General features: G+C 69.9%; 49 protein-coding genes (1 of these 49 running past the window's edge). 20 read left to right on the plus strand and 29 right to left on the minus strand.

Annotated elements, in window-relative coordinates; translation table 11 throughout:
- Window positions 1-161: 161 nt before the first annotated feature.
- Entirely contained in the window at window positions 162-1,496 is a 1,335-nt protein-coding gene (locus VF557_11850) for a hemolysin family protein (GenBank protein HEX8080898.1), read from the minus strand.
- A 287-nt stretch (window positions 1,497-1,783) separates the two neighbouring features.
- Between VF557_11850 and VF557_11855 the strand changes: the two genes are divergently transcribed.
- The 3 genes from VF557_11855 to VF557_11865 all read left to right on the plus strand — a co-directional run bounded on the left by VF557_11855 (window position 1,784) and on the right by VF557_11865 (window position 7,471).
- Window positions 1,784-2,599 (plus strand): CAP domain-containing protein, encoded by an 816-nt coding sequence (locus tag VF557_11855; protein ID HEX8080899.1) that lies wholly within the window; start codon window positions 1,784-1,786, stop codon window positions 2,597-2,599.
- A gap of 185 nt (window positions 2,600-2,784) precedes the next feature.
- Window positions 2,785-5,178 (plus strand): excinuclease ABC subunit UvrA, encoded by a 2,394-nt coding sequence (locus VF557_11860; GenBank protein HEX8080900.1) that lies wholly within the window; start codon window positions 2,785-2,787, stop codon window positions 5,176-5,178.
- A 394-nt stretch (window positions 5,179-5,572) separates the two neighbouring features.
- The gene (locus VF557_11865) at window positions 5,573-7,471 is read left to right on the plus strand and encodes a hypothetical protein (protein ID HEX8080901.1); all 1,899 of its coding nucleotides are present in this window, start codon (window positions 5,573-5,575) and stop codon (window positions 7,469-7,471) included.
- 105 nt (window positions 7,472-7,576) lie between these two features.
- Here VF557_11865 and VF557_11870 read toward each other — a convergent pair whose 3' ends face one another.
- The 6 genes from VF557_11870 to VF557_11895 all read right to left on the minus strand — a co-directional run bounded on the left by VF557_11870 (window position 7,577) and on the right by VF557_11895 (window position 14,054).
- Entirely contained in the window at window positions 7,577-8,317 is a 741-nt protein-coding gene (locus VF557_11870) for a glycerophosphodiester phosphodiesterase (GenBank protein HEX8080902.1), read from the minus strand.
- Between the two features lie 47 nt (window positions 8,318-8,364).
- A complete protein-coding gene (locus VF557_11875) occupies window positions 8,365-9,687 on the minus strand; it encodes an ADP-ribosylglycohydrolase family protein (GenBank protein ID HEX8080903.1) in 1,323 nt (440 codons plus the stop codon).
- A 34-nt stretch (window positions 9,688-9,721) separates the two neighbouring features.
- Complete coding sequence (locus VF557_11880; GenBank protein HEX8080904.1) at window positions 9,722-10,513, minus strand: carbohydrate ABC transporter permease; 792 nt, start codon at window positions 10,511-10,513, stop codon at window positions 9,722-9,724.
- 38 nt (window positions 10,514-10,551) lie between these two features.
- Window positions 10,552-11,346, minus strand: a complete 795-nt coding sequence (locus VF557_11885; protein HEX8080905.1) for a sugar ABC transporter permease — start codon at window positions 11,344-11,346, stop codon at window positions 10,552-10,554.
- Window positions 11,347-11,570: 224 nt separating this feature from the next.
- Entirely contained in the window at window positions 11,571-12,851 is a 1,281-nt protein-coding gene (locus VF557_11890; protein HEX8080906.1) for an extracellular solute-binding protein, read from the minus strand.
- A gap of 75 nt (window positions 12,852-12,926) precedes the next feature.
- On the minus strand, window positions 12,927-14,054 hold the full coding sequence (locus tag VF557_11895; protein ID HEX8080907.1) for an ROK family transcriptional regulator: 1,128 nt from the start codon (window positions 14,052-14,054) through the stop codon (window positions 12,927-12,929).
- A gap of 129 nt (window positions 14,055-14,183) precedes the next feature.
- Here VF557_11895 and VF557_11900 point away from each other — a divergent pair, with 129 nt between their 5' ends.
- From VF557_11900 to rbsK, 4 genes are read left to right on the plus strand one after another with little or no spacing between them, the layout of a single operon-like run.
- The gene (locus VF557_11900; GenBank protein HEX8080908.1) at window positions 14,184-16,367 is read left to right on the plus strand and encodes an alpha-galactosidase; all 2,184 of its coding nucleotides are present in this window, start codon (window positions 14,184-14,186) and stop codon (window positions 16,365-16,367) included.
- Window positions 16,368-16,372: 5 nt separating this feature from the next.
- Entirely contained in the window at window positions 16,373-17,419 is a 1,047-nt protein-coding gene (locus tag VF557_11905; protein ID HEX8080909.1) for a zinc-binding dehydrogenase, read from the plus strand.
- Between the two features lie 20 nt (window positions 17,420-17,439).
- On the plus strand, window positions 17,440-18,426 hold the full coding sequence (locus VF557_11910; GenBank protein ID HEX8080910.1) for a Gfo/Idh/MocA family oxidoreductase: 987 nt from the start codon (window positions 17,440-17,442) through the stop codon (window positions 18,424-18,426).
- 21 nt (window positions 18,427-18,447) lie between these two features.
- Window positions 18,448-19,374, plus strand: coding sequence for a ribokinase (rbsK, locus tag VF557_11915; protein HEX8080911.1), 927 nt, complete (start codon window positions 18,448-18,450; stop codon window positions 19,372-19,374).
- A 420-nt stretch (window positions 19,375-19,794) separates the two neighbouring features.
- On the opposite strand, the gene VF557_11920 is transcribed toward rbsK, so the two are convergent.
- Both VF557_11920 and VF557_11925 read right to left on the minus strand, forming a co-directional pair.
- Window positions 19,795-19,992, minus strand: coding sequence for a hypothetical protein (locus VF557_11920; GenBank protein HEX8080912.1), 198 nt, complete (start codon window positions 19,990-19,992; stop codon window positions 19,795-19,797).
- A 304-nt stretch (window positions 19,993-20,296) separates the two neighbouring features.
- Window positions 20,297-20,671, minus strand: coding sequence for a hypothetical protein (locus tag VF557_11925; GenBank protein ID HEX8080913.1), 375 nt, complete (start codon window positions 20,669-20,671; stop codon window positions 20,297-20,299).
- 461 nt (window positions 20,672-21,132) lie between these two features.
- On the opposite strand from VF557_11925, the gene VF557_11930 reads away from it, so the two are divergent.
- From VF557_11930 to VF557_11940, 3 genes are all read left to right on the plus strand, one after another.
- Entirely contained in the window at window positions 21,133-21,321 is a 189-nt protein-coding gene (locus tag VF557_11930; protein HEX8080914.1) for a hypothetical protein, read from the plus strand.
- 333 nt (window positions 21,322-21,654) lie between these two features.
- On the plus strand, window positions 21,655-24,822 hold the full coding sequence (locus VF557_11935; protein HEX8080915.1) for a VWA domain-containing protein: 3,168 nt from the start codon (window positions 21,655-21,657) through the stop codon (window positions 24,820-24,822).
- Window positions 24,819-25,367 (plus strand): hypothetical protein, encoded by a 549-nt coding sequence (locus VF557_11940; protein HEX8080916.1) that lies wholly within the window; start codon window positions 24,819-24,821, stop codon window positions 25,365-25,367. Before VF557_11935 ends, VF557_11940 begins: the two co-directional genes overlap by 4 nt.
- A gap of 27 nt (window positions 25,368-25,394) precedes the next feature.
- Here the strand turns inward: VF557_11940 and VF557_11945 are convergent, their stop codons facing one another.
- From VF557_11945 to VF557_11960, 4 genes are read right to left on the minus strand one after another with little or no spacing between them, the layout of a single operon-like run.
- Entirely contained in the window at window positions 25,395-26,540 is a 1,146-nt protein-coding gene (locus tag VF557_11945) for a serine hydrolase domain-containing protein (GenBank protein ID HEX8080917.1), read from the minus strand.
- Window positions 26,540-27,691: a serine hydrolase domain-containing protein gene (locus VF557_11950; GenBank protein ID HEX8080918.1), complete on the minus strand. Its 1,152-nt coding sequence runs from the start codon at window positions 27,689-27,691 to the stop codon at window positions 26,540-26,542. Before VF557_11950 ends, VF557_11945 begins: the two co-directional genes overlap by 1 nt.
- Window positions 27,688-28,095, minus strand: a complete 408-nt coding sequence (locus tag VF557_11955; protein ID HEX8080919.1) for a VOC family protein — start codon at window positions 28,093-28,095, stop codon at window positions 27,688-27,690. Before VF557_11955 ends, VF557_11950 begins: the two co-directional genes overlap by 4 nt.
- 59 nt (window positions 28,096-28,154) lie before the next feature.
- Window positions 28,155-28,652 (minus strand): winged helix-turn-helix domain-containing protein, encoded by a 498-nt coding sequence (locus VF557_11960; protein HEX8080920.1) that lies wholly within the window; start codon window positions 28,650-28,652, stop codon window positions 28,155-28,157.
- 58 nt (window positions 28,653-28,710) lie between these two features.
- Between VF557_11960 and VF557_11965 the strand changes: the two genes are divergently transcribed.
- Genes VF557_11965 through VF557_11975 form a run of 3 tightly spaced genes read left to right on the plus strand, consistent with a single transcriptional unit; the run spans window position 28,711 to window position 31,471 of the window.
- Window positions 28,711-29,973 (plus strand): MFS transporter, encoded by a 1,263-nt coding sequence (locus VF557_11965; GenBank protein ID HEX8080921.1) that lies wholly within the window; start codon window positions 28,711-28,713, stop codon window positions 29,971-29,973.
- Between the two features lie 2 nt (window positions 29,974-29,975).
- Window positions 29,976-30,968, plus strand: a complete 993-nt coding sequence (locus tag VF557_11970) for a pyridoxal-phosphate dependent enzyme (protein HEX8080922.1) — start codon at window positions 29,976-29,978, stop codon at window positions 30,966-30,968.
- Between the two features lie 23 nt (window positions 30,969-30,991).
- Window positions 30,992-31,471: a hypothetical protein gene (locus VF557_11975; protein ID HEX8080923.1), complete on the plus strand. Its 480-nt coding sequence runs from the start codon at window positions 30,992-30,994 to the stop codon at window positions 31,469-31,471.
- Window positions 31,472-31,663: 192 nt separating this feature from the next.
- Here the strand turns inward: VF557_11975 and VF557_11980 are convergent, their stop codons facing one another.
- Entirely contained in the window at window positions 31,664-32,215 is a 552-nt protein-coding gene (locus tag VF557_11980; protein HEX8080924.1) for a DinB family protein, read from the minus strand.
- Between the two features lie 90 nt (window positions 32,216-32,305).
- On the opposite strand from VF557_11980, the gene VF557_11985 reads away from it, so the two are divergent.
- On the plus strand, window positions 32,306-32,794 hold the full coding sequence (locus VF557_11985; protein HEX8080925.1) for a GNAT family N-acetyltransferase: 489 nt from the start codon (window positions 32,306-32,308) through the stop codon (window positions 32,792-32,794).
- Window positions 32,795-32,822: 28 nt separating this feature from the next.
- Window positions 32,823-33,347, plus strand: coding sequence for a hypothetical protein (locus tag VF557_11990; protein HEX8080926.1), 525 nt, complete (start codon window positions 32,823-32,825; stop codon window positions 33,345-33,347).
- Between the two features lie 22 nt (window positions 33,348-33,369).
- Here VF557_11990 and VF557_11995 read toward each other — a convergent pair whose 3' ends face one another.
- From VF557_11995 to VF557_12015, 5 genes are all read right to left on the minus strand, one after another.
- Window positions 33,370-34,392, minus strand: coding sequence for a sugar phosphate isomerase/epimerase family protein (locus VF557_11995; protein ID HEX8080927.1), 1,023 nt, complete (start codon window positions 34,390-34,392; stop codon window positions 33,370-33,372).
- 169 nt (window positions 34,393-34,561) lie between these two features.
- Window positions 34,562-35,647: a substrate-binding domain-containing protein gene (locus VF557_12000; GenBank protein ID HEX8080928.1), complete on the minus strand. Its 1,086-nt coding sequence runs from the start codon at window positions 35,645-35,647 to the stop codon at window positions 34,562-34,564.
- An 83-nt stretch (window positions 35,648-35,730) separates the two neighbouring features.
- Window positions 35,731-36,810 carry an ABC transporter permease gene (locus tag VF557_12005; protein ID HEX8080929.1) on the minus strand — a complete coding sequence of 360 codons (1,080 nt, stop codon included), beginning with the start codon at window positions 36,808-36,810 and terminating at the stop codon, window positions 35,731-35,733.
- Window positions 36,807-38,510, minus strand: coding sequence for a sugar ABC transporter ATP-binding protein (locus VF557_12010; protein ID HEX8080930.1), 1,704 nt, complete (start codon window positions 38,508-38,510; stop codon window positions 36,807-36,809). Before VF557_12010 ends, VF557_12005 begins: the two co-directional genes overlap by 4 nt.
- The gene (locus VF557_12015; GenBank protein ID HEX8080931.1) at window positions 38,507-39,610 is read right to left on the minus strand and encodes a Gfo/Idh/MocA family oxidoreductase; all 1,104 of its coding nucleotides are present in this window, start codon (window positions 39,608-39,610) and stop codon (window positions 38,507-38,509) included. The genes VF557_12010 and VF557_12015 overlap by 4 nt, the downstream gene beginning before the upstream one ends.
- Before the next feature lie 292 nt (window positions 39,611-39,902).
- Here VF557_12015 and VF557_12020 point away from each other — a divergent pair, with 292 nt between their 5' ends.
- A complete protein-coding gene (locus VF557_12020; protein ID HEX8080932.1) occupies window positions 39,903-41,189 on the plus strand; it encodes an ROK family protein in 1,287 nt (428 codons plus the stop codon).
- 23 nt (window positions 41,190-41,212) lie between these two features.
- On the opposite strand, the gene VF557_12025 is transcribed toward VF557_12020, so the two are convergent.
- The 3 genes from VF557_12025 to VF557_12035 all read right to left on the minus strand — a co-directional run bounded on the left by VF557_12025 (window position 41,213) and on the right by VF557_12035 (window position 44,258).
- Complete coding sequence (locus VF557_12025) at window positions 41,213-41,527, minus strand: protealysin inhibitor emfourin (GenBank protein ID HEX8080933.1); 315 nt, start codon at window positions 41,525-41,527, stop codon at window positions 41,213-41,215.
- 42 nt (window positions 41,528-41,569) lie between these two features.
- The gene (locus tag VF557_12030; protein HEX8080934.1) at window positions 41,570-43,285 is read right to left on the minus strand and encodes a phospholipase D-like domain-containing protein; all 1,716 of its coding nucleotides are present in this window, start codon (window positions 43,283-43,285) and stop codon (window positions 41,570-41,572) included.
- A gap of 85 nt (window positions 43,286-43,370) precedes the next feature.
- Entirely contained in the window at window positions 43,371-44,258 is an 888-nt protein-coding gene (locus VF557_12035) for an alpha/beta hydrolase (GenBank protein ID HEX8080935.1), read from the minus strand.
- Window positions 44,259-44,350: 92 nt separating this feature from the next.
- Here VF557_12035 and VF557_12040 point away from each other — a divergent pair, with 92 nt between their 5' ends.
- Window positions 44,351-45,163 (plus strand): exodeoxyribonuclease III, encoded by an 813-nt coding sequence (locus VF557_12040; protein HEX8080936.1) that lies wholly within the window; start codon window positions 44,351-44,353, stop codon window positions 45,161-45,163.
- A 14-nt stretch (window positions 45,164-45,177) separates the two neighbouring features.
- Here the strand turns inward: VF557_12040 and VF557_12045 are convergent, their stop codons facing one another.
- The 3 genes from VF557_12045 to VF557_12055 all read right to left on the minus strand — a co-directional run bounded on the left by VF557_12045 (window position 45,178) and on the right by VF557_12055 (window position 48,779).
- Window positions 45,178-46,551: a hypothetical protein gene (locus VF557_12045; protein HEX8080937.1), complete on the minus strand. Its 1,374-nt coding sequence runs from the start codon at window positions 46,549-46,551 to the stop codon at window positions 45,178-45,180.
- Window positions 46,552-46,599: 48 nt separating this feature from the next.
- Window positions 46,600-47,589 carry a tryptophan--tRNA ligase gene (trpS, locus tag VF557_12050; protein HEX8080938.1) on the minus strand — a complete coding sequence of 330 codons (990 nt, stop codon included), beginning with the start codon at window positions 47,587-47,589 and terminating at the stop codon, window positions 46,600-46,602.
- 200 nt (window positions 47,590-47,789) lie between these two features.
- A complete protein-coding gene (locus VF557_12055) occupies window positions 47,790-48,779 on the minus strand; it encodes a Ku protein (GenBank protein HEX8080939.1) in 990 nt (329 codons plus the stop codon).
- A gap of 59 nt (window positions 48,780-48,838) precedes the next feature.
- Between VF557_12055 and ligD (VF557_12060) the strand changes: the two genes are divergently transcribed.
- The gene (gene ligD, locus VF557_12060) at window positions 48,839-49,762 is read left to right on the plus strand and encodes a non-homologous end-joining DNA ligase (protein HEX8080940.1); all 924 of its coding nucleotides are present in this window, start codon (window positions 48,839-48,841) and stop codon (window positions 49,760-49,762) included.
- The gene (gene ligD, locus VF557_12065; protein HEX8080941.1) at window positions 49,752-50,666 is read left to right on the plus strand and encodes a non-homologous end-joining DNA ligase; all 915 of its coding nucleotides are present in this window, start codon (window positions 49,752-49,754) and stop codon (window positions 50,664-50,666) included. Before ligD (VF557_12060) ends, ligD (VF557_12065) begins: the two co-directional genes overlap by 11 nt.
- Before the next feature lie 32 nt (window positions 50,667-50,698).
- Here the strand turns inward: ligD (VF557_12065) and VF557_12070 are convergent, their stop codons facing one another.
- Both VF557_12070 and VF557_12075 read right to left on the minus strand, forming a co-directional pair.
- Window positions 50,699-51,067, minus strand: coding sequence for a peptidase inhibitor family I36 protein (locus VF557_12070; protein HEX8080942.1), 369 nt, complete (start codon window positions 51,065-51,067; stop codon window positions 50,699-50,701).
- Between the two features lie 126 nt (window positions 51,068-51,193).
- Window positions 51,194-51,367 carry a hypothetical protein gene (locus tag VF557_12075; protein ID HEX8080943.1) on the minus strand — a complete coding sequence of 58 codons (174 nt, stop codon included), beginning with the start codon at window positions 51,365-51,367 and terminating at the stop codon, window positions 51,194-51,196.
- A 73-nt stretch (window positions 51,368-51,440) separates the two neighbouring features.
- Between VF557_12075 and VF557_12080 the strand changes: the two genes are divergently transcribed.
- Complete coding sequence (locus VF557_12080; protein ID HEX8080944.1) at window positions 51,441-55,265, plus strand: ABC transporter ATP-binding protein; 3,825 nt, start codon at window positions 51,441-51,443, stop codon at window positions 55,263-55,265.
- On the opposite strand, the gene VF557_12085 is transcribed toward VF557_12080, so the two are convergent.
- Together VF557_12085 and VF557_12090 are read right to left on the minus strand one after the other, a co-directional pair.
- Window positions 55,197-56,258, minus strand: coding sequence for a cation diffusion facilitator family transporter (locus VF557_12085; GenBank protein ID HEX8080945.1), 1,062 nt, complete (start codon window positions 56,256-56,258; stop codon window positions 55,197-55,199). The genes VF557_12080 and VF557_12085 overlap by 69 nt on opposite strands.
- Window positions 56,259-56,359: 101 nt before the next feature.
- Window positions 56,360-57,671 carry the 3' portion of a GuaB1 family IMP dehydrogenase-related protein gene (locus VF557_12090; protein ID HEX8080946.1) on the minus strand. 125 nt of this gene lie beyond the right edge of the window, so the window shows 1,312 of its 1,437 coding nt (coding positions 126-1,437); its start codon lies beyond the right edge, outside the window; the stop codon is at window positions 56,360-56,362.

Here is a 57,671-nt window from a genome sequence, read left to right on the forward strand (position 1 = left end):
TCGCCCCCCGTGGCCTCCCGCAGGGTCCCGCCGGCCCCGTCCGGTGACGTGCTGGAACGCCCTCCCTGGAGGGTCCCGCCGCCAGCCCGGTGACGTGCTGGAACGGCCACCCTTCAGGGTCCCGCGCCGAGCCTGCGAGGCGTGGGGGGAGGGGTGGTCCTTCAGGTGCCGATCGTGCTGGTCGGCACCTGCGCGGGGTCGATCTCGGGCTCCGACGCGCGGCTGACCGAGATCCGCGCGATCCGCCGTCCGTCGAGCTCGAGGACCGTCAGCGTGCGCCCCTCGGCCTCGACGCTGTCGCCGACGACGGGCAGCCGGCCCAGCTCGGCCAGCACGTACCCGGCCACGGTCTCGTAGGGGCCCTCGGGCAGCTGCAGCCCGGTCACCTCGCGGAAGTCGTCGAGGTTGAGCAGCCCGTCGACCTCGTGCGGGCCGTCCGGGCGCTCCTCCCCCGCGCCGGCGACGTCCTCGTCGTACTCGTCGTAGATCTCCCCGATGACCTCCTCGATGAGGTCCTCGAGGGTGACGATGCCGTCGGTGCCGCCGTACTCGTCGACGACGATCGCGAGGTGGTGGTTCTCCCGCCGCATCTCCGACAGGGCGGTGAGGACGCCGGCGGTGCCCGGGAGCCGCTTGACGTCACGGACCAGGTCGCCGACGGTCGCGGCGCGCCCGGCCGGGTGGTTGGGCAGGAGCAGGTCGCGCACGTGCACGAAGCCCAGGACGTCGTCCTCGTCACGGCCGACGACCGGGTAGCGCGAGTGGCTGGAGTCGGAGACCTGCTTGGCCGCGCGGCTCGCGGTCATCGACGCGTCGAGGAAGTCGACCTCGGTGCGCGGCGTCATGACCTCGCGGACCTCGCGGTCGCCGGCCCGGAAGACCTCGCCGATGAGCCGGCGCTCGTCGGAGGTCAGCGACTCGTGCGCGGTCACGAGGTCGCGCAGCTCCTCCTGGCTGATCGACTCGCCGCTGGCCGCGGGGTCGCCGCCGAGCAGCCGGACCAGCACGTTCGTCGACTTCGACAGCAACCAGATGACCGGGCGGGAGAGCTTGGCGATCGCGTTGAGGGGTGCGGCGACCAGCAGGGAGAAGCCCTCGGCCCGCTGCAGCGCCAGGCGCTTGGGGGTCAGCTCGCCGACCACGAGGGACAGGTAGCTGATCGCGATGGTGACCAGCACGAGGGCCAGCGTGCCGGCGAGACCCTCCCGCACGCCCAGGCCGACCAGCCAGTCGGCGAACGGCCGGGAGAGGGTGCTGGCACCGAACGCGGCGGAGAAGAAGCCGGCCAGGGTCACCCCGACCTGGACGGCGGCGAGGAAGCGGTTGGGGTCGCTGAGCAGGCGCTGCACGGCCTTGCCGCGCCGTCCGCCGTTCTCGCCCATCGCCCGCACCTGGGACTCGCGGAGCGAGACGAGCGCGATCTCCGCCCCCGAGAAGGCGCCGCCGATCAGGACGAAGACGACGACCATCACGATGTTGAGCCAGACGTCGCTCACCGGCGGCGTGCTCCTGTCGAAGGGGGCAGTGGGACGACGTCCATGCTGCCCGCTCGTCCTCCCCAGGGCACCACCCGAGCGGGGTCGGCCCGCCCACAGTGACCTCAACCACTGCCCACTGCCGATCACGCTCTGCGTACGGCTACTCTTGCCAGAGTAACGATTCGTGATCTAGCACCTGGTGAGGGCCACCACTCGTGCACCACATGCAGGCGGGTCCGCCGCTCTCTTCCCGCATCGCCGCAGCACTCTCCCGGTGGGCTCGCCTCCTCCGGCTCCCGCGCCTGGTGCCCCTGCTCCTGGTGGTCGGCGCCGTCGCCGTCGTGACGGTCGGGGCGCCCATGGTGTCCGGCGCCGTGACCAGCTTCACCGACCCGGTGGCGCTCGAGTCGATCCCGACGCCCACCGGCACCGTCCCCGACGCGGTCGGCTCGGGCGGGTCGTCGTCCTCCGGCGGGTCGGTGGACGACCCGCTCGTGCGGATGGGCGTCGACGGCGACCCGGCGCCGCAGACCTCGGCCGCGGCGCCCGCCGCTCCGTCGTCGGTCGAGGCGCCGTCCCCGGTGAGCCCGTCGGCTCCCGCGACCGGGTCCGCGGCGGCCGAGGCGTCGGAGGCCGCCGTCCCCGTCGAGGAGCCGGCGGCCGAGTCCGAGGCCGAGGCCGAGGCGCCCGCCGTCGACGCGGAGACCGAACCGGCGCCGGTGGCCCGGGCCGCCGTCCCCGCGGACCCCACCGCGGAGGCCGCGGTGCTCGCGCTGGTCAACGAGGCCCGGGTCGACGCCGGCTGCGGTGCCCTGACCGCCGACCCGGCGCTGGCCGCGGTGGCGCGAGCGCACAGCGCGGACATGCGCGACCGCGACTACTTCTCGCACACCAGCCCGGAGGGTCTGTCCCCCTTCGACCGGGCCGAGCGGGCCGGCATCGACTACTCGCGGGCGGAGAACATCGCCTTCGGCCAGGCCGACGCGACCGCGGTGATGGAGGCCTGGCTGGAGAGCCCGGGCCACCGCGCGAACATCCTCGACTGCGAGCTGACGAAGCTCGGTGTGGGCGTCGCCGAGGGTCCCGGCGGCCCCTGGTGGACCCAGCTCTTCGGCGTCTGACGGAGGACCCCCTGCCCCCGCCACTTGCAGGCTCGCGGCGGGACCCTGCAGGGGGCCGCTGCAGGGGTCGGAGGTGGGTGTCCGCCGAACGGGTGTTCCGCCGCCCGGCCGACTCCGTCGATCCGGTAGACAGCAGACCGTTGCCGCGCTCGCGGAGGCGGCCTGGCCCGACGGACGGAGACACGATGAGCATCGCCTCGAGGACGGACACGCAGGCGACCGAGGTGCACGCCGCCGACCGCCACGACCTGATCCGGGTGATCGGCGCGCGCGTGAACAACCTCAAGGACGTCAGCGTCGAGATCCCGAAGCGCCGGCTGACCGTGTTCACCGGGGTGTCCGGGTCGGGCAAGAGCTCGCTGGTGTTCGGCACCATCGCCGCCGAGTCGCTGCGGCTCATCAACGAGACCTACAGCGCCTTCGTGCAGGGCTTCATGCCGACGCTGGCCCGGCCCGACGTCGACGTGCTCGAAGGGTTGACGACCGCGATCATCGTCGACCAGCAGCGGATGGGCGCCGATCCCCGCTCCACGGTCGGCACCGCCACCGACGCCAACGCGATGCTGCGCATCCTCTTCAGCCGCCTCGGCACACCGCACATCGGCTCGCCGCAGGCGTTCTCTTTCAATGTCGCCTCGATCAGCGGAGCGGGCGCAGTCACCATCGAGCGTGGCGGGCAGAGCGTGAAGGAGCGTCGTAGCTTCAGCATCACCGGCGGGATGTGCCCGCGCTGCGAGGGCCGGGGCTCGGTGACCGACATCGACCTGTCCGCGCTGTACGACGACAGCAAGTCCCTCAACGAGGGCGCGCTCACCATCCCCGGATACAGCATGGACGGGTGGTACGGCCGCATCTTCACCGGCTGCGGCTTCTTCGACCCGGACAAGCCGATCCGCAAGTTCACCAAGCGGGAGCTCAACGACCTGCTGCACAAGGAGCCGACCAAGATCAAGGTCGACGGCATCAACCTGACCTACGAAGGGCTGATCCCGAAGATTCAGAAGTCCATTCTGTCCAAGGACGTCGACGCCCTGCAGCCGCACCTGCGCGCGTTCGTGGAGCGGGCGGTGACCTTCATGACGTGCCCGGAGTGCGGCGGCACCCGGCTGTCCGAGGCGGCCCGGTCCTCGAAGATCGACGGGATCAGCATCGCCGACGCCTGCGCGATGCAGGTCAGCGACCTGGCCGGGTGGGTCCGCGGCCTCGACGAGCCGTCGGTGGCGCCGCTGCTGACGACGCTGACCGAGACCCTCGACGCGTTCGTCGAGATCGGGCTGGGCTACCTCTCACTCGACCGGCCGTCGGGCACGCTGTCGGGCGGCGAGGCGCAACGCGTCAAGATGGTCCGGCACCTCGGCTCCTCGCTCACCGACGTCACCTACGTCTTCGACGAGCCCACCACCGGGTTGCATCCCCACGACATCCAGCGGATGAACGACCTGCTGCTGCGCTTGCGCGACAAGGGCAACACGGTGCTGGTCGTGGAGCACGAGCCGGAGACGATCGCGATCGCCGATCACGTCGTCGACCTAGGCCCCGGCGCCGGCACGGCGGGCGGCGTCGTCTGCTTCGAGGGGACCGTCAAGGGCCTGCGGGACAGCGGCACCATCACCGGCCGGCATCTGGAGGACCGGACCACCCTCAAGAAGACGGTGCGCACGCCCACCGGCACGCTGGAGATCCGCGGCGCGGCGGCGCACAACCTGCGCGACGTCGACGTCGACATCCCGCTCGGGGTGCTGGTCGTCGTCACCGGCGTCGCCGGCTCCGGCAAGAGCTCGCTCGTGCACGGGTCGATCCCGGCCGGCGCGGGCGTGGTGTCGATGGACCAGGGCGCGATCCGCGGCTCGCGGCGCAGCAATCCGGCGACGTACACCGGACTGCTCGAGCCGATCCGCAAGGCTTTCGCCAAGGCCAACGGCGTGAAGCCGGCGCTGTTCAGCTTCAACTCCGAGGGCGCCTGCCCCAACTGCAACGGCATCGGCGTCATCTACACCGATCTGGCGATGATGGCCGGTGTCGCCACCACGTGCGAGGTGTGCGAGGGAAAGCGGTTCGAGGCCTCGGTGCTGGAATACCGCCTTGGTGGCAAGGACATCAGCGAGGTGCTGGCCATGTCGGTGACCGAGGCCGAGCAGTTCTTCGGCGCAGGCGAGGCGCGCACGCCGGCCGCGCACGCCGTCCTCGAGCGGCTGGCCGACGTCGGGCTCGGCTACCTCAGCCTCGGTCAGCCCCTCACCACACTGTCCGGCGGCGAGCGGCAACGGCTCAAGCTGGCCACCCACATGGGGGAGCGGGGCGGTGTCTACGTCCTGGACGAGCCGACCACCGGCCTGCACCTCGCCGATGTGGAGCAGTTGCTCGGCCTGCTGGACCGGCTGGTCGAGGACGGCAAGTCAGTCATCGTCATCGAGCATCACCAGGCGGTGATGGCCCACGCCGACTGGATCATCGACCTCGGTCCGGGCGCCGGCCACGACGGCGGCCAGATCGTCTTCGAAGGCACGCCGGGCGACCTCGTCGCCGACCGCTCGACGCTGACGGGGGAGCACCTCGCGGCCTATGTGGGCGCCGCCTGACCGTGGCCGTTCGGCCGGCAAAGCCATGGCTTCCCGCCCTCTGCCAGCTGCTGGCCGTCTGCCCGTCAACCATTTGCCTGCACCAGGTGTCATGTAGTTGTAATCGGGTCGCGGGCCTAAGTTGTGGCCCTTTCCTGCAGGCGGTGTCTCCTAGGGGTGTGCGATGCGCGTTGCTCTCGCGGCTGTGGCCGTTAGCCTTGTCCTTCCGGTGCTGGCCACACCTGGCGATGCGGTGGCCGCGCTGGTCATGCCGACAGCCGCTGCGACCGCCGCGGGGTCGGCGGTGAGCCAGTCGCCGGGAACCTATCGACCGCTGAATCCGACCCGGATATTCGACACTCGACCCTCCAACCCGATTGCGCCGGGTGTCACCGTTCGGATGCAGGTCCAAGGCGTGGCAGGCCTGCCGGCGTCCGGCATCTCGGCCGTGACGGTCACGCTGAGCATGCCGACACCGGCCGCGGCGGGTTCCATCTCGGTGTTTCCATCAGGCACCGCCTGGTCGGGCGCCGCCACCATCAGCTTCGCCGCTGCCAGCACTCAGCAGAACACCGTCACCGCCAAGCTCGGCGGCGACGGGGCGATCTCGGTGCGCAACAACACCGCGTCGGCGTTGCAGCTGGTGGCCGACGTGGTGGGCTATTACACCGTCGGCCCGGCCGTGCCCGGCGGATTTCAGCCGGTGTCACTGCAGCGCCTGTTCGACACCCGGGCAGCCGGATCGCAACCGCTGGCAGCCGGTGCCACGGCCACCGTGCAGGTGGCCGGGCGGGGCGCCATCCCGGCGTCGAACGTGAGCGCCGGCGTGGTCAACCTGACCGTGCTGAGCCCCGCTGCCACCGGCTCGGTTTCGGTCTTCCCGGCCGGCGCCAGCTGGGACGGCTCGACGACGGCCAGCTTCGCCACCGGCCAGACCGAGCAGAGCATGCTGACCGCGCAGCTCGGCGGCAACGGGGCATTCTCGGTGCGCAACAACACCGGGACCGCGCTGCACCTGGTCGTCGACCTCGCCGGTTACTACGTCGCCGGATCACCGCTGGCCACCGGCGGTTACCTGCCGATGACCCGGGACCGGATCTTCGACAGCCGGACCTGGGACGACGACGAGTTCTCCGGGCCGTTCACAGCCGGCGGTCTGCGAACGGTGCCGACGCTGGGCGTCAACGTCCAATCCCCATACACCGGCCCGAAGACGCCGCACTGGGGGCTGCGAGCTGAGACGATTCTGCTCACCGTGGTGTCACCGAGCCAGTCCGGCTCCATTTCGGTGTTCGCCGGTGACCGCGCATTCGACGGCAAGGCGATGGTCAGCTTTCCGGCCGGCCGAACCGTCCAGCGACTGGTCACCGTCCGGATCCCGCCGGAAGGCACGATCCGTATTCGGAACAACAGCTCGGTCACGCTGTCGGTGATAGCGGACGTCGTGGGCTATTTCGCCGGCGTGCAGAACCGGTTGCACCTGACGACGAGCGCGCTGATCGACCCGGACAGGAATCTGACCGATGTCTCCTGCACCTCGGACAGCTTCTGCATGGCGGTTACCGGCAGCGGCCAGGCTTTCCGTTACGACGGCAGCAGTTGGAGCGCCGGGTTGGACCCGCAGGCTGGGGTAGTCGCGGTGTCGTGCACGAGCCCGACCTTCTGCATGGGCATAGGGCACGGGGGAGCTTCGGTGTCAACCTATGACGGCTCGCAATGGTCGGCGCCTGTCGTCGTCAACCCAGAGGACGACGACCTCCGGTCGATCTCCTGCGCCAGCGCCAGCTTCTGCGTGGCGATGAGCCATCACATCAGCTGGGCAACGGCATACGTCTTCAACGGCGCCGGTTGGGACACCGGCACGGCACTCAGCCAGGCAAAACCCACAGTGTCCTGCCCGACCGCCTCGTTCTGCGTGTCAACGGCGGGGGACTCGTCCGACTGGCTCCAGTGGGATGGTTCACACTGGTCGCGAATCGGCTCAGGTGCTTCGGCTCCCTACCCGGTCCCCGTCTCGTGCGTGTCCTCGACCTTCTGCCAGTCCGCGAGCATGCTGTCGTCCTCCGTCTGGGACGGCGTCGACTGGAGGCGTGCGCCAACACCTGTCAACCACTATCTGTCGAGCGTGTCGTGCCCGGCCGCCTTCGCCTGCGTCGTGGCCGATGAGAACCAGCTCAGCGTCTGGGACGGCGCCGAGTGGAGCATGCCGATAGCCAGCACCGACGTGTCCATCTTCGGATCCCACGTGTCCTGCCCGACGGTGGACTTCTGCATGGTGGTGGCCGGTCGAACCGCCTACCGGCTCAACAGCTGAGCCGGCGCGTGCCGACAAGCCGGCAAAGCCCGAGTTGGCGGCCGGCCCGCCGGTTGTCTACTGCGAGCGCCCCTCACAGGCGGATCGCCTGAGTACATAACGACCTCACCGGTCGTCCACCAGCCGGCCGGCGTTGACCTGCGACACCGCTCGCGCATGGCGGGGCACATTGTCGACCACGAGAGCGTCCGCACCCGCGTCGACCAGGATCTTCGCGCGACGCTCCGACGGGCACCACACGGCAAGCTCCCGGTCGGCGTCATGCACGAAGTCGACGACGCGTTGGACCGACGGGACGTCGTTGCGGCCGTTCATGGCGTTGCGCCACAGAGAGCCGGCGTGAACCGCCAACACCTGTACGTCGAGGTGAGCGGCCGCGGCCACCGCCTGGCCGATCGGGAAGTGCAGCCACGTGAGCAGCCCGAGCGGCAGGCTCGGCAGCTCCTCGCGCATGTGGCGCAGTGCTGCGGGATCGAAGGACAGTGCTACCGCCGCCCGGTCGCGCAGGGCCTCAGAGCACGTCCGAGCGAGCATGGCCGCCGTCGTCGACGTCGGGGAACGCCGGGCGTCGTGCATCGAGGACTTGACGTCGAACATGACGCCGACGGCGGGCGGCAGGACGTCGAGCAGCTCGGTGACGCGGACTGCGCCGTGCTCGACGGCCGTTCGCGCGGTGGCCTCGCCGAGGAGCACGCCCTTGGCGAGTGCGGAGTCGTGCAGGACGAACAGCTGATCGTCAGCCGTGCGGCCGACATCGGCCTCCACCCAGTCAACCCCGGTGGCGACGGCGGCCAGGAAGCTTTCGAGGGTGTTCTCCACATGACCGTCGACGACCCCCCTGCCCATTCCACGGTGCCCGACAAGGGACGGTTTCCCGGTGAAGACCCGTGACGTCACAAGAGCCCGTCGGTGGCCGACGCGGCGCGCGTCCGCACAAGACGGAGCGTGCGTGCGGCGAGCTCGTCGATGCTGATGCCGTCGAAGCCATGCACCGCGCTGCGGACCCGCACGTGTGTTGTGCCGACGAGCTCGACGGGAACGGCGCCGGCCGCGTGCAGGGCCCCGAAGACGCTGCCCACGGTCGCACCGTTCGAGTCGGTGTCACGCCCGCCCGAGAGGGTGATCCCGACGGCGTCGATGAAGTCGGAGCCCCACAGCAGCCCGATGGCGATGAGGGCGGCGTTGTTGACGGTGTGCACCCAGGGGTAGAAGCCGAGGGCCTCATCGACCCAGTCGAGCGCGGCGGTGTGACTCGCGCCGTCGAGGTGCAGGGCCAGGACGGCGTCGAGCGCGTGCGCGAGGCGCGACCGAGGCGGCAGGACCGCGTGCGCGAGCGTGAGCGCTTCGCGGGCGCTCGACACTGCGAGCGCCGACGCGACGAGCGCGGCCGCCCACATCTCGCCGTACTTGCCGTTCGCGGTGTGGCTCAGGCGGGCGTCCGCGAGTGCCATGCCCGCGGCTTCGGCTGGATCGCCCGGACAGACGTAGCCATAGGCGTCGCCGCGGATGAGCGCGCCGATCCACTCGCGATAGGGGTTGTCGTGCGTCGCCGTCGCGGGCGGGCTGAGCCCGTGGATCAAGTTGCGGTATGCCGCCCGCTCGGCGGTGTGGGTCTGCGTGAACGGCACGCGGTCCAGCCAGGCGGCCGCCACCTGCTCGGTGGTGAACTCGCGGCCGTGCGCCTCGAGGATGTGCAGGGCGAGGATCGTCCAGTCGAGGTCGTCGTCGCGTGGGACGTCGACGAACCGGCCGGCACAGGCGAGCGGCGCGCAGGGATGCAGCGCGGGCACTGCCTCGGGTAGCGGGTCGAGCAGCGGGAGGTAGCCCCGTAGCGGCCAATGGTCCACAGCTCGCAGGTAGATCTCCACCTGCGAGCGGGTCAGGCCCTCGATGGGCTTTCCCAAGGTGTTGCCGACCGCCCTGCCGAGCCACGCACCGCGCACTCGGCCGGGCAGCTCCTCCGCCGTGACGGCGACGGGCCGGGCGCTGCCCGCGATCTCCAGTAGAGCCCGGTCATCCTCGGGCTCTTCATGGCCCCAGTCCGCTGCGCGCTGCAGCTCGCCCAGGCGCGCGGACACCGCTGCCAAGCGGGGTAAGTCCTTCGCGGCAACCGCGTCGCGCGCGTCGGATTCGAGGACGCCCACGGGATACCCGCTGTGCGCGAGCTGCTCCGCCTCGTCGGGGATCAGATCGCGGGGATCGAGTACGTCGTGCACTGTCCGTCCTGACGTCGGCGTGGCGGTGCGTTGCTCAACCCTTCACGGCCCCGGAGAGGAAGCCTTGCGTCACATGCTTCTGGAGAGCGACGTAGAGCACCATGACGGGCAGGATCGTGATCAGCGTCCCCGCCGCGAGTGGCCCGATGTCGACCGAACGCCCCCCGAGGAAGAGGTAGAGCCCCGTCGTGAGCGGGCGGTACTGCGCGGTCGGCAGGTAGAGGAGGGGGACCAGGAAGTTGTTCCAGTTCTGCAGGAACGTGAAGACCGTGAGGGCGCCGACGCCGGGTAGGACCAGGGGCAGCATCACCCGCAGGAAGATCTGCAGCTCCGAAGCCCCGTCCAGACGCGCCGATTGGTCCAGCTCATTCGGCAGGTCGAGGAAGAAGGCGCGCATGAAGAACGTGCCGAACGCCAGCCCGGTGCTGGCAAGCACGAGATTCACCCCGAGCAGGGTGTCCAGCAGGCGCATCGACCGCAGCTGGAAGTACAGCGGGATCATGTAGGTGAAGAACGGAACCAGGAGCCCGAGAATCACGAGGTAGAAGGCGATGCCCCGCCCAGGGAAGGGCAGCCGCGCGAAGGCGTAGCCGCCCATCGTCGAGAGCACGACCACCAGGGCCGTGCTCGGCACGGTGAGCAGTAGCGAGTTCACGACGTACTTGCCGAACTCTCCGACCGTCCAGGCCGTGACGAGGTTCTCGGTGGAGAAGGACGAGAACAGCCCGAACGGGTTGACCTTGACGTCCTCGCTGGTCTTGAAGGCAGTGGAGACCGTCAGGACGAGCGGGAAGAGCACCAGTAGCGAGATCGCGATGAGCAGCACATGCCTGCCCACCATCCGCGAGCTGCGAGTCGCGTGTCTCATGCGCCCATCCCCTGCAGTGACAGCTTGCGCTGCAGCCGGTTCATCACGATCGCGAACGGCACGGCCATCACGGTGATGATCAGCGCGAGGGTGGTCCCGTAGCTGATCCGGTTCAGCTGGAACGCGCTTTTGTAGGCGTAGGTGCCGAGTACGTCGGTGGCGCCCGCCGGCCCGCCACCGGTCATGACGAAGATGATGTCGAAGACGCTGAAACCGCCGATCAACGTGAGGGTCGCGACCATGATGAACACCGGCATGATCTGCGGCAGGATCACGTAGCGCAGCCGCTGCGCGGCGTTGGCGCCGTCGAGGCGCGAGGCGTCGACAAGGTCGGCGTTCACGTTGCGGAGGGCGGCGAGGATGATCACGAAGACGAATCCCATGGCAGCCCAGATCGCCGTGCCGAGGACGGCGTAGAGAGCGGTCGAGGGGTTGCCGAGCCAGCCGGTCGTCCACGAGCCGAGCCCGACTGCCTCCAACGCGCGGTTCAGCCATCCACGCGAGGGTTCGTAGATCCAGCTCCACACGACGCCGATCGCCACCGGTGGCAGCACGTACGGGAGGAAGAACGCCATGCGGTACCACACGCTGCCACGCTCGAGCTTCCACACCAGCAGGGCGAGCCCGAGCCCCAGGACGAGCGGAGAGATGGTCCCGCCGACGATCCAGATCACGTTGTTCTTGAAGGCCGCCCACACGTCGGGATCCGCCGCGAGCTCGGTGAAGTTCGAGAAGCCGACCCAGGGCGGGCTGGGATCGAGACCGTCGAAATCGACGAACACGTAGTACACCGCGTTCATCATCGGGAACAGCAGGAAGACGGCCACCATGACCAGCAACGGCGTCACGAGGGCGATCCCCAGCCGGGCCTGAGCCTTGCGGGTGACTGGCGGAGCCTCGGACCGGATCGCGGGCTGCCGCCACCGCCGGCGTCGCACCCCAGGAGGAGCTGCGACGGCCGGCGCGCCGGTGGGTGCCTGAATCGTCACGTCGAGATCTCCGCGTCGGCCCGACGCTACTTCTTCGCTGCCTTCTCCATCGCGGCCGCCGCTGCCTCCGGCGTGCGCTGACCGGTCATCACGCCCTGCATCCCGTCGTACATCGCCTTGTTGACCGCGTCGCTCACCATCACGTCGATGTTGTGGCCGAAGTCGCCGCCTTCGGAGAACTTCGCGGTGTCCTGCAACACCTGGGCGAACAACGGGGAGACCTCCAGCCCCTCGGCCTTGATCGGCTGTGCGGGAATCGTGTGGAGGTTCTCGACCGTCCAGCGGCCGTGATCTTCCGAGGCGAGGAAGTTGAGGAACTGGATCGCCGCGTCCTTCTTCTTGGTCGTCGCCGAGACGAACGGGCCGGAACCGAGGCCGCCGGTGAAGATTCCCGGGCCGTCGGGCGCGGGGAAGGGGATGTAGCCGCTCTCGAACTTGGCGTTGTCGTCGATCTCACCGACCAACCAGCTGCCGGTCGGAATCATCGCGGCCTTGCCGGAGAAGTACAGCGACGTCGAGGTGTCGTAGTCGACGGAGGTCGGCGACTTCGGCAGCAGGCCCTTGTCGTTGAAGTCCTTCCACAGCCCGAACGCCGACACGACCTCGGGGGAGTTCCACGACTTCTCGCCGCCGAACATCGACTCCACGCTCTCGGACCCCACGTCACTGGACAGCGCCATGCTCAGCAGGTGGCCGCCCTCCCAGCCTTCCTTGTTGCCGACTGCCAAGGGGACCATGCCGCTCGCGCGCACCTTGTCGGCAGCCGCGCGCAGATCGTCCAGGCTCTTCGGCTCCTGGATACCGAGCTTGGTGAAGACGTCCTTGTTGTAGAACAGCCCGATGGTCTCCATCTCGCCGGGGATGCCGTACACCTTGCCGTTCGCGGTCACCCGCTCCTTGGCGAAGTCGTAGATCTTCCACCCGTGCTTGTCGTAGGCGTCGCTGATGTCGGCGACCAGTCCGGCTTCGATCAGCGCGCCGCCGAAGCTGGGGCCCGACCCCCAGTTGAAGACGTCCGGCCCTTCGCCCGAGCGCAGCTGCGTCTGAAGCACGGTCCGCATGGTGTCGAACGGCAGGGTGGTCGTCTCGACCTTGATCCCGGATTGCTTCTCGAAGGTCGCGACGTGATCCTTCAGCGCCTTGAGCGCGGCCGCGTCCTCGGGCTCCTCGATCAGCCAGCGGATCGAGGTCCCCTTGCCGGCCGGCGCGTCAGACTTGTCCTGAGTCGGTTCGATCGTCTGGCCGGTGCAGGCCGTGAGGAGCACACACGCGGCAGCTGCCGCGATCCTGGACGGTGACAGACGCATGGCCGGTCCCTTCGCTCGCGGTGCGCACGTGCTGGCCACGTGACGCGGCCACTTTTCACCGCGCAAGCATTAGTGTCAAGCGATAGGACGTCGACGCGCCGGGAATTGACTCTGGATCGCCGCAACCGCCGCGCCCCGTGCCCATTCGGTGAAGTTCATCCGGTCGATGATGGGCTCGATCGCGGCGCTGTCCCCGGCGGCGTGCTCCAGGCGGCCATCGCGCAAGCCGCCCGGCGCCACGTCTGCCAGGCCGACGCCCTCGCCAGAAACGATGATCCGCTCGACGCCGGTGAAGGCGGTGATCGCCGCGACGGTGCGACCGAGCGCGTGGGCGGCCTCCCGCACGACGCGCAGCGCCGCGGGGTCGCCGTCGCGGGCCAGCCTGAGCACCTGGTCGTAGGTCAGTCGCCGGCCGTGCGCCTGCGCGACGTGGGCCGTCATGGCGCCGGATGTGACGTAGGCGGTCAGGCAGCCGCGGTGACCTCGGGCGCACACGGGCCCGTAGGGGTCCACCGGCAGGTGACTCACCGGGCTGGCGCGTGTCGGCACCACCTGGTGGTCGATGACCAGGCCGTACCCGATCCCCGCGCCGACCGTCAGCAGCGCGAAGTGGGCATGCGTGCGGCCGTACCCGAACCACTGCTGAGCCATCGTGAGACCGATCACGTCGTTGGCCAGGTACAGCGGGACCGGCACTTCGCGCGCCAGCAGCGTGCGGAACGGCACGTCGCGCCAGTGCAGGTAAGGCGAGTCGGCCACCACCTCGCCGTTGTCGACCCTGCCGCCGACGGTCACGCCTACAGCGTCGACAGGGCGGCCGGCGCGCGCGGACAGGCGCGCGACGACTCCCGCGACGGCTCCGACGACCTCGGGCACCTCGAGCGACGGTTCTGCGACGGTCTCGACCGCGAGGATCTGAGCGCGCAGGTCGGTGACGACCGCGTAGATCGAGTCGGTCGTCAGCTTGACCCCGATGAAGCGATAGTCGTCGGCGACCACGTCGAGCGGGAGCGACGACCTTCCCCTGCCGGGCGTGCGGATGGCGCCGCTCTCGACCAGCACCCCGGTGTCGAGCAGTGGCCGGACGATGCGCGTCAGGGTGGCGGGGGACAGCCCCATTTTCTTGGCCAGCTGGCTGCGCGACTGGGCTCCGTTGACGAGCACGTCGACAGCGACCGTCCGAGCGGCCGGGCGCAGCTCCACGTGTGCCTCCTTCCGTCCCGTCCCCGCACCGGAATCGACCGGCAGCGGGCTCGATCGCGCCGTGGACCTGTGCCATGCTGTGCCGGATTAATTTCGTACTGAAACCTACTCGGCCAAGAGGACAGCATCATGAGGGTGCCCGCAACGACTCGCGACGAGTCGGTCCTGGTGCTGACCGGAGGTTCGACGTCGGTCGCGGTCGACGTCACGGGCGGGGTCCCGCGGGTCCTTCACTGGGGGCCGCGTCTGGAGCGCACTTCGTCGGACTCCGAGTTCCTCGCGGGTCTGACCGAGGACCAGCACGCGGCCGACGCGCTCACCGGGAGCCGGCGGCTGCCCGCCGTCCTGCCGGAGCAGTCGGCGGGTTGGATGGGGACACCCGGCCTCGACGGGCACCGTGACGGCACGACGTTCACGACACGTTTCACCAGCAGCGGGCACGAGCTCGCGGGGGAGCCCGATCGTGGACAGGTCCTGACCACGCGGGCCGTGGAATCCGACGCCGGGCTGGCGCTGACGACGTCGATCGAGCTGTCCGGCAACGGCGTGCTGCGCCTGCGCGCGTCGATCACCAACACCGCCGCGACGGGGGCCTACACCGTGAACGGCCTGCGGATGGTGCTGCCCGTGCCGTCCGAAGCCCGCGAGATCCTCGACTTCACCGGGCGCCACCTGCGCGAGCGCACACCGCAGCGGCACGCGATGCGCGTGGGCACCCACCTGCGCGAGGGACGACGGGGCCGCACCGGCTCCGACGCCGCCTTCGTCCTCGCTGCGGGCTCGTCCGGCTTCGGTTTCGGCCACGGTGAGGTGTGGGCTGTCCACACGGCCTGGAGCGGCAACCACGCGACGTTCGCAGAGCTGGGGCTCAGCGGCGTCGCGGTGCTCGGCGGCGGCGAGCTGCTGCTGCCCGGTGAGGTGATCCTCGCCCCGGGTGAGACCTACCCGACGCCCTGGCTCTACGGCGCGTACGGCACCGGCCTGGACGCCGTCGCCGCGGCGTTCCACACCGAGCTGCGCTCGCGCGCGACCCACCCCGCGTCACCGCGTCCCGTCGTGCTGAACACGTGGGAGGCCGTCTACTTCGACCACGACCTCGAGGCGCTCGAGCAGCTTGCCAAGCTCGGGGCGCAGGTAGGCGCCGAACGCTTCGTCCTCGACGACGGGTGGTTCCTCGGGCGGCGCGACGACAATGCCGGGCTGGGTGACTGGCGCGTCGACCCCGAGGTCTGGCCCGCCGGGCTGGCGCCGCTGGTGCAGGCGGTGCGGGGCTTCGGTATGGAGTTCGGGCTGTGGTTCGAACCGGAGATGGTGAACGAGGACTCCGAGGTCGCACGCGAGCATCCGGAGTGGATCCTGGCGTCGGGGGAGCGGTTGCCGCTCGCGGGCCGCCATCAGCAGGTCCTCAACCTCACCGTGCCCGAAGCCTTCTCCTACGTCCTCGAAGCGATGAGCGCGCTGATCCAGGAGCACTCCATCGACTATGTGAAGTGGGATCACAACCGCGACCTCGCCGAGGCGGGCGACCGCAGGACGGGTGAACCCCGGGTGCACGCCCAGACGCTGGCGGCGTACGCCCTGATGGACGAGCTTCGGCGCCGGCACCCGGGGCTCGAGATCGAGTCCTGCTCCTCTGGCGGGGGTCGCGTCGACCTCGAGGTGCTGCAGCGGACGGACCGGGTCTGGGCCAGTGACTGCATAGACGCGCTCGAACGTCAGCGAATCCAGCGTTGGACGGGGCAACTGCTCCCGCCGGAGCTCATCGGCAGCCACGTCGGCGCCCCCACCGCGCACACCACGCGCCGTACGCACTCGCTGGCCTTCCGCGCCGCAACGGCGCTGTTCGGGCACTTCGGGATCGAGTGGGACCTGCGCCGCGCGTCCGCCGACGAGCTCGAAGAGCTGACCGCCTGGGTGTCGCTCTACAAGCAGGAGCGCGAGCTCATCTCCACCGGCACGGTCGTGAGGTGTGACTACCCCGACGAGGCGTACTGGGCGCACGGTGTCGTCAGCCCTGACAGGTCCCGCGCGCTGTTCGCCTTCGTCGCCATGGACAGCTGTGTCGCGGCGCAGCCGGGCCGGATGCGCTTGCCGGGCCTGGACCCCCGTCGCGGGTACCGGGTCGAGCCGATCGAGCTGTCGGCGGGTTCGATGGTGCGCTCGCGCAGCGGCTTTCCATCATGGTGGAACAGGCCTCCCGTGGTGGCCGGGCGACTCCTTCAGGACGTAGGGCTGCAGGCGCCGATGTTGTACCCGGAGCAGGCGCTGCTCTTCCGCCTGGTCGACGACGCCACCGACTCGCGGGGGCGGTGAGGGCCATGGCGCGGATGGTTCGGTTCCCGGCTCCGGGCAAGGCCGAGGTCGTCGAGTTCGAGGACCCCGAGCCTGGTCCCGGTGAGGTGCTGCTCGAGACGACCTACTCCGGCATCTCGGCCGGCACCGAGCTCACCGCCTACCGGGGCAGCAATCCTTACCTGGCCAAGCGATGGGACGCCGCACGCCTGCTCTTCGTGCCGGGTGACTCGTCGATGGCCTACCCCGTCGACGGCTGGGGCTACGAAGAGGTCGGCCGGGTCGTCACCGCCGGGTCCGACGGTGACGCGGACCTGGTCGGGCGCCTGGTGTGGGGGGCGTGGGGCCACCGGTCACTGGCGGTGCGGCCGGCCGAGTACGCACGCGCTCGGCTGCTGCCGCGGGACTCGAAGCCGATCACAGCGGTCTTCGCCAAGATCGGCGCGATCGCGATGAACGCTGTTCTCGATGCCGACATCCACGTCGGCGAGACGGTCGTGGTGTTCGGCGCCGGCGTCCCGGGCCAGATCGTCGCCCAGCTCTCCCGGCTCAACGGCGGTTCTGTGACAGTCGTCGACCCCTTGGCCTCGCGCCGTTCGCTGGCCGACCGGCTCGGCGCTGCCGCGACGCTCGACCCGCGAAGCGACGACGTGGCAGCCGTGGTGCGAGCGGCTACCGGCAACCGCGGCGCGGACGTCGTCATCGAGATGAGCGGGAGCTACGAGGCGCTCAGCGAGGCCATCCGCACCGTCGGCTTCAGCTCCCGCGTGGTGGCGTCCGGGTTCTTCCAGGGGCCCGCGGCGGCGCTGCGCCTCGGCGAGGAGTTCCATCACAACCGGGTGAGCATCGTCGGTTCGCAGATCTACGGCGTCGCGCCGCACCTGCGACACCGGTGGGACGAGCTGCGGATGTCGAGGACGGTCCTGGCTCTGCAAGGCGCGGGGGCCCTGAAGCTGACGGAGCTGGTGTCGCATGTCGTGCCAGACAGCGACGCGCCTGCGGCGTTCGAGCTGCTCGACTCCGCGCCGCAGGACGCGCTGCAGATAGTGCTCGACTACGGCGCGTCGTCGTGACGCCAGCGGAACCGGCGCCGGTGTCGGACGGCAGCATCCGGTGGGGGATCCTGGCCACCGGCGGCATCGCTCGGTCGTTCACCCGCGATCTGCTCGCGCACGGCCATCGCGTCACGGCGGTCGGCTCGCGGTCCGCGGACAGCGCCCGCGCCTTCGCAGGCGAGTTCGGCATCGACCGCGCGCACCCGTCATACGAGGACCTCGTAGGCGACCCCGACGTCGACGTCGTCTACGTCGCGACGCCGCACAACTTCCACGCCGCCAACGCGCTCGCAGCGCTCGAGGCCGGCAAGCACGTACTGGTGGAGAAGGCGTTCGCCGTCAACGCCGGCGAGGCACGCACAGTCGTCGAAGCCGCCCGCAGCCGCGGGCTCCTGGTTCTGGAAGCCATGTGGACGCGGTTCCTGCCGCACATGACGTTCGTGCGCTCGGTCCTCGGCAGCGGTCGGCTGGGCGAGGTTCGTCACCTGCACGCCGACCACACCCAGCGGCTGCCGGCCGATCCCGCACACCGGCTGAACAACCCACACCTCGCCGGCGGCGCGCTGCTGGACCTCGGCGTCTACCCGCTGTCCTTCGCGCACGACATACTCGGCCCGCCCGTCGAGATCACCGCTCGCGGCACGCTGAAGGAGACGGGTGTCGACGCGTCGGTCGCGACCATCCTGCGCCACGAGGGCTCCGCGCTCTCCACGTCGTACTCCTCGAGCCAGATGCGCGGACCCAACACCGCGGTGGTGATCGGCACCGCGGGGCGCATCGACATCGACGCGATCTGGTACACGCCGGCAACGGTGACGGTGCGCAATGCCGATGGCGAGGTCGTGGAGCGCTTCGATCAGCCGGTCAGCGGCCGGGGGATGCAGTACCAGGCAGCGGAGGTCGAGCGACTGCTGTCATCGGGGCAGACAGCCAGTCCGCTCATGACGCCGGAGGACTCGATCGCGGTGATGGCGACCATGGACGCCGTACGCGCCGCGATCGGCGTCCGCTACCCCGGCGAGTAGCACGCAGGCCAAGAGGTGGTGATGAGCAGGATGTCGTCAGCTGGCGGTGCGCTCGGCCGAGTCGCGGTGATCGGATCGGCGAATTTCGACCTGGTGCTGGGGATCTCGCACCGCCCGGCGCCCGGTGAGACGGTTCTCGCCGCGTCGACGGAGAGTCACCCTGGCGGCAAGGGCGCGAATCAAGCCGTCGCCGCGGCGCGGCTCGGCTCGGCCGTCAGCTTCATCGGGTGCATCGGAGTCGACAGCTTCGGTGACGTCGTGACCGCGTCCCTCGTCCGGAGCGGCGTCGACGTGTCCGGCGTGCGGAGGGTCGCCGCACCGACGGCTACTGCCGTCATCCTGCTCACGCCGGACGGCGAGAACTCCATCGTCGTCTCGGCCGGCGCGAATGCCTCGGTGACCACCGCGCTCGTCGACGAGGTCTCGGACGTGTGGTCCGGTGCGGCGGTGCTCGTGCTGCAGCTCGAGCTGCCGGTGGAGACCGTCGGGTACGCCGCCTCGGCAGCCGTCGCTCGGGGTGTGCGGGTCATCCTCAACGCAGCACCCGCCGCGGCCCTCGCGCCTGAGGTCCTTGCCGCGGCCGATCCGCTCGTGGTCAACGAGAACGAAGCCGCGATGCTCCTGGGCGGCTACCCGGCTGACCGTGATGGCGCCGAGGTCGCTGCCGAGTTGCTGGCGCTGGGTGTGCGGTCGGTCGTCCTCACCCTCGGCGCGCGCGGCGCGGTGTTCGCCGAGTCGGGCGGCCTGCCCGAGCACGTCCGCGGGCGTGCCGTGCCGGTCGTGGACACGACGGGCGCGGGGGACGCCTTCGTCGGCGCTCTCGCCGCCCGGATCGCTCACGGTGACGCGCTGCCCGACGCCGTACGATTCGCCAACGACGCCGCAGCGTTCTCGGTGGGGCGCCGCGGCACGCAGGATTCGTACCCGCGACGCGAGGACGTCGCATGACCGCGAGTGTGATCGCGCGGTTGAAGCTGTACCGGCCCGACAGCCATCGGCTCACCTGATTGGGGTCCCAGAAAAAAATCTTGGTTGGTATTGAGTTAAGCCTCCGTACCCGCGATCATGATCGCCACATACCTAGCGGTCGGCTGATCGCACCTCACAGGACGGGGATAGTGCTATGTGCAGCAACTGCCGGGGAGTCTGTGACTGTCCCGAGGATCAGCTCATCACGCAGTGCGCTTGCGGCAGCCCTTACTACATGGACTGCGCCGCTTGTGGACATAGCCCACGGGCCGGTTCGGTCGCCGGAGAGGGAGACGAGCAGCAGCCGGCGCAGGACTGACCTGCCTTTCGGCATAAGGCGAGAGCTTGACAGCGCCGGTGCGACGGATGGCTACCACAATCGTCCCGACGGTGGCGTGGTCACACCGGGTCGCCAGATTGGTAGGCGTGCGGCCACTGGCGTTGTACGGCGGTTTCATCCCAGCCGGTCTGCAAGCGGTTGTGCGCACGGCTGGCCAATGTCTCCAAGGCGCGCACCACCTCGATCGGCAGGTCCTGGCCCGCACCAGCTAGGTAAGAGGCCAGGACATTGACAGCCGTCGCTTCCGCCGGTGTCATCCTCGCCACGTCAGCCAGGAAGATAGACCGGGTTTGAGTTTCGCGATGATTTTGAGGGCCTGTGAGGTCGGGGTCGAAGAGCGCGGCGATCTGGACTGGAAGGCTCAGTTGCCGCTGACGGCCTCAGACCCTGAGGGTAAGCAGACTCAGCAAGCTGAGCTCGCTAAGGACATCGCTGCAGGCAGCGGCCGGCGGCTGGGGTGCGGGGGGGGTGCGTCCAAGGTCTGGGAAAGCGGCCGAACTCCGCAAGATCGCCTCGATGCCCTCGGCACACCGCACTTCAGTGCGCGGGGAGAGCTGAACGTCACGATCGCGTACTGAGGATATGATTGAGGAGGGCGACGGAGAGGGCGACGAACGCCCCGCACCACCGGAACATCAGTCCGATCTGATTTACCCAGTCCGCCCATTTCGCGATGCTCACGCGACTGTCCGCTGCTGCCGCAATCTTGCTCTGCAGGTTCCCCTCACGAGCAACTTGCAGAAGATCGACTTGCCTCGGGTCGGTCGTCAAGGCCGCCGCCCTCTGCAACGCTAGGTCAGCGATGTCCTTGCCGGGAAAGATGTAATCGCGGTGGCCGATTAAGGTTACAAGCGGCTTCGCGCAGAGCGAAATTGTGTTGCCCAGCAGATTGAACAACAGGTAGGTCAGCGTTACATGCCACAGGTCGGCAGTCATCCGAGGCTCCATTTCGGGGCTTGGGCAGAATAATGAAAAATCTTCCAAGCCCTGATCGGTTGTCCCGGCCGGTAGATTAAGCCCCCGATGCTTCCTGCGCGAAGGCGCTTACTGCGGCCCAAGCCGCTGCTAGTGGCCGGTGAGGGGCTGGCCGATCCGCTGGACAGTGGTCAGGCCCCAGATCCGCGCACGTACCAGTAAAATCGTAAGGAGGGCCGAAGATCAGTTTCGTCGATCGGCCCGTCCGACGGTACACGCCATGGTGGTCGCCGATTCTTCTGCAGCCAGACGTATAGCTCAGCGCCGGCGGATACCGCGGCGGCGGACACCCCCTGCTACGGGTACCGCGACTGCCAAGGCCAATTTCATGGTGCTGAGGATATGCCCGAACGCGTTTTCGCCGGACGCGCCGATGGATGAATGAGTTCACGCAGGGATCGTCGCGGCGGTGGAGCCCACCCGTGCCAGCAGCTACTTCAGATTTCGTGTCGCCGCACTCCAGTTTTGGTGTCGTTTCCACTCCAAATTTTGTGGCGCGCAACAATACCGGCCCGCGCTCATCCGCAGCCAGTTCAGAAAATGCCGATAATCGACATTATGTCATTCTGATCTTTGGTACGCCTGCCCTTGATTGGTACGCCTGCCCTTGAAATGAAGATAAGTCCCCTCTTGGTTAGAGGACACCTGGCGCACCTGATCGGATCGAGGCCTTGAAGGTCCGGTAGACGTTCGACGCGGTTCTCAGACAAGCTCCGGAGTTATGAAGGCAAGCCGGCTCTGTTGATCTTCATCGTGATAAGGGCCTCCCGACATAATTGACCGCTTTCCCCCAATTGCTTGCCGGGCTCGTTTCAGCATGTTAATTTACAGCCGTTTCGCCTGTGTAATGACGATGTTTAGCAGTGGTGCGCGGCCAGCCGGGCCGCGACGGCTTGGGGGGCCGAACTATGCGCACATTTGTATCCCGGGTTACTTCCCGCAGCGTGAGCCGATGGTCTCGGAGGACACGCACGGTTGCCATCGGGACGGCGGCCGCTGTCCTCACCGGCCTGCTCGTGGTGGCCGGCCCGACCGGCGCAGGCGCCGAAGGCGCCCCTGCGGGCCCGGCCAGCTCGCTGTGTGAACCTGGCCAACCCGGCGTGATCTACGGGACCGCAGGCAACGACAAGCTGAGCGGCACCTCGGGTGACGACGTGATCTGTGGCCTCGGTGGCAACGACAGCTTGGACGGCAGGGGCGGTAACGACATCGTCGACGGCGGTGACGGAGCGGACCAACTCTCGAGCGGCACCGGCAATGACCAGGCCTTCGGCGGCGCTGGAAACGACGTGATCGACGGCGCCGACGGCGACGACAGCCTCTACGGCGAGGACGGAACCGACACGCTGACAGGCGGTGCGGGCAATGACTCGCTCGACGGCGGCGCTGGAAACGACAAGCTCACGGCGTCGGACGGCAACGACCGCATGCGGGGCGGGCCGGGCGAGGACGACCTCTCCGCCGGCGCCGGGGACGACACCCTGGACGGTGGACCTGACACCGACGTTCTTGACGCGGCGGCGGGCACGGATGTCTGCCTGAATGGCGAGAACAACACCGGCTGTGAGCAGGGCAAAGAGGTCCTGGACCCGCTGGGAAACCCGCTCGTCATTGCTACCCCGCAGGCCGGGCCGCTCACGTTCACGATCGACGACTCGTTTCCTGGCGTCTCGCTCACCGTCGACAGCGCTGGTGGCATCTACCCGTGGGACGTGGAGATCTCGCCGGCCCGCGCTTACATGCAGGGCATCCTGCCGGTGCTGGCAGGGCCGGCGTTCGACATCCGGGTGCCATCGGATGCGAAGAAGATCAACGGCGCGACCTTGACGCTGCCGTACTCCGAGAGCCGCCTGCAGGTGCCCGCCAGCGACGCGCGAATCTGGACGTTCGACCCCGAGCGACAGTTCTGGATCCCGGTGCCAGGAGCCCAACAGGTGGACCCGGTCAAGCACACGGTGACCGCGCACCTGGAACACTTCTCCGTCTATGCCGTCCTGGGTGTCAATGACTCGTGGGGCTGGGAACAGGTCTTCAAGAAGACGCCACTGCGCTGCACGGGCGGTCCGCCCGGCGGCAACGGCGGATTCGACGTCGTGTTCGTGATCGACACGAGCGGGTCCATGAGCTGGAACGATCCCAGCGGCCTGCGGGTAGACGGCGCCGCTGCCTTCGTCGACGCGATGGGGGCGAACGACCGCGCGGCGGTGGTCACCTTCGACAACTTCGCCACCACCGATATCGGGCTGACCTCGACAGGGACGTCCGGAGGCATCTCCGCAATCAAAGCGGCGTTGGAACGAGGACGTGACGCCAACGGTGGCACCGACATCGGCGCCGGGGTGCGCAGCGCGACGCAACTGCTTGCGAACAACGGCGGTGGATCGCGGGCCCGCATCGCCGTGTTGCTGACCGACGGCGTGAGCTCGTATGACCCGGCCCTGACCACGGCGGCAGCGAACAACGCGGTCGAGATCCACACGGTCGGGCTGGGGTCAGACACCGACACCACGTTGCTGCAGTCGATCGCGAGCGGAACCGGCGGAAGCTACCGGGGCATCACCGATCCCGCGCAGCTGCCGGAGCTGTACCGCCAGTTGGCAGGCGACATCATCGGCGGTGACCTCGACACCGACGGCGACAAGATCTCCGACTGCGTCGAGCGCAATGGCGCGTTCACTCCGCTCACCGGGCTGATCCAGCTCTTCCTGCCGACGGCGTCGGACTTCATCACCACGGATCCGAACAACGCCGACTCCGACGGTGACACGCTTCAGGACGGCTACGAACTGGTCGCGACACCGCTGCGCGACGACCCCGTGCTGGCGCAGAATTACGACTTCCTGGTGGACCAAGGCCTGACCACCTATTACAAGATGGTCGCCGACCCCACCAAGAAGGACACTGACGGCGACGGTCTGGACGACAACCTGGAATTGCTGAACCGCACCGATCCGCTGAGCTCCGATGACAGCGACCTCGACATCGACGGGCTCGACCTGCCGCCGTTCACGCTGTTCCAACCGTCGCGGTACAGCCAGAAGCCGGTGATCAGCCAACGGCTGGACGTGCAGAAGCAGGCGGACGGCACCTCCCTGCTCGTGCGCCACTACTACAACGCCAACCCCGTCACCTACGACGAGGACCGCGACTGCGTGGAGAACTGCGACGCGGTCCGCCAGCTCGCCCAGGACCGCCCGGATGACAACGGCTTCGGGGTCTGCGTGTTCGGCGTCGGTGACTGCGTCGATGACACCTCCCAGGAGCGTGACGTCGTCGAGGAGGCGCGGGAAAAGCAGGGCGTCTTCGACGATGACGACGGTGACCTGTCGGAGGACTTCCTCCGACTGCAGACGGCCCTGGAATGCGCGATATGGACGGCTGACGCGAAGGCCTGCTTCGACGCCGCGGCACAACTCGACCTCGACGACAAGAACGCCGACGAGTTCGGCGAGGTGCTCGCTTCGGCGGTCATCGCGGTGCCGGTGGCGGGTCCGGGAGTGGCAGCCAACCCGGAGCTGATGCGCCGCATCGCACGGGTCCTCATCACCCTTGGCGTCGTGTCCGCGGCTGCCGTCACCGTGGAGCAGCTGGTCGAGGCGGTTCGCAACTGTTTCGAATCACCGGTGCTGCGGGTGATCAAGTTGGCGTTGCCGTTCGTGCACCCCTGCGAGTGGTTGCCGATGTTCTCCCCGGCCGGTGACGTCAAGACGGCGGCCGAGCACAAGGTCGCCGCGATACGGGACCAGCCCCTCCGCATGGCGCTCACCTACTCGACGGCGGCCGAGGTGCGGGCGCGGGGCGTGGCCCGCGGCTGGTACGTGGGCAAGCCGGGGTGCACGGCAGCCGATCAGGCCGCGGCCCAGCAGAACTACGGGGTGGCGGTCGCATGCGACGAGTTCCCGTATTACTCGACGACAACCTCCGGACCGGGCGCGTCACTGAAGTACATCCCGTCGTCGGACAATAGCCTTGAAGGCACCCGCCTCAACGTGTTCTATCGCGCGTGCCCGCGGGTGTCCGCGCCGGTCCCGGCCAACCGGGACCACTTCCTGGTGGTGCCGATACCAGTGTTGCCGGTGACTGTGGCGCACTGCGGCCGGGCGTTGTCATGACGTCGCAGCTGCAGCGACTGCTCGCGCAGCTGGACGCGCGACTCGCTGCGGCTGCGCTACCGATCGCCGGCGCGCTACGACCTGGCGCGCCGGCCGATCGGGTCATCACCGGCGCCGGCGATGTCACCGACCTGATCGCCTGGTGGACCTGGCACGACGGCGCGGAGGCGCCTGACGCGCCGCCTGTCGTGGAAGGACCGGGCGTGTATGAGCTACCGGAGACCTACCTGCCCGGTGACTGGCACATCCTCAGCCTGGCCGACGCCATCCGCATCCACGACTGGTATCGCGCCGACCTCGCCGCTATCGGTGGGACCGACCTCATTCCCGCGGCGTGGTTCCCGCTGCTCAAGGAGGACAGCGTGCCGGCTGAGCTGTGGTATGACCGGGACGGCGGCGGGCTGTACATGGTGGACATGCACGCGGCATTACCCGAGGACCCACCGGTTCCGATGCACGCATCCATGACCGAGCTCGTCGAGTCGCTCATCGACTACGTCGACACGCCGGAACCGGGCAGCCGCAACCGCCAAGTGCCCGGCTGAGCCGGCAGTGACAGCTGACCGGCCTGCTCAGGCCTGAACCGCGTACCGCCAGAAATCCTGCATCACGATGGGCGCCGTCGGCGCGGACAACGTCAGCTGGCTGAGCAGGATCGTGATGAGGCCGGTGGCGGGCACCAGGTAGGCCGCCGTCCCGGTGCCGCCGATCCAGCCATAACGTCCCGGCACGTTCCACGGGTCGATGGGCTGGATGTCGACCGAGCCGCCGTAACCCCAGCCCTGGCCCTCCAGGAAGATCTCGCCGGCCGCGCGCTGGGCCGCGGTCAGGTGATCGGTGGTCATCATTCGCACCGACTCCGGTGACAGGAGTTGCCGGCCGTCAACCGTCCCGCCGTTGATCAGCAGCCGGGCGAAGGCGTGCCAGTCATCGACGGTGGACACCAGCCCGCCGGAACCGGAAGCGAAAACGGGTGGGCTGCTCCATCGCTGGTCCGGGCCCTCGACCAGCTCAAGCTCGCCCGCCGGATTGGCCTGGTAATAGCTGGTGAATCGGTCCAGCTTGCCGGCCGGCACCTCGAACCCGGTGTCGGTCATGCCGAGCGGTTCGAACAGCCGCTCGGCCAGGAACTCGGCCAGCGGGCGCCCGGCGACCCTGGCGATCAGCACGCTGAGGATGTCGTAGCAGGTGTTGTACAGCCAGGCATCGCCCGGCTGGTCCAGCAGCGGAATCCGGGCCAGCCGGGCCAGCCACTCGTCCGGCCCCGGAAACGAGGGTCCCGGCCGCTCCTCCGGCTCCAGGTCCGCCAGCGGCTCCAATGCCGGCAGCGAGAAGTCCGACGAGTAGCCGTACCCGGCGCGTGAGCTGAGTACGTGCTCCACGGTGATCGGCCGGACCGCGGGCACCACGTCCTCGACCGGGCTGGCCGGCGTGCGCACCACCGACGGGGACGCGAGCTCGGGCAGCCACTGGGCGACCGGGTCCCCCAGCGCCATCCGGCCGTCATCGACCAGCGTCATGGCCGCCGCGGCGATGATCGGCTTGGTGATCGAGGCGATCCGGAAGATCGAGTCCCTGGCCATCGGCGTGCCACTCCGCACGTCGACCAGGCCGGCCACCTGCACGTCGACGTCCTCGCCCCGGGCGATCAGGGCGACCAGCCCGGGTTCTGGCCCGCTGTCGACGTGCTCGTCGAGGATGTCGCGCAGGCCGGTCATCAGCTCGCCCCCTCGGTAGCCGCGTACTGCCAGAAGTCCCGCATCACCGGCGGCGGCGACGGACTGGTCATCTCCTGCTGGGTCAGCAGGATCGTGATCGCGCCGGTGGCGGCGATGAGATGCGCCGCCGTTCCGGTGCCGCCGATCCAACCGTAACGTCCCGGCACGTTCCACGGGTCGCGGGATTCGACGTCGACCGAGCCGCCGAAGCCCCAGCCCTGGCCTTCCAGGAACAGCTCGCCGGCCTCCCGCTGGGCTGCGGTCAGCTGATCCGTGGTCATCATCCGCACCGACTCCGCCGACAGCAGCCGGCGCCCGCCCGCGGTTCCGTCGTTGATCAGCATTCGGAAGAAGGCGTGCACGTCATCGACGGTGGACACCAGCCCGCCGGCCCCGGACGGGAACGCCGGCGCAACCCGCCATTGCCCCTCGAGATCCTCGATCCGTTCGAGCTCGCCCGCCTCATTCCTCCAGTAGAGGCTGGCGAACCGGTCCCACTTGTCGGCCGGCACCTCGAACCCGGTGTCGCTCATACCGAGCGGTTCGAACAGCCGCTCGGCCAGGAACTCGGGCAACGGACGCCCGGCCACCCTGGCGATCAGCACGCTGAGGATGTCGGAGCTGGTGTTGTACAACCAGCTCTCCCCCGGCTGGCTCAGCAGCGGAATGCGGGCCAGCCGGGCCAGCCACTCGTCCGGCGCGGGAAACAGCCGCGGCTGCGGCCCCGGCTGCAATTCGAGCAGCAGTCGCATCACCGGCAGCGAGAAGTCCGACGGAAAGCCGTACCCGGCGCGCGAGCTGAGCAGGTCGTACACGGTCATCGGCTTGCGGGCCGGCACCACGTCCTCCACCGGGCTGGCCGGCGTGCGCAGCACCGGCGTCGACCCGAGCTCGGGCAACCACTGCGCGACCGGGTCCGCCAGCGCCATCCGGCCGTCGTCGACCAGCGTCATGGCCGCCGCGGCGATGATCGGCTTGGTGACCGAGGCGATCCGAAAGATCGAGTCCCTGGCCATCGGCGCGCCGCTGCGCACGTCGGCCAGACCGGCCACCTGCACGTCGACGTCCCCGCCCCGAGCGACCAGGGCCACCAGCCCGGGCGCCGATCCACTGTCGACGTGCCTCTGCAGCAAGCCCCGCAGGTCAGTCACCAGTCCACCTGCGTCCTGACCATCCAGACGTGGCCGTCCAGGTCGGCGAAGGCCCCCGCGTACCCCCAGAGTTGAGGTCCGGGCGCCGTGACGATCGAAGCCCCGGCGCCCTGCGCGCGCCGCACCAGCTCGTCGACCTCGGCGTCGGTGTCCGTTCCGATGATCAGCACGCATTCGCTGGTGCCGGGCGGCGCGACCTCGTGGTCTCCGCTGATCCACCCGAAGCCGCCGGTGGGCACGAGCATCAGCCGGACGCCGCCGGTGAGCTCGAACTGCAGCGGCTCCGGCACGCCGTCGTCGGCCGGCTCGCCCACCGCCTCGAAGCCCAATCCGTCGCGGTAGAAGGCGAAAGCCGCCGTGCGGTCAGCGATCGGCAGGCTCACCACAATCGGATGCGAGAGCATCGACCCCTCCCCTGGTTCCTCTGGCGTCGCCAGCTTAGGACTGACGGCGGAGCTCAGACTCAGGGGCGGTTCGGGTCCGGGTGCAGCACGTAGAACAGCGACCAGGCCGGCGCGGACGGGTCGTCGGGCAGCGCTGAGACCTCGTTCAGCAGGTTCAGCAGCCGGTCGCGGAAGTCGGCCAGGTGCTCCGGCGCGAGTCGCAGGCCGAGCCGGGCGATCTCCACCTCCTCGCGGGGCACCAGGGCGAGCTCCTCCAGAAAGGCGTTCAGCAGCGAGCGGTCGATCGCCGGGGCGCTGACCTGCCAGGACTTTCGGGTTGCCAGGTAAGGGATCTCCCGCGCGCCGCGGGCGCCGCGCCGCTCAGGTTGGGGTTGCAGGAAGCCGGTCCGCACCAGCGTCCGGATGTGGTGCAGGATGCTGGCCGGGTCGCGTTCGAGGATCGCGGCGATCTCCTTGTTGGTGTGGCCCTCCCCCAGGCAGATCCGCAGGATGCGCAACCGCAGCGCCGAGGCCAGCGCCTTGGCCTCCTCGTCGGTCGCCGGTGTCCGCTGGTCCATGACCCAGACTCTAGCCAAGTGATTGACAAATGCCAATCACTTGGCACACGATGGCGACGTGACCGCTGACCTCGACCACCCCAGGCGTGGCGGCCTGTGGCACCACCCGGAGTTCCGGCGGCTGTGGATCGGCGAGAGCATCAGCCAGTTTGGCTCCACCATCAGCCAGCTGGCGCTGCCGCTGGTCGCGATTCTCATCGTGCAGGCAAGCACCTTCGAGGTCGGGCTGCTGGTGATGTTCGAGATGGCCGCGTTCCTGCTGGTGGGCCTGCCGGCCGGCGCCTGGGTGGACCGGATGCGGTTTCGCAGCGTGCTGATCCTCAACGACGTGCTGCGCGCGCTGGCGCTGGCGTCGGTGCCGCTCGCGCAGTGGCTGGGCGTGCTCGGCATGGAGCAGCTGTACGTGGTCGCGCTGCTGGTCGGGGTGTGCACGGTGTTCTTCGACGTGGCCTACCAGTCCTTCCTGCCGCAACTGGTCGAGCGCGAGCAGCTGGTGGAGGCCAATGCCAAGCTGCAGGCGAGTGAATCGGTGATGCAGATCAGCGGGCCGAGCGTCGGCGGGCTGCTCATCCAGGTGCTGACCGCGCCGTACGCGGTGCTGCTCGACGCGTTCAGCTTTCTCTGGTCGGCGTCCTGGGTGGCCGCCATCAGGACCAGGCCGGCAAAGCCCGAGCGCCGGCCCGACCGCAACCTGCGCCGCGAGATCGGCGAGGGTTTGCGCTTCGTGGTGGGCAACCCGCTGCTGCGTCCGATCGCGCTGTGCACCGGTGCGGCGAACCTGTTCGGCTCGATGGCGACCGCGGTGTTCTACGTGCTGCTGGCCCGCGAGCTGAGCCTGTCCCCCGGCCTGATCGGCCTGCTCGGCTCGACCTCGGCGATCGGCGGGCTGGCCGGCTCATTCGTGGCCCGCCGGTTCGCCGAACGGGTCGGGCAGGGCCCGGCGATCTGGATCTCGTCGCTGGCGATGGCGCCGTTCGGGTTCGTCGCGCCGTTCGTGCAGCGCGACTGGACGCTGGCGTTGCTGGCCTTCGCCCAGGGCGCGATGTGGCTGTGCGTGGTCGTCTACAACATCACCCAGGTCAGCTTCCGGCAGGGGCTGTGCCCGCCCGCGCTGCTCGGCCGGATGAACGCGACGATGCGCTTTCTGGTGTGGGGCACCATGCCGGTCGGCGGCTTTCTCGGCGGGCTGCTCGGCTCGATGATCGGCGTGCGGCAGACGCTGCTCGTGGTGGCGGTCGGCGGCGCGCTGTCGTTCCTGCCGGTCTTCCTGTCGCCGTTGCGGCGCATGCGCGAGCTGCCCTCCTACGCCGCTACGGTGTGATCATGACGACGGATGCGGCCACAGCGGCGCCGCGGGTGACGCTCGGCAGCTGGCCCACGGCGCTTGAGCCGGCGCCCCGGCTGGCCGCGGCGCTGGGGCTGAACAGCGATGACCTGTGGATCAAGCGCGAGGACCTCGGCGGCCTGGGCGGTGGCGGCAACAAGCTGCGCAAGCTGGAGTTCTCGGTCGGCGCCGCGCTGGCAGAGGGCGCTGACACCCTGGTCACCATCGGCGGGGCGCAGAGCAACCACGCCCGGCTGACCGCCGCGGTCGGCGTCCGGCTGGGCCTGCAGGTGGTGCTGGTGTTTCCCGGCAGCTACGACGGAGTCCGCGGCGGCAACGTCGCGCTGGACGGATTGTTCGGCGCTCGCGTGCACTGGGCCGGTGACGTGGACTTCGTGGGACTGGGCGAGGTCGCAGCCGCTATCACCGAGCAGCTGCGGGCCGGTGGAGCTCGTCCGGTGCTGCTGGGCCTGGGCGGCTCCAGCGCCATCGCCTCCCGCGGCTACCTCGAGGCCGGTCATGAGCTGCTCGGCCAGCTGCCGGACCTGCACACCGCGGTCGTCGCCCTCGGCTCGGGCGGGACGATGGCCGGGCTGGTGGCCGCGCTCGGGCCGGAGCGGGTGTTCGGGGTGGAAGTCGGCGCCCTGGTCGATCCGGCCGGCACGGTGGCCGAGCTGGCCGGCCAGGTCGGCCCGCGGGCGGTCGCCGCCGAGGAGCTGCGGATCAGCCTCGACCAGATCGGCGCCGGTTACCCCGACGTGACCGATCAGTCCATGGCGGCGATGCGCCTGGTCGGGCGCACCGAGGCCCTGGTGCTGGACCCGATCTACACCGGCCGTGCCATGGCCGCCCTGGTGGCGGCCGTCTCGGACGGCACGATCGCCGCGGGCGTGAAGACGGTGTTCCTGCACACCGGCGGCATGCCGGGGCTGTTCGGATATCAGGACGCGATCAACCGGGCCGAGCAGGGCCTGGGCCACTACCCCGGCTGAGGCATTGGCGAGATACTGCACGCATGACCGGTTCTGACAAGGCCCTGGACCACCGCGCGATCGGGGTCGAGCTGTTCAACCGGGTGTGGGAGCTGATGGACAAGCAGGATCGCACCGTCGAAGAGGACGACGCGATGCTGCACATGGCGCACGCGTCGGCTCATCACTGGCGGGCCGAGGGCACCGGCGCGACGGCGAACAACCTGGCTCGCAGCGAATGGCAGGTGTCGCGGGTGTACGCGGTGCTCGGGCGCGGCGAGCCGGCCGGCTACCACGCCCGGCGCTGCCTGCAGATCTGCCAGGCCAACGGGATCGGTGACTGGGACCTGGCCTTCGCCTACGAGGCGTTGGCCCGCGCCGCCGGTGTCGCGGGCGATACGGCCGTTGCCGCCAGCTGGACCGACCAAGCCCTTCGAGCCGTTGAGGACATCGCCGAGGACGAGGACCGCAAAGCCGTGCTCACCGATCTGGCCACCATCCCTGGATTGAGCGGTGGCGGCTGAGCTGCCTGCTGCCGCCCATGACGAATGTCACCACTTTTGAGGATGACCCCACCCAGCCGGCCGGGGTTTACTTAGGTGCCGGTCCTGGATGCGACGGTGGGAAACCGCCAGCAGACGACGCTTAGCGTGGCAGTCGAGCATGGACGTTGCGGAAGGTTCGATTCCTCCCGACGGCACTTTTCGATAAGCGGGCTACTGGCCGAGGCGGCCGTCGATGCGCTCACGCAGCAGGTCCGCGTGGCCGTTGTGGCGCGCGTACTCCTCGACCATGTGCACCAGCAGCTCGCGCAGCGAGATCGGGTCCCCATTGCTGTCGACCCCGACGAAACCCAGGTCGGTGTCACGCGTGAACTGCTCAGCGAAGGCGACCTCCTCACGCCAGGCCGCCCACGCCTCGTCCACCACCGCCTGATCGGCCACTGCCCCGTCGAAGTCGCCGTCGGGCTCGTCCTCGGACTGGTAGCGCTTGGGCACGTCCTGGCCGGCGAACCGCCGCCGGAACCAGCCACGCTCCACCTCGGCCATGTGCCGGAGCAGGCCGAGCAGCGACATCGTCGACGGCTCGACCGCACGGCGGGCGAGCTGTTCGGGGTCCAGGCCCTCGCATTTGAGCTGCAGGGTCAGCCGCTGACCACGCAGGAACTCGGTCAGCGTCGCCCGCTCGTCGCCGAGCCTCGTACCGCCCTCGCGCGGGTCCTTGGCGGGGTCCATGAACAGATCGGCGCGGTGCTGGAGCTTCGTCATGCCCTCATGCTCGCGGCGCCGCCTCGACCAGGCAAGCGGATTGTGAGTGGCGGCTCGACGGCGGCTCACACCCGAGTGTTGGATGGTGGAATGGAAGTCAGGGCCTGCTCAGCGAGCGATCTCGAGCTTCTGCGCGCGCAGTGGCCGACCCCGGACGACGTGGCCGGCGCGCATTTTGAACAGCAGCAAGGCAAAGCCGCGACGTTCCTCGTCTGTTGGGAAGCCGGCGAGGTATTGGGCTGGGCGCTCATCCAGTGGCGCGGATGCGTCGGCGAGAACGCCCGCACCGCCTTTCCGCACTGCGTCGAGGTCAACCACCTGCAGGTCCGCGAGCAACATCGAGGACGCGGCGCCGGCACTGCGATCCTTGCGACAGCCGAACAACAAGCGCGAACCAGCGGAGTAACTCAGATCGCGGTCAGCGCCAGTTTTGAAAACCCGAACGCTGCTCGGCTCTACCGGCGACTGGGATACCAGCCAACGGACGTAGTCGATGCGTGCTCCTACCGCTGGCGTGATGACCAGGGCGCCTGGCACGACGAGACGGAGTCGGCCGAGCTGCTGGTCAAGCTGCTCTGAGGCGCCACCGCCTGACAGAATCGCCTGCATGGAGCAATTCGAGCCTGGTTACGTCCGAGTCGAGACGACGATCGTGGAGATCCCCGGCGGAACGGTCAGTGACCTACCTGCCCAGTGGCAACCGCCGCCGCCACCGCCGGACCAGGCCACCCTCGCGGACTGGATGGCTCCCGAGCTGTTTGAGGCATGGGAGATCATCGCTCGCGACCTGCGGCCGCCGGACGCGATCATCCCCATGGTGGCGCCGGCTCACTGGGGTTGTGACGATCCCGACTCCTACACGGCTGGAGTGCGGTGGGAGGACGGCACCGGTGCAGCGATCAGGGTGCCGCGACACCAACCGCTACCCGACCGACTGGTAAACCTCGCCGACGAGTTCCAGGAGAGCGAGATCACGGCGCTCTGGTTCGCGGGCCGCCCGGCGGTGTGGCCGCACTGCCCACGGCATCCGAACACCCATCCGCTGAACCCGCGCCTTCACGACGGAACACCGGTCTGGATGTGCGGCGCGTCCGATGTCATCGCGCCCATCGGCGAGCTGTTCCCTCGCTGAGTAAAGAAATCCAGCGGCCGGACTAAGCAGGCGAGTCGTCCTTGGCGCTGGCGAACGCCGCGTCGAACGCCGCGGTCGGCGGGTCGAAGGCCAGACCGGCGACGAACTCGCGGGCCTCCGGCGCGCCGACCAGCCGGTCCATGCCGGCGTCCTCCCATTCGATGGACAGCGGGCCGGTGTAGCCGATCGTGTTCAGCATCCGGAAGCAGTCCTCCCACGGGACGTCGCCGTGGCCGGTGGAGACGAAGTCCCAGCCACGCCGGGGATCCGCCCATGGCAGGTGCGAGCCGAGCACTCCCCTACGACCGTTGCCGGTCCGCAGCCGGGTGTCCTTGCAGTCGACGTGATAGATCCGGTCCCGGAAGTCCCAGATGAACATGACCGGGTCGAGCGCCTGCCAGACGAAGTGGCTCGGGTCCCAGTTCAGCCCGAACGCTTCCCGATGCCCGATCGCCTCCAGCGCGCGCTCGGTCGTGTAGTAGTCATAGGCGATCTCGCTCGGGTGCACCTCGTGGGCGAACCGGACCCCCTGGTCGTCGAACACGTCGAGGATCGGGTTCCACCGGTCGGCGAAGTCCTGGTAGGCCGCGTCCATCAGCGCCGGCGACACCGGCGGGAACATCGCGACGTACTTCCACGCGGCCGAGCCGGTGAACCCGACCACGGTGTCCACGCCGAGCTTGGCCGCCACCACCGCGGTGTCCTTGAGCGCCTGCGCGGCCCGCTGCCGCACGCCCTCGGGGTCACCGTCACCCCAGATGGCCGGCAGCAGCATGTCGCGGTGCCGGGCGTCGATCGGGTCGTCGCACACCGCCTGCCCGGCCAGGTGGTTGGAGATGGCGTACACCTTCAGCCCGTGGACGTCGAGGATGTCGCGCCGGGTCTGCAGGTACGCCGGATCGGCGACTGCCCTTGCCACGTCGAGGTGATCGCCCCAGCAGGCGATCTCCAGCCCGTCGTAACCCCAGCTCGCGGCAAGCCGGGCCACCTCTTCGAAGGGCAGGTCGGCCCACTGGCCGGTGAACAGCGTGATCGGGCGGCGCACTGGTAGCTCCTTCGTGACGTGTGAACGGTGAAGGCGAAAGTCGCGATCGTTGGCCGTCAAGCAGGGACTGGCCCGGCAGGTCACCCTGCCAGAGGGCCAACGATCAACGCCTCCCAAAGCGGCCGAGGCTGACCGGGACGGATCCCGGCCAGCCTCGAACCAGACGAACCTAGTCCCAGCCGAACTTCTCATACTGGGCGACGTTGTCCTTGGTGACCAGCTCGGAGTCGATGAGCATGTAGCTGGGCAGCGGCAGGCCGGCCAGGTCATCGGAGGACCGTCCCTGCGCGATCAGCCGGGCCATCGACACCGCGGTCGCGGCGATCGCCGGGGTAAAGGTGACGTCGGCCTCGATGCGGGCATCGCCGTTCTTGATGTGCTTGAGCATCGCGTTCGAGGCCGCGGTGCCGACGATGAAGAACTCCTTGCGGTTGGCCTGGGCGGCGGCCGCCTCCGAGCCGATGTTCTGGTCATCGTCGTGGTTGAACACCGCGTCGAGCTTCGGCGCGGCGGCCAGCAGGTTGGCCATGGCCGACTGGCCCGACTGAACCGTGAACGAGGCGTTGACCTGCCGCGACACCTTCAGGCCGTGGATGGCCAGCGCGTCGGCGAAGCCCTCCGAGCGCTCCCGGGTCAGGGCCAGGGTCTGGATGCCGGTGATCTCGCCGATCACGGCGTCGGACTTGCCCTTGAGCTTGTTGCCGATGTAGGTGCCGGCGTTGAAGCCCACCTTGTAGTTGTCACCGGCCAGGAACATCCGGTAGGCGCTCTGGTCGTTGAAGCGGCGGTCCAGGTTGATCACCGGGATGCCTGCGGCGGTGGCCGCCTTGCCCACGCCGGTGAGCTGGTCACCGTCCTGCGGGAAGATGATCAGCGCGTCCGGCTTCTCGGCGATCGCGGTCTCCACCGCGGCGATCTGGGACGGGGCGTCCGGAGCGGCCTCCAGCGCGGTGAAGGTGACGTCGGGGTACTTCGCCGCCTGCTCCTTGGCGAACCGGTTGATGGCCGCCAGGAAGCCGTGGTCGGCGACCGGGCCGGAGAACATGATCCGCACCTTCTTGCCCGGAGCCTGCGCGCCGCCGGTGTTGCCGGCCGGCGCCGCCGCGTTCGACCCTCCGGTGGTGGCGGTCGACTTCGGCGTGTTGCTGGTGCAGCCGGTCAGCACCATCCCCGCGGCGGCGGCGATGGCGACGGCGCCGGTGAATAGCCGACGACGGCTGCCGCCACCGTGCTCGTTGCTCTTGCGATTGTTCACTGCATCCTCCGCGGTTGAGATGGTTGTTGCTGCTGACGTTGAGAGCCGGCGTTGCGCCCGGCTGAGAAGCGAGCGACGGGCGCTCATGTCGGTCGCCGCCGTAGCGAACCGACCCGGAAGCTCTGGATGAGGACCGCGGCGACGATGATCACGCCCTGGGCGATCAGCTGGTACTCGATGGCCAGGTTGTTCACGATGAACAGGTTGGTGATCTGGCTGAACACCAGCACGCCCAGCACCGAGCCGACGATGGTGCCCCGGCCGCCGGCCAGCGCCGTGCCGCCGATGATCACCGCCGCGATGGCCTGCAACTCGTACAGGTTGCCGTGGTCCGACGAGCCGGAGTTGGCCTGCGCGGTCACCATCAGGGCGGCGAGCCCGCAACAGAAGCCGGACAGCCCGTAGATGATCACCTGGGTACGGCGGACGCTGATGCCGGCCAGCCGGGCGGCCTCGCCGTTGCCGCCGATCGCGGCGCTGCGGCGTCCGAAGGTGGTCCGGTTGAGCAGCACCCAGGCCAGCGCGGCGACCACGGCGAAGATGATCACCAACCACGGCACCCCGAGGAACTTGCGCTGCGCGATGTCGGTGATGCCGTTGACGCTGACGACCTGGGTCTGCTTGCCCGAGATCTTCTGGGCCAGGCCGCGCGCGGCGACCATCGTCGCCAGCGTCGCGATGAAGGGCGCCATCCGGCCGTAGGAGATGAGAAAGCCGTTGGTGAGGCCGGCAACCGTGCCCACCACCAGGGCGACGAAGACCATCATCACCGCGCCGTAGGACTGGGTCGACAGCGTGGTGGCCCAGACGCTGGCCAAAGCCAGCAACGCCCCCACCGACAGGTCGATGCCGCCGCTGATGATGACGAAGGTCATCCCGATCGCGACCACGCCGATGCTCGATGCCAGGGTGAGCACGGTCAGCTCGTTGCTCCAGAGCCGGTCGGCGTCCAAAAAGATGTCCGGCCGGCTCCACGCCCCGATCCCGTACAGGGCGATCAGCACCGCGATCAGCCCCAGGTTGCGGCGCACCGGCTCGCTGGCGTCCTCGCGGAACCAGTGACGAAGGGAGAATCCGCCTGACGGCGGCGGGGACGCGGCGGAAGATCCGTGCGCCGGCGACGCCTCGGCCTGAGGCGTGATCACCTTGACGTGGTCGGTCATGGGCTATCCACTTCCAGTAGCGATCCCGCCATGACGAGATCGAGGACGGTTTCCTCATTCAGTTCACCGGCCGGCGCCTCGCGCACGACCCGGCCCTCACGCATGACGATCACGCGGTCCGCCAGGCCCAGAACCTCGGGCACCTCGCTGGAGACCATGAGCACGCCCATGCCGTCATCAGCCATCCGGCGGATGACCCGGTAGAGATCCGCCCTGGCGCCGACGTCCACCCCGCGGGTGGGCTCGTCCAGCAGCAGCAGGCGGGTGCCGGAGGATCGCCGAGACCGTCCGGATTGCAGTGGGGCCTCGCCGGCGGGGTTCAGCAGCCAGCGGCCGAGGACGACCTTCTGCTGGTTGCCGCCGGACAGCGTCTTCACCGGCCGGTCGACCCCGCGCGGATGCAGGGCGAGCAGGTCGGCGATCTCGGCGGACGCGGCGCGCTCGGCGCCGGCCCTGGTCATCCCACCCTTTGCGTAGCGGGAGAAAGTGGCCAGGGTGACGTTGCGGTAGATCCTGTCCTCCAGCACCAGCGCCTGGCTCTTGCGCTCCTCCGGCGCCAGCCCGAGACCGGCCCGCACGGCGCTGGCCACCTGACCCGGTGGCAGCTTGCGACCGTCCAGGCGCACCTCGCCGCTGGTGGGCTTGCGGGCGCCGTAGATGGTCTCCAGCAGCTCCGAGCGCCCTGACCCGACCAGCCCCGCGATGCCCACGATCTCACCCGCGCGCACCGACAGGGACACGTCGACGAACTCGCCCGCCCGGGTCAGCCCGGTCACCTCGAGCAACGCCGGGCTCCCGCCGGTGCTCTCCCCCCGCTCGGTGACCCCGGCTCGCTCGGTGGCCCCGGCTCGTTCGGTGACCTCGGCTCGTTGGGTGACCTCGAGGAGCTCGGCGCGCCGGGCCCGCTCCGGAAAGACGTACTCGATGCTGCGGCCGGTCATCCGGGTGACCAGCTCGTCGGTCCTGGTGGTGCGGGCCGGCAGGTTCACCGCCGAGGTGCGACCGTCCTTGAGCACGGTCACCCGGTCACCGATCTCGCGGATCTCCTCCAGCCGGTGGGAGATGTAGATGACCGCGATGCCGCGCGCGGTGAGGTCGCGGATGACCCGGAACAGGTTCGCCACCTCGTCGTGGGCCAGGACCGCGCTGGGCTCGTCCATGACGAGCAGTTGAGCGTCGTGGGACAGCGCCCGTCCCATGCTCACGATCTGCTTGGCGGCGGCGGGCAGCCGCCCGACCTTGCGGTTCACCGGGATGTCGCCGTGGCCGAGCCGACCTAGCACGGCGGCTGCCTCGGCCCGCATCCGGCCGCGGCGCACGAAGCCGGCCGCGGCCTGCTCGTGCCCCAGAAAGATGTTCTCGGCCACCGTCAGGTCATCGACGAGGTCCAGCTCCTGGTAGATCGTGGCGATGCCCGCCTTGGTGGCGGCCTGCGGCCCGCTGAACGAGGTCTCCTCGCCGTGCCAGAGCAACGAGCCGGAGTCCGGGCGGTGCACGCCCGCCAGCACCTTGATCAGGGTCGACTTGCCGGCGCCGTTCTGCCCGAGCAGGCAGTGCACCTCGCCGGCCAGCACCTCCAGCTCGACCCCGTCCAGGGCTCGGACGCCGGGAAAGGTCTTCACGATGCCGGTGAGCCGCAGCAGCGGCGTCTCGGCGCCACCGGCGGCGGGCTGGGCGGTGGTCATGGCGTTCTCGGTCATGCCGGCACCTCGATCCAGGTCTGGGACGCGGCCGCGTCCATCACCGCTTGGGTCAGGACCGCGGCCCGCAGCCCGTCGGCGAACAGCGGCAGCCCGTCGGGGGCGTGCCCGGCCACTGCGGCGTAGACGTCGCAGACATAGGCGTTGAAGGCGTCCTGGTAGCCCTGCGGGTGACCCGCCGGCAGCCGCGAGTAGGTAGAGGCAGGTTGGCCGAAGACCTCCGTGCCGCGCATCAGGACGACGTTCTGGTCGCGGGCGCCCATCCACAGCGCGTCGGGCGCCTCCTGGTCGAAGGAGTACGAGGCGTCGGGGCCGTCGAAGGAGAACCACAGGCGGTTCTTGCGGCCGGGAGTCACCTGGGACACCACCACCGAGCCCATGGCGCCGCGGTCGGTCTGGAAGACGACGACCGCGCCATCCTCCGTGCCGGGGTCGGTGCGGTCCTCAGTGCCGTCACCGAGGTGCCGCTCCTTGTAGGCGCTGCCCAGCTGCGCGGCGAGCCGGACGATCCGGTGCCCGGTCGTGAACTCCATCAGGTCGCACCAGTGCACGCCGATGTCGCCGAACGCGCGCGAGGCGCCGCCCAGCGCGGGATCCATCCGCCAGTTCGTCGCGTCGCTGGCAGACAGCCAGTCCTGCAGGTAGGTGCCGTGCAGCAGCCACAACGGGCCGGCCGCGTCGCGGGCGATCCGGTTGCGGGCCTCGCGAACCGAGGAGTAGAAGCGGTAGACGAACGGCACGCTGGCCACCCGCCCGGCCTCGCCGGCCAGTTCGGTCAGGCGCTGGGCGTCGGACACCGAGGTCGCCAGCGGCTTCTCGCAGATCACGTGCTTGCCGGCGGCCAGCGCGGCCTGCGCCATCTCGGTGTGCGTCCGGTTGGGAGTGCAGATGTGCACGACGTCGACGTCCGGCGCCGCCAGCAGCTCGGCGAGATCCGCCGCGCCCCGCCGGGCCCCCATAGCCCGCACGCCGCTGGCCGTGGTGGCAGCGCCGCTGCCGAGCACGGCCGCCACCTCGCCGCCGGCGGCTCGCACCGCATGCGCGTGCACCCCGGCGATGAAGCCGGTCCCCACGATCGCGGCCTGCATGCCGGCGGTCATCCGCGCGTCCGATCCACGCGCCTCGAGCGCAGGGAGCAGCCGTAAGGCCGGTCCTTGCCGCTGCGGATCAGTTCCATGCGGTAGCCCCTCTCACCGGTGACGCCGTGTGTGGTACGGGTTGTGTGCTCCGCACGCTATTGCACGTGAGATGCGAAAGTCAACGATAAGGCTTAACAAACGAGCCGTAATCCGCCACACATTGGTAATTTGAGCGTAACTTTTACCTGAGACTTACTTAACTCGTCTTCAACGGGTCCATGCAAAGATCTGACGCGACGAAACGAGGTGACGCATGAGCACGAAGGAGCTAGCGGAAGGCCTGGCCGCCGAGCAGGTCGACTCCCTTGCCGCGGTACTTGCCGCCGTGCGCGGCGGCGGGCTGCCGACCCGCCCGGATCTCACGAGGCGCCTTGGCCTGGGCCGCAATGTCGTCAGCCAGCGGGTGACCCAGCTGATCGACGCCGGCCTGCTCGACGAAGGCCGGCTGGCGCCGTCGACCGGGGGGCGGCCCTCCCGTGAGCTGCGCTTTCGCGCCGAGGTCGGCTGCCTGCTCGTGGCCGAGCTGGGCGCGACCGAGCTGCAGGCCGGCCTCAGCGACCTGGACGGGGTGCCGCTGGCCCAGCGGACCGAGGCCTGCGACGTCGCGGCCGGCCCGGAAGCCACTTTGGCCCGGCTCGAGCAGATCTTTGACGAGCTGCTGGCCGACCGGCCGGTCCCGGTGCCGGTGTGGGGTGTCGGGATCGGGCTGCCCGGGCCGGTCGAGTTCTCCAAGGGACGCCCGATCGCGCCCCCGATCATGCCCGGCTGGGACGGCTACCCGGTGCGCGACCGGCTCTCAGCCACCTATCAGGCGCCGGCCTGGGTCGACAACGACGTCAACGTCATGGCCCTGGGCGAGCTGCGCACCGGAATAGGCCGCAACGAGCTGGAACTGCTCTACGTCAAGGTGGGCACCGGAATCGGCGCCGGGCTCATCTCCGCGGGGCGCCTGCACCGCGGCGCCCAGGGAGCGGCGGGCGACATCGGCCACGTGTCGGTGCTCGACGACGACAGCGTGCTGTGCCGCTGCGGGAACACCGGATGCCTGGAGGCGCTGGCCGGCGGGTACGCGCTCAGCCGCGACGGGCTGACGGCCGCGCAGTCCGGGCGCAGCGCCGCGCTGGCGCAGGTGCTGGCCGCCACCGGCAGCATCACCGCTCGCGACGTGACAGCCGCCGCGGGCGCCGGTGACCCGGCAAGCCTGGCCCTGCTGACCCGGTCGGGCCGGCTGGTCGGCCGGGTGCTGGCGACCCTGGTGAACTTCTACAACCCCTCGCTCATCGTCATCGGAGGGCAGGTCAGCTCCGGTGGAGACATCTTTCTCGGTGAGCTGCGTCGAACGGTCTACGGCCGCTCCACGGCGCTGAGCGCGCGCGATCTGCGGATCAAGACCTCACCGCTCGGTGACCGCGCCGGGCTGCTGGGCGCGGCGTTCCTGGTGGCTGACCAGCTCTTCTCCCCCGAATGCCTCGGCCAGTGGATCTCCAACGGCTCACCGGCCGGACGGCCCGACCTGTCCGACGACGGCGTCGCCGCCTGAGCCGGTGCGCCGGCGCCCGGTTGTCAGATCCATTGGAAACCGACTGCCTCGTCCAGCAAGTGGATCAGCTCGTGAAGCCTGGCCACCACGGGATCATCCGACATGCCCGCGAGGATCACGGTGTGCTCAGCAGTGCCGTCGAGAACCTGAACGGCGTAGTGGAAGCCGTCATACACCGGCGCTCCTTGCAGGTCCTCCGGCAGGTGGAAGAAGTCTGACTCGGTGACGATCCGGCGCACCTGGTCGGCGACCCCGGAATCGAGGCTGGAGGTCTCGACCGGCCCCAACCGCTGGTTCACCCCGGCGAAACCGCCTGTCTTGTTAACGGTAATCTGCATCATCAATCACGCTTTCGGTGAGAACGGGCAGGCAATAGTTGGTCAATCTCGATCGGGGTCGGTGGGCCCGCCGCTGCTGTCATTGCCCGAGTAGAGAAGCCGCTTGGCGTACTTCCGGTTTCCTCGCTGCCAGTACGGCTCCTGCCAGCTGGCGTCCTCGGTCAGGTAGTCGTGGGCGCCAGGAGCTCGCCGCGTCAGCCGCTGAGCCCACCACCGGGCGTAGAAGTGGTCGAACACCCTGTTGTACTCGGTAAAATAGACATCGGCGACGTCGGTGTCACCGGTGATGACCAGCATGTTCTCGTCGTTGCTCGTCGTCGAGGCGGTGGAGAAGTTCGCCGAGCCCGAGATGGTGGTGGGCGTCCGGCTGAGCGGGCCGAGCAGCAGGATCTTGGTGTGCAGGTACTCAACGTGCTCGTTGAATCCTGTCAGGTGCTCGGCCGCCCAGCCGCTGAGCGAGTCGGGTGTGCCGGTGGCGCCCACCGCGAGTTGCACCAGCGGGTCCCTCGACCAGACGCGCTGGTTGTTGTCGCGGCGGTTGAGCAGCACGAAGCGCAGCACACCGGGTGTGTGGGCCTCGGCCAGCCGCGCCTCGAAGTGATCGTCGTCCAGCCCGAACGGCAGGGTGATGTGGGTGCTCGAGGGCGACGCGGCGAAGCCGGTGGCATACCAGTCCAGCGGGTCGATGGCGGTGCGCGGGCTGAACAGCGTGTGGATGCCCGTGGTGGCGAGCGCCCCGGCGTCGAAAGGGCTGTGGGCGTCGGTCCAGGCCTTCAGCACCGCCCTGGCCGGATCGCATGACAGCTGCGTCCAGTAGTCGTGGAAGCGCTGCGCCACCTCGGGATCGCGGACCACGTGCCCGACGTTGGAGTGGCCGAAGATGCCGCCCTGGGTGAGGTTGGTCGATCCGGTCCACACCTGCGCCGGCGCGATCGTGTCGTCACCGCGGCCGGCCCGGCGGTCGGCCCGGATGATGAACTTGTTGTGCGCGATCTGGGCGCGGGTGCGCGGGATCAGCACCGAGCGGTCGAAGTCGACCGCCTGCACGGCCGCCTGGATCGCCGCCTCGTTGCGGTGCCCCTGCTCCCCGTCTGCGTGATAGACGATGCGCACGTCGGCGCCTGCGGCATGCGCCTGCGCGAACGCGGCCAGCACGGTCGGCTCGGTGAACTCGTAGACGGCGGCCCGGATCGCCACCGACGGCGAAGTGTCGTCGGTGATGAAGGCGATCAGCGCCTCGTGCAGACCGCGGGACAGCCACTTCATGGCCGCGGCGCGCGTGTCCGGCGGCAGCTTGTCCGGCGGGGCGTTGAACTTGGCGGCGTAGGCCTGGCTGGCCGCCACCCCGCGGTTGAAGTAGACGCCGTGGGCGCCGGTGCCCGGGTCGTTGGTGGTGATGTCGACCGTGGCCGAGACCGAGTCCCTGCTGGTCAGCTTTCCCGGTGCGCCGTAGCGCGGCACGGCCGTATAGCGGTACCGGTGTCCCGGCTCGGTGGTGTAGTCGCCCCACCACATGGCCTGGATCGGCTGGGCCTCGGTCTGGTAGATCGCGGTCAGCGCCGGCGCCGGAACCTGGGACTTGAAGGTCTTGAACCCTGACAGCCAACGGGACTTCTGAGCGGTGAGATCCTCGCGGTGCAAGGCGATTCCCAGGCAGCCGTCCCTGGCCTCATCGCTGAGGTCGAAGCCGAAGAAGACCGCGCGACTGCCGGCGATGGCATTGACCGTGAGCCCGCCGTTCTCAACTTGCCGTCGCACAGCAACCCCCAGCCCGAGTGGCGAGCGCACCATTGTCACAATGCAGTATGAGCGAAGGCGCTTTAGCGGGGAACCCGCTCGCGCGTCAGCCGGCCGCGACCAGGGCGCGCAGTTCCTCGATCCTGGTGTCGGGGTCGGAGAGGTGGCCGCCTTCGGTGTGGACGACGACCGTCGCCCCCGGAACGTGCGAGGCCAGCCAGGCGCCATGACCGGCCGGGACGAGGACGTCCTGCGAGCCGTAGCGCACGGTGACCGGCACCTTGATCTCGTCGAGGCTGAAGCCCCAGCCGGTGACGAAAGCCAGGTCGTCGTCGACCCAACCCCACACTCCGGCCGCATAGGCGCTGCGCATGTCCTCCACGAACACCCGCTGGACGTCGGGGCGGGCGAGCTTGTCCCGGTCGGCGTCGGCGAGTTGCCAGTCATCGGACAGGATCTTGGACGGATCCTTCGCGATCCGCGCCAGGTCCGCCTCGGCCTGCCGTGCGAGGTTGGGTTGCAGGACCTGCTCACCCTCGACCGCCCAGCCGAACTCCCGAACGTTCTCCGGATCCATGCCGGCCCACCAGTCCAGGTCCTCGGCGTCGAAGGGCGCCGCGCCGACCCGGCACTCGGCAGCCGTCACCCGGTCACCGAGCCTGGCCGCCACCGCCAGCACGTGCGGCCCGCCGCCGGACCCGCCGGTGACCGCGAACCGGTCGATGCCCAACGCGTCGGCGATGGCGGCCACGTCCTCGACGCAATCGACCACCCGCCGCCCCGGCCGGCGGTCTGAGACCCCGTAGCCCGGCCGGTCATAGGTCACCACCCGCAACCCGGCGCGGGTGAGCCCGTCCTCGTCCGGGGGACGGCCGAACCGCGAGCCCGGAGTGCCGTGCAGGGCAAGCACCGCAGTGCCGTCCGGGTCACCCCACTGCGCGACGCCGAGGTCGCGCCCGTCAGCTGCCTTGATGGTGGTCAGTCGGTGTGCCATTCCAGCGATTCTGCCCGAGATCGCGTTAAGTCGGTGCGCCGAATCGATGATCCGGCGTCCAGAGCCGGGTCGGCCGGTGACAGGATCGACGGATGCGCATCGCGACCTGGAACCTGAACTCGGTCAAGGCCCGGCTGCCACGGCTGCTGTCCTGGCTGGAGCTGCGCCAACCCGACGTCCTGCTGGTCCAGGAGACCAAGGCCACCGAGCAGTCCTGGCCGGCAGCGGAGCTCGAAGCCCAGGGTTATGAGTCGGCGCACCTGGGCAGCGGCCGGTGGAACGGGGTGGGCATCCTGTCCCGGGTCGGGCTGTCCGACGTCACCCGCGGGCTGCCCGGGCAGCCGTCCTTCGACGGGGCCGTGGAGGACCGCGCCCTCGGCGCGACCTGCGCCGGCATCAGGCTGTGGTCGCTCTACGTCCCGAACGGCCGGACGGTCGGCCACCAGCACTTCGAGTACAAGCTGCGGTTCCTCGACGCGGTCCGCGCCCAGTGCGCGGCGGAGCGGGCCGCGCTCGGCGCCGGCACGCCCTACGGGCTGCTCGGTGACTTCAACGTGGCGCCTCTGGACCAGGACGTCTGGGACATCGTCGCCTTCGACGGCTCCACCCACGTCAGCGCGCCCGAACGCGCCGCGGTCGCGGCCATCCAGCAGGCCAGCCCGACCGACCCGCTGGTGGACCTGATGCCGCGTGCCTCGATCGACCCCGAGGACACCCGGCCGCCCTACACCTTCTGGGAGATGCGGATGCTCGGCTTCCAGAAGGGCCGGGGCATGCGGATCGACCTGGCGCTGGTCAACGACCCGTTGGTCCGGCGGGTCTCCTCGGCGTGGGTCGACCGGGACGCCCGGCGGGGCGAGGGCCCGTCTGACCACGCGCCGCTGGTGCTGGACCTGACCGACTAGCCATCGGCGTCGGGCTACCAGCCCTCCATCCGGACCTGGCCGAGCCGGCCGTGCAGGTCGCGCATCACGACCCAGGTCTCGTCGCTGTGCCGCACCGAGGTCCCGGGCGGGTTCACCAGGATCGGGGCGTCCACCCCGAGCAGGTTGCGCAGCCGGTCGGCCTCGGCCGGGCTGCTGGTCGCGAAGGCGATCGCGGTGGACAGCAACGAGCCGCCTGCGGCGAGCTGGCCGACGGTGTCGGCGTTCTCGGCCGACAGCCCGACGGCGGCGTTCTGCTGCCGGGCGGTTCGCACGATCCGGCCCAGCCGGGAGGCGAACGGCGCCGGCACGGTGATGCCGGCCGGCAGGTCCACGTGCAGCAACCGGGGGAAGTCGGCCTTCGAGGCGAGCTGGCCCAGGATCTGCATGGCGGGCAGCGCTGAGGCCAGGCTGTCACCGGCCAGCCCGATCACCGTGACGTAGCCGGGCTCGATCCGCTCGTCCGACGAGCCGGTGAACATCTCGGTCAGGCCGGTGCCTCGGGACAGGCCGGCCACGGTGTCCCACAGCCCGCCGAGCCCGACCGCCCCCTGCACCAGGTCCTCGATCCGGGGAATGGCCGTCTGGGACCGGCGCACCACCCGGACGTTCTTGCCCAGGCCGGCGGCCCGCGAGGTGAGCTGGCCGGACAGGTCGACGAGCACCACGCCGGTTCCCCGGGCCGCGGCGTCCTGCGCCACGCTCAGCACCAGCCGGGCGCGCTCGTCGGCCTGGCCGAGCACCGCGAACACCGGGCTCTTGCCGGCCCGCAGCGCCGCGTGCGGATCGAAGGACACCCCGTGGCCGTCCAGCGTCACGCCGATCTGGCAGCCCGAGTCATCGCCGAGCTCGTCGGCCGCCGAGCGCTTGGTGGTCGAAATGGTGGCCGGGCCGCCGGCGTCCTCGGCCGGCTCGCTCGCTGCTTCCGAGCCTTCCGAGCCTTCCGAGCCTTCCGGCGCGGACGCGGTGGAAGACGAGGACGGGGGCTCGGCCGTCTCACCGGCCGTCGGTTGCCCGATCTTGACCGTCGCCCGGGCGGCCTCCATGAAGCCGGCCTCCCAGGCCAGCGCCTGCTCCTGGGTGAGGGAGTACTGGTCCGCCGGCAGCAGTTCGGTCGGGATCTCGGCCAGCCGCTGGTCGCGCAGCAGCGTCAGCAGCGCCTCCTGGGATGCCTGCTGCGGCCAGCGCAACCCGGCCTGCCAGCCCCGCTGGTACTGGGCGGTGACCTCCTGGTCGAACGGGTGGCCCGTGCCTTCGGCGGCCTCCACAGCGGCGAGCAGCGCGCGCTGGCACACCTCCGAGATCGGGATCTGGGCTGCCTTCACCCGGCGTTCCAGATCGTCCGGCAGGTAGACGTTCGCTCGACCCATGACAACCATCCTCATCGTATGCGCAGGTATGCGCACACCATGCTACTACTAGTCCATCCGCATCGCGGCGTTCACCTCGGCCAGGGTCCGATCGGCGATCTCGCGGGCTCGTTCGGCGCCGCGTCGCAGGATCTGGACGGCGTCCGGAGGACCGTACTGAGCCCGCCTGGCCCGGATCGGGGCCAGCAGGTCGTTGACCGAGTCGATCACCACCCGCTTCAGCTCGGCCGCTCCCCCGGCGCCGATCCGCTCGGCGACCAGCCGCGGATCCAGGCCCAGGCAGAGCCCGGCCAGGGTCAGCAGGGTGGCGACCTCGGGCCGGCTCCGCGGCTGGTAGCTGATCCGGCGCTCGGAGTCCGTCCGAGTCCGGCGGATCTTGGCCGCCACCTGGTCGGGGTCATCGGCCAGCGCGATGCCGTTGCCCAGGCTCTTCGACATCTTGCGCCCGTCCAGCCCCAGCAACGTGCCGACCTCGCCGAGCAAGCCCTCGGGCAATCCGAAGACCGGGCCGTAGCGGTCGTTGAACCGGCGCGCGATGGACCGGGTCAGCTCCAGGTGCGGCAGCTGGTCCTTGCCCACCGGCACCAGTTCCGCCTTGCAGAACAGGATGTCCGCGGCCTGGTGCACCGGGTAGGTCATCATCAGCCCGTTCACTTTGGGCCGGCCCGCCGTCCGGATCTCCTGCTTCACGGTCGGGTTGCGGTCCAGCTCACCGGTGCTCACCAGCGACAGGAACGGCACCAGCAACTGGTTCAGGGCCGGCACCGCGCTGTGCGCGAAGATCACGCTGGTGTCGGCGTCGATGCCGCAGGCCAGGTAGTCCAGCACCATCGAGGTGCGCAGCTCGGGCAGGCTCACCGGCCGGTCGCGGTCGGTGATGACCTGGTAGTCGGCCACCACCACGAACAGCTCGCAACCCTGGCGCTGCAGCCGGACCCGGTTGGCCAGCGTGCCGAAGTAGTGCCCGAGGTGCAGGCCGCCGGTGGGGCGGTCACCGGTCAGCACCCGGCCGGTCACCGGCGGGGTAGTCATCGTCATCGTTTTCCTCCTACGAAAGGAGGGGCGTCCAGCCGGGAGCACAACAGAAAGGGCCGTCCGGCAGGACGGCCCCTTTGCTGGTTGATCAGGGGTGGGCGCGGCGCCGTCCGTTACGCGGACGGCCGCCAGCTGCGCTGAACAGACGCCAGGCAGCTCGACATGGCCTCACGGTAGCAAGGATCGCGCGGTCGCGGCGCGGCTCAGGCGCTCTTGGATGCTGCTTTCTTCGCCGGAGCCTTGGCCGCGGCCTTCTTGGCCGGAGCCTTCTTCGCCGGCGGCGCCTTCTTGGCCGCGGCCTTCTTCGCGGGCTTGCCCGTGTCAGCCGCCTTGCCGGTGTCAGCGGCCTTGGCCGTGTCAGCGCTCTTCGCCCCGTCGCCGGTCTCGGCCGCGTCGTCGGTGGGAACCCCGCGGGCCCGGTCGACACTGCGTTGCAGGGCGGTGAGCAGGTCCACCACCTCGCTGGTCTTGCCGGCCTTCTCCTTCTTGCCGGTGTCAGGCAGCTGGGCGGACTCGCCACGCTCGAGCTTGGCGTCGATCAGCTCGATCACCGCCTCGCGGTAGGTGTCGTTGAAACCTTCCGGCTCGAAGTCCGAGGCCATGCTCTCGACCAGCGAGGCAGCCATCTTCAGCTCCTGCGGGCGCAACTCCACGTCGGCGTCGAGCACGGCGAAGTCCGGCTTGCGGATCTCGTCAGGCCACAGCATGGTCTGCAGCAGGATCGCCTTGTCGCGCACCCGCAACACCGCCAGCGTCTCCTTCTGCCGCAACGCCACCTTCACGATCGCCATCCGCTCGGTCTCGATCAGCGCCTCTCGCAGCAGGGCGTAGGGCTTGGCGGCCTTGGCGTCCGGCTCGAGGTAATAGGTCTTGGCGAACAGGATCGGATCGACCTGGTTGCTCGGCACGAACTCCACCACGTCGATCTCGTGGCTGGTCGCGACCGGCAACTGGTTCAGGTCCTCGTCGGTGAGGATCACCAGCTGACCGTCGCTGGTCTCATAGCCCTTGGCGATCTCTTCGAAGGCGACCTCTTCGTTGCAGATGCTGCAGGTGCGCTTGTAACGGATCCGGCCGCCGTCCTCGCGGTGCACCTGGTGGAAGCGGATATCGTTCTCCTCGGTGGCGGCGAACAACCGCACCGGCACGTTCACCAGCCCGAAAGACACCGCACCTTTCCAGATGGCTCTCATACCTACTCCTCACGGTGGCGCCGACTTGTCCTCACAGGAAACATGAGCCTATGCGACCGATGCTCGCCACACCCGGCCCACAGCCAATTGGCAAGGACTGGCAGCACGAAGTCAAGTGGGATGGTATGCGAGTACTGGCCGATGTCAGCGCCGACGGGCTGCGGTTGCTGTCCCGAACCGGCCGGGACGTGACCGTCAGCTTTCCCGAGCTGGACTCGGTGCTGGCCGGCGTCAAGGACGCCCTGATCGACGGCGAGATCATCGCGCTGCGCGAGGGGGTGCCGTCCTTCGCCGCGCTGGCCGACCGGATGCACATCGCCGACGAGCGCCGGGCCCGCGAGCTGGCCCGGACCCAGCCGGTCACGGTGATGGCCTTCGACCTGCTGCGGCTCTACGGCGTCGACCTGATCCAGCGGCCGCTGGTCGAGCGCCGGACCAGCCTCGACCGCCTCAGCCTGCCGGAGCCGACCTGGCGCCGGTCACCGATCTATGACGACGGCCCGGCGCTGCTGGCCGCCACCCTGGACCAGGGGCTGGAAGGCGTGGTGGCCAAGCGCCGCCGCTCGACCTACCAGCCGGGCCGGCGCAGCCCGGACTGGGTCAAGACCGCGCACCGCCTGCACCAGGTGTGCCTGGTCGGCGGCTGGCGTCCGGAGACCGGCGCACCGGAGCAGATCGGCGGGCTGCTGCTCGGGATGCCGGACGGCTCCGGCGGCCTCAGCTTCGCCGGCCGGGTCGGCAGCGGGATCAGCCGGACCGCCGGCCAGGACCTCAAGCGGCTGCTCGGGCCACTGCGGCTGGCCGGGCCGCCGTTCAGCACCGAGGTGCCTCCGTTGGACGCGACCGGCGCCACCTGGTGCGAGCCGGCTGTCGTGGTCGAGGTGCGCCACCTCGGCTGGACGGCCTGTGACCGGTTGCGCCAACCGGTGTTCCGGGGGGTCCGGACCGACCTGGAGCCCGGCGAGGTGCGGCGTGAGTCCTGAGCCCGACGAGCAGCTGGTCAGCGTCGACGGCCACCAGTTCAAGCTCAAACGCCTTGACAAGGTGCTCTACCCCGAGGCCGGCACCACCAAGGCCGAGGTGCTGGATTACTACGCCCGGATCGCGCCGGTGCTGCTGCCCCAGCTCGCCGACCGCCCGGTGACCCGGATCAGGTGGCCCGACGGCGTCGACAGCAAGCCGTTCTTCGAGAAGAACACCCCCAGCTACGCGCCGTCCTGGCTGCGCACCGTCAAGCTGCCCACCCCGGGCTCCTCCCGTAACCGCGAGACCCTGGTCTTTCCGGTGCTGGAGCAGACCGCCGACCTGATCTGGATGGCTAACCTGGCCGCCCTGGAGTTCCACGTGCCGCAGTGGACGGTCGGCCCGCGCGGCGCGGTGCGCAATCCCAGCCGGCTGGTGATCGACCTTGACCCGGGGCCGCCGGCGGGGTTGGCCGAGTGCGCCGAGGCGGCCCACCTGATCCAGGAGCGGCTGTCCGAGGACGGCCTGCCGGCGTTCCCGGTCACCAGCGGCAGCAAGGGGCTGCAGCTGTACGTGCCGCTGGACGGCTCGCAGCGCGCCGACGTCGTCATCGGCTATGCCAAGCGGCTGGCCGAATCACTGGCCAAGAGCCAGCCGCGGCTGATGGTGTCGAACATGTCCAAGGCGGTGCGCGACGGCAAGGTGCTGCTGGACTGGAGCCAGAACAACCCCGCCAAGACGACCGTCTGCCCGTACTCGCTGCGCGGCCGGGCCCGGCCCTGGGTGGCCGCGCCGCGCACCTGGCAGGAGCTGGCCGCGCCCGGGTTGAAGCAGCTCGACACCGCCGAGGTGCTGCGCCGGGTGGACACCGAAGGCGACCTGGCGGCCGGGCTGCTCAACGGCGCCGCCCGGCTGCCGGTCTGAGGGCGCCTAGCCGCGCACCCGGGGCCGCGCTTCTAGGTGTCGCGGAGCGAGCTCACCCTGTTGGCAGCAGCAGCAATCACGTTGTTGTGGCCGACATAGGGATGTGACACCCACCTGGTTCCGGAGTACCCGACGCCGTCGAACAGTTCCCAGGTGTGCCCGCTTCGGTTCCAGATGCTTTCGATGTCGTTGTTCATTCCGACCGGCCCCACGCTGTCCCCGAGGTTGGCGTCTCCATTCGCGAAGTACGCAATCGCGCCAGACCCATTGGGACCGGTGAACACGCACATCCTCAAAGAGGGGCAACGGTCATACCCAGTCGCAGCTGACGCGGGAGGCGCCACTGCGACGACCATGGCTGCCCCCATCGAGGCAACGGCGAGCAGATGCTTGATACGCATGACGACTCCTTCTGGCGCGAACCTGATCCGATCAGCGAGTAAGGGGGATGCTGCGAGGGGACGGTAGCAGCCGGAGCGGGGATCCCCTGTCAGGAAAACGGGTTCTGGGGGCACAGTGCGCCCCTGCTACTCGGTCGGTTCCTCGACCGGCTGGTACCCGGCGCAGCGCAGCACCGGCAGCCGCGGGTAGCGCGGAAATGCCTCGTCCACGCTGGCCAACTGGCAGCGCAGGTACACCGGGCCGCGCCGGGTCTGGTTGAGGCGGGCATGGCAGCACTGCCCGCACAGCCCGGGGATCATGTGCCGAGGCTAACCCGGCGCAGGCGCAGAAGAAACTTCACCTGCCTAAGCATCGGCGGAATAGGATGGCCCGGTGCCGCCGTCTCCTGCCAGCTCGCCGTCCTGGCTTCGCCGGCTCACCGGCTACTGCATGCGGCACCGGTTCGACCTGTTCGGCGCCTTCGGCTCCGCGCTTGCCGGCGCCCTGGTGCTGGCCGCCGTACCGCTGATCGTCAAGCACGTCGTCGACATCGTCAGCCAGCCGGTGGAACCGGGCCTGCAACGGCCGTCGGTGGCGCCCTGGGTGGCCCTGCTGGTCGGCGCCGCGCTGCTCCAGTACGGCCTGACCTTTCTGCGCCGGTTCACCGCCGGCCGGCTGTCCCTCGACGTCCAGTACGACCTGCGCGCCGATGTCTTCAAATCGCTGCAACGGCTGGACGGCGCGGCCCAGGACGCCCTGCAGACCGGCCAGGTGGTCAGCCGCTCGATCAGCGACGTCGGCCTGGTGCAGGGGCTGCTGTCCTTTCTGCCGGTGCTGACCGGAAACGGCCTGCTGTTCTTCATCTCACTGTTCGCCATGGTGTGGTTGTCGCCGGTGCTGACCCTGGTGGTGCTGGGGATCGTGCCGGCGCTCTGGTTCATCGCGCGGCTGTCCGGGCGTGACCTGTTTCCGGCCAACTGGTCGGCCCAGCTGCAGGCCGGTGAGCTGGTCGGGCAGGTGGAGGCCGCGGTCACCGGCGTCCGGGTGGTCAAGGGCTTCGGGCAGGAGCACCGCGAGGTGCTCGAGCTCAGCCGCCGGGCGCGCACCCTGTTCGCCGAGCGGATGCGGGTGGTCAGGCTGCAGGCCAAGTACTCCTCGGCGTTGACCGCGGTGCCGGCGCTGGGCCAGGTCGGGGTGCTGCTGGTCGGCGGCTGGCTGGCGTTGCACGGCCAGATCACCCTGGGCACCTTCTTGGCGTTCTCCACCTACCTCGGCCAGATGGTCGGCCCGGTACGGGGCGTGACCGCGCTGCTGACCATCGGCCAGCAGGCCCGGGCCGGCGTCGAGCGGGTGCTGGAGGTGATCGACTCCTCGCCCGAGGTGCGCGATCCGGAGGACCCACGACCGCTGCCCGACGGCCCGCTCGGCCTGCGGTTCACCGGCGTCGAGTTCGGCTACACCCGCTCCAACCCGGTGCTGCGCGGCCTGGACCTGAGCATCGAGCCGGGCGAGACGGTCGCGATCGTCGGCGGCGCCGGATCGGGCAAGTCGACCCTGGCGATGCTGGTCCCCCGCTTCTACGACGTGCACTCCGGCTCGCTGAGCGTCGGCGGCGTGGACGTGCGCCAGGTCCGGCTCGCCGAGCTGCGCGCCACCATAGGGATGGTCTTCGAGGACAGCTTCCTGTTCTCGGACACGATCGCCGCCAACATCGCCTACGGCCGCCCGGACGCCAGCCAGGAACGGATCGTCGCCGCGGCAGAGGCCGCCGAGGCGGCCGAGTTCATCGCCGACCTGCCGCAGGGCTATGACACCGTGGTGGGCGAGCGCGGCCTGACCCTGTCGGGTGGTCAGCGCCAGCGCATCGCGCTGGCCCGGGCGCTGCTCACCGATCCGCGGATCATGCTGCTCGACGACGCGACCAGCGCGGTCGACCCCCGGGTGGAGGCCGAGATCCTGGCCACCTTGCGCCAGCTGATCCGGGGCCGCACCACCGTGTTGATCGCGCACCGCCGCTCGACGCTGTCGCTGGCCGACCGGATCGCGGTGCTTGAGCACGGCCGGGTCGCCGACATCGGCAGCTTCGACGAGCTGATGGAGCGGTGCGCGCTGTTCCGGCTGCTGCTGGGCGGCCCGGGCGAGGACGCCGAGGGCATCGACGCGGGCGAGCTGACCAGCGCCGAGCCGGTGGACTCCGAGGTCGTCGACGGGGTCAGCACCGCGCTGTGGCGCCCGGTCGAGTCCGACCCGGTGGAGGCGACCTCGAACCGGGTGCGCCGAGCCGCCGAGACCGGTGCGATGGGTGGCGGCCGGGGGCTGTTCGACGCCGTCCCGGCCTCGGAAGAGCTGCTGGCCAAGGTCGCCGCGCTGCCGCCGGCCACCGACCACCCGGGCATCGACGAGTCCGCCGCCCAGGCCGCCGACCCCCGGTTCAGCCTGCGCGGGCTGCTGAAGCCGCTGCGGCTGGCCTTCGCCCTCGGCATCGGGTTGATCGGGCTGGACGCGGTGCTGCAACTGACCCTGCCGCTGCTGATCCGCACCGGCATCGACCGCGGCGTCGCCGAGCGCCAGTCCGAGGTGCTGTTCGCCGTCTCGGCGATCGCCCTCGCGGTGCTGCTGGTGGACTGGGCGGTCAGCGCCGCCGGCCAGCGGCTGACCGGGCGCACCGGCGAGCGGCTGCTCTACACCTTGCGGGTCAAGGCGTTCGCGCACCTGCAACGGCTCAGCCTGGACTACTACGAGCGCGAGCTGGGCGGGCGCATCATGACCCGGATGACGACCGACGTGGACGCGTTGTCGAACTTCCTGCAGACCGGGCTGTCCTCGGCGCTGATCAGCCTGCTGACCCTGATCGGCGTGCTGTTCGCGCTGCTGCTGCTCGACGCCCAGCTCGCCCTGGTGTTGGTGGTGGCGCTGCCGATCCTGATGGTGGCCACCATCGTGTTCCGGCGGCTGTCGGTGCCCGCCTACGTCGAGGCCCGCGAGCGGGTCAGCACGGTCAACGCCCAGTTCCAGGAGAACGTGGCCGGCGTCCGGGTGGCGCAGGTGTTCAGCCGCGAGCAGCACAACGCCGACGCCTTCCTCGGCGCCGCCCGCAACTACCGGAACTCCAGGCTGCGGGCCCAGGTCTACATCGCGACCTACTTTCCGTTCGTCCAACTGCTGGCCGACCTGTCCGGCGCGGCGGTGCTGGCCTTCGGCGCGCACCGGCTGGCGCAGGGCAACCTCTCGGTCGGCTCGCTGATCGCCTTCTTCCTGTACCTGGACGCCTTCTTCGGACCGGTCCAGCAGCTGTCGCAGGTCTTCGACGGCTACCAGCAGGCCTCGGTCGGGCTGTCCCGGCTGAAGGACCTGCTGCGCACCCCGACCGGCACGCCGGAGCCACCGGCCCCGCTGCCGGTGCCGGCGTTGCGCGGTGAGATCAGCCTGACCGACGTCCACTTCGCCTACCTGGCAACGGCGAAGCCGGCCGTCAGCGGCATCGACCTGCACATCCCGGCCGGGCAGTCGGTGGCCCTGGTCGGTCAGACCGGCGCCGGAAAGTCCACCCTGGTCAAGCTGATCGCCCGGTTCTACGACCCGACCGCCGGCGTGGTCGAGGTCGACGGCCGGGACCTGCGCGAGCTGGACCTGCCCGGTTACCGCCAGCACCTGGGCATCGTTCCGCAGGAGGCCTACCTGTCGCCGGGGTCGATCCGCGACGCGATCGCCTACGGCAAGCCGGACGCCACCGACGCCGAGGTCGAGCGGGCCGCCAGGGCGGTCGGGGCGCACCAGATGGTGGCGACGTTGAGCGGCGGCTACCGGCACCAGGTGGGCGAGCGCGGCCGCAACCTCTCTGCCGGCCAGCGGCAGCTGATCGCACTGGCCCGCGCCGAGCTCGTGGACCCCGACATCCTGCTGCTCGACGAGGCCACCGCGGCGCTCGACCTGGCCAGCGAGGCCCTGGTCACCGAGGCGACCCAGCGGCTCAGCCGGCACCGGACCACGGTCACGGTTGCGCACCGGCTGACCACGGCGGCCCGCGCCGACCGGATCGTGATGCTCGACGACGGCCGGATCATCGAGGACGGCAGCCATCAGCGCCTGCTGGCCGCCGGCGGCAGCTACGCCCGGCTGTGGCGCTCCTACCTCGCCGGGTCGGATGGCTCAGTGATCGACGGCGTCGCCGACGTAGCCGGGCCCGTGCCGGCCGAGGGCGCAGTCGTCATCGACTAGCGGCCGGTCACCGTGCTGGTGATCGGCCTGCAGGGTGGCGTGGTCGATTCGATGGGTGTCGGCCAGCACCAGGCGCACGGCCCGGGCGACCTCGTGGCAGTCATAGCTGGCATCGATCACCAGGTGGGCCGACAGCGCCGGCTCGCCGGCCCCGAGATCCCAGACGTGCAGGTCGTGCACCTCGGTGACGCCGGGCACCGCCGCCATCGAGCGCCCCACCTGGCCCGGGTCGGTGCCGGTCGGCGCGGCTTCGAGGAACACCCGCCCGGCCGAGCGCACCAGCGCCACCCCGCTGTGCACCATCAGCGCCGCGACCACCAGCGAGGCCACCGCGTCGGCCCGGGTCCAGCCGGTCAGCATCATCACCGCACCGGCGATGGCGGTGGCCACGAACGCCCACAGGTCGGTGATCAGGTGCGCCAGCGCGCCGCGGACGTTCAGGCTGGATCGGTCGGCCCGGGCGGCCAGCATCACCGCCAGCAGGTTCACCGCGATCCCGATCAGGGCCACGATCAGCACGGCCGCGCCCGGCACGTCCGGCGGGTCGAACAACCGCCGTACCGCAGCCACGCTGAACCACACGGCCAGCAGCAGCAGCGTGATGCCGTTGGCCTGCGCCGAGATGGCGTCGATCCGGGTGAAGCCATAGGTGTAGGCGCCCCGGGCGGGGCGCTGCGAAATGCCGGAAGCGACGATGGCGACCGCCAGGGCGGCGGCGTCGGTGAGCATGTGACCGGCGTCGGTGAGCAGGGCCAGCGAGCCCACGGCCAGCCCGACCGCCACCTCGCAGACCAGGAACACCACGATCACCGCGAGCGCGGCCGACAGCCACCGGCGGTCGGCCTCGGGCCCACCGTGCGAGTGCGAACCGTGCGAGTGCGAACCGTGCGAGTGCGATCCGTGCGAGTGCGATCCGTGCGAGTGCGAGCCGTGCGGCTGGGACCCGCGCTGGGAGCCGCCGTGCGGGTGGCCGGTCGCGGGCGTGGGGTTCACCGCCCCAGCATGAGTCGGCCCGCGGCGCGGCGTCAATCGCGTCCGGATCCGATCGCCGGTCCTGATCCCCAGCCGCGTCCCCAGCCGAGTCACCAGGCCTGTCACCAGCCGGACTGCAGCGGCCGGCCCTCGGCGTAACCGGCGCTGCTCTGGACCCCCACGACCGCGCGCTCGGCGAACTCGGCGATCGTCCGGGCGCCGGCGTAGGTGAAGGATGACCGGACGCCGGCGATGATCGCGTCGATCAGATCCTCGACGCCGGGCCGCTGCGGGTCCAGGTAGCGCCGGCCGGTGGAGATCCCCTCTTCGAACAGGGCCTTGCGGGACCGGTCGAACGCCGACTCGGCCGACGTCCGGCTGGCCACGGCGCGCGCCGACGCCATTCCGAAGCTGTCCTTGTAGGCGCGGCCGTCGGCGGCCACCTTCAGGTCGCCCGGGGACTCGTAGGTGCCGGCGAACCACGAGCCGATCATCACCGACGAGGCTCCGGCCGCCAGCGCCAGCGCGACATCGCGTGGATGCCGCACCCCGCCGTCGGCCCAGACGTGCTTGCCGAGCGCGCGGGCGGCCTCGGCGCACTCCAGGACGGCCGAGAACTGCGGGCGGCCGACGCCGGTCATCATCCGGGTGGTGCACATGGCGCCCGGACCGACCCCGACCTTCACGATGTCGGCCCCTGCCTCGATCAGGTCCACGGTGCCGGCGGCCGACACCACGTTGCCCGCCACCACCGGCACTGTCGGATCGAGTTCGCGGACCGCGGCCAGCGCCTCGATCATCCGGTGCTGATGCCCGTGCGCGGTGTCCATCACCAGCAGGTCGATGCCGGTCGCCAGCAGCCGCTCGGCCTTGGCCCGCACATCGCCGTTGACGCCCAGCGCCGCGCCGACCCGCAGCCGGCCGGCGGCGTCCACCGCCGGCTCGTACAGCGTGGAGCGCAACGCCGACGTCCTGGTCAGCACCCCGACCAGGACCCCGTCGCAGTCCACCACCGGCGCCAGCCTGCGGTGCTCGTCGGCCAGCAGGTCGAACGCCTCCCGGGCGCCGGTCTTGGCGGGCAGGGTCAGCAACCGGCTCGACATCACCTCTGAGAGCTGGGCGAACCGGTCCGCCCCGGCGCAGTCCCGTTCGGTGACCACTCCGACCGGACGGCCCTGGCTCACCACCACCAGGGCGCCGTGAGCGCGCTTGGGCAGCAGCGCCAGGGCGTCGGAGACGGTGTCGGTCGGCGCCAGCGTGAGCGCCGTCTCGTGCACCAGGTCGCGCTGCTTGACCCAGCCGACGACCTCGGCGACCACGTCGACCGGGATGTCCTGCGGCAGCACGGTGATCCCGCCACGCCGGGCCACCGTCTCGGCCATCCGCCGGCCGGCCACCGCCGTCATGTTGGCCACCACCAGCGGAATGGTGGCG

The organism is Jatrophihabitans sp., assembly GCA_036389035.1.
GTDB lineage: Bacteria > Actinomycetota > Actinomycetes > Mycobacteriales > Jatrophihabitantaceae > Jatrophihabitans_A.

Coding starts and splice junctions, on each gene's coding strand:
- VF557_11860 (HEX8080900.1), top strand. CDS start 2,785: ATGAGCATCGCCTCGAGGACGGACACGCAGGCGACCGAGGTGCACGCC.
- VF557_11870 (HEX8080902.1), bottom strand. CDS start 8,317: ATGGGCAGGGGGGTCGTCGACGGTCATGTGGAGAACACCCTCGAAAGC.
- VF557_11890 (HEX8080906.1), bottom strand. CDS start 12,851: ATGCGTCTGTCACCGTCCAGGATCGCGGCAGCTGCCGCGTGTGTGCTC.
- VF557_11900 (HEX8080908.1), top strand. CDS start 14,184: ATGAGGGTGCCCGCAACGACTCGCGACGAGTCGGTCCTGGTGCTGACC.
- VF557_11905 (HEX8080909.1), top strand. CDS start 16,373: ATGGCGCGGATGGTTCGGTTCCCGGCTCCGGGCAAGGCCGAGGTCGTC.
- rbsK (HEX8080911.1), top strand. CDS start 18,448: ATGAGCAGGATGTCGTCAGCTGGCGGTGCGCTCGGCCGAGTCGCGGTG.
- VF557_11920 (HEX8080912.1), bottom strand. CDS start 19,992: ATGACACCGGCGGAAGCGACGGCTGTCAATGTCCTGGCCTCTTACCTA.
- VF557_11925 (HEX8080913.1), bottom strand. CDS start 20,671: ATGACTGCCGACCTGTGGCATGTAACGCTGACCTACCTGTTGTTCAAT.
- VF557_11940 (HEX8080916.1), top strand. CDS start 24,819: ATGACGTCGCAGCTGCAGCGACTGCTCGCGCAGCTGGACGCGCGACTC.
- VF557_11945 (HEX8080917.1), bottom strand. CDS start 26,540: ATGACCGGCCTGCGCGACATCCTCGACGAGCACGTCGACAGCGGGCCA.
- VF557_11955 (HEX8080919.1), bottom strand. CDS start 28,095: ATGCTCTCGCATCCGATTGTGGTGAGCCTGCCGATCGCTGACCGCACG.
- VF557_11960 (HEX8080920.1), bottom strand. CDS start 28,652: ATGGACCAGCGGACACCGGCGACCGACGAGGAGGCCAAGGCGCTGGCC.
- VF557_11970 (HEX8080922.1), top strand. CDS start 29,976: ATGACGACGGATGCGGCCACAGCGGCGCCGCGGGTGACGCTCGGCAGC.
- VF557_11975 (HEX8080923.1), top strand. CDS start 30,992: ATGACCGGTTCTGACAAGGCCCTGGACCACCGCGCGATCGGGGTCGAG.
- VF557_11980 (HEX8080924.1), bottom strand. CDS start 32,215: ATGACGAAGCTCCAGCACCGCGCCGATCTGTTCATGGACCCCGCCAAG.
- VF557_11985 (HEX8080925.1), top strand. CDS start 32,306: ATGGAAGTCAGGGCCTGCTCAGCGAGCGATCTCGAGCTTCTGCGCGCG.
- VF557_11990 (HEX8080926.1), top strand. CDS start 32,823: ATGGAGCAATTCGAGCCTGGTTACGTCCGAGTCGAGACGACGATCGTG.
- VF557_12005 (HEX8080929.1), bottom strand. CDS start 36,810: ATGACCGACCACGTCAAGGTGATCACGCCTCAGGCCGAGGCGTCGCCG.
- VF557_12010 (HEX8080930.1), bottom strand. CDS start 38,510: ATGACCGAGAACGCCATGACCACCGCCCAGCCCGCCGCCGGTGGCGCC.
- VF557_12015 (HEX8080931.1), bottom strand. CDS start 39,610: ATGACCGCCGGCATGCAGGCCGCGATCGTGGGGACCGGCTTCATCGCC.
- VF557_12020 (HEX8080932.1), top strand. CDS start 39,903: ATGAGCACGAAGGAGCTAGCGGAAGGCCTGGCCGCCGAGCAGGTCGAC.
- VF557_12025 (HEX8080933.1), bottom strand. CDS start 41,527: ATGCAGATTACCGTTAACAAGACAGGCGGTTTCGCCGGGGTGAACCAG.
- VF557_12035 (HEX8080935.1), bottom strand. CDS start 44,258: ATGGCACACCGACTGACCACCATCAAGGCAGCTGACGGGCGCGACCTC.
- VF557_12040 (HEX8080936.1), top strand. CDS start 44,351: ATGCGCATCGCGACCTGGAACCTGAACTCGGTCAAGGCCCGGCTGCCA.
- VF557_12045 (HEX8080937.1), bottom strand. CDS start 46,551: ATGGGTCGAGCGAACGTCTACCTGCCGGACGATCTGGAACGCCGGGTG.
- trpS (HEX8080938.1), bottom strand. CDS start 47,589: ATGACGATGACTACCCCGCCGGTGACCGGCCGGGTGCTGACCGGTGAC.
- VF557_12055 (HEX8080939.1), bottom strand. CDS start 48,779: ATGAGAGCCATCTGGAAAGGTGCGGTGTCTTTCGGGCTGGTGAACGTG.
- ligD (HEX8080940.1), top strand. CDS start 48,839: ATGCTCGCCACACCCGGCCCACAGCCAATTGGCAAGGACTGGCAGCAC.
- VF557_12070 (HEX8080942.1), bottom strand. CDS start 51,067: ATGCGTATCAAGCATCTGCTCGCCGTTGCCTCGATGGGGGCAGCCATG.
- VF557_12075 (HEX8080943.1), bottom strand. CDS start 51,367: ATGATCCCCGGGCTGTGCGGGCAGTGCTGCCATGCCCGCCTCAACCAG.